Here is a 57,671-nt window from a genome sequence, read left to right as displayed (position 1 = left end):
AAGACGATAATCCGCAAGCAGTGAAAGCTCGACTCCACCACCAGCAGCCACACCATTAACGATGGCGACTTTAGGAAGGTTGAGATCTTCGATTCGGTTATAAATGGAGTGCGCCCATGATAGGTAATCGGTAATGGCCGCATCACCGTCACTAAACAGAGAGCGAAAGGCTTTTACATCCGCACCCGCGCTAAATAACGCTTTGCCTGAACGGATGATCAGACCGGCAGCATCACTGTTTTCAAGTTGCTCGACACAGTTTTCAAGTTCAATTAATGCCGACTTAGTGAGTGTGTTAACCGAATCAGATTCTGCGTTGAAAACCAATTCAACGATACGATTAGAATCTTCGATAAATGCGAGTTTAAAAAATTGTCCTGTAAACATAATTACCTCCTACTTCACTAAGCCATGTTGTTTTGCTTCCGCCAGTAACGACTCACGAAAATCTGGGTGCGCGATATTCGCTAACGCATGAACGCGTTCAGAGACCGTCATACCACGCAGATTCACTGAGCCGTATTCCGTCGCCACGATATGTACATCGTTACGAGGTGTGGTAATCGGCGTGCCCACTGGCAATGACAAACGAATATTCGACTCTAACCCGTCTTTGCCTTCACGCGTTGCTGCCAAGGCTAAGATGCTGACGCCGTTTTTCGCCATGTTCGCTGCTCGTACAAAATCTAACTGACCACCAGAGCCTGAAATCTGGCTAAAACCCGCTCCTTCAGATGCAACTTGACCCACAAGGTCGATCATCAAACACGTATTAATGGAGACAAAATTATCGTTCTTAGCGACTTCATACGGGTCAACGACTTCGCTCATTGAGCCCATCTCGATGTCTGGGTTGTTGTGCAGAAAGTCCATGACCTCTTGCGGGCCTGCCGCGAATGCCGCGACGATCTTGTTTGGCATGTGATTCTTTTTAGTGCCAGACACAGCACCGGCTTTACACATCTCCATGAGAGATTCCGTAAACATCTCCGTATGAACACCTAGATCTTTACGGTCTCGAAGCGCCATGCCCATCGCATTTGAGATGGTTCCAATACCAATTTGAACCGTCATTCCATCCTTAATGTATGGGCTAACGTGTTTTGCAATTTCGGTCTCTAGCTCTGAAGGCTGGCCAGCTTTAGGTGACGCGATACTATGATGGCCTTCGACTAATGCGTCCGCACAATCGACATGAACGATGTTGTCTTCATTGCCGATAAAAGGTTGCTGTTCATTAACAACAAAAATTACTTTAGAAGCATGTTTCAGCGCCACCTTCGTTGCTACGCCGCCACACGCGCCTAAGCTCACAAAACCGTCTGCATTCGGTGGTGTCACTTCAACGACAACCGTATTCGGCTGCAGTTTTTCAAAAATATTTTCGAAATTAGAGAAATGAAAGTTCGTCACTTCTACGTTGCCTGTGCTTTGCAGCTTTCTTTCAATTGGCCCCATGAAGAGACTGATATGCTTGAAGTTCCCTCGATATTGAGGCTTCAAGAACTCGAAGGGAGTCGTCATCAAACCTGTGTAGATTTCACAATCACTGAATAGGTCGAGGTGTTTATCCAACTCCTTTAGAAAAACAACTGGAATGGACAGTAAGCCACCTGCCCAGATTTTGTCACCTGATGCGAGTTTGCCTACCGCAGACTCTAACGAGAGTAGTTTTTCGCCATGGATCTCTTGCCAATTATTCATTATGTAGTTCTCATTATACTTTGCATAACAGGCTAAATTTTGAATATTACTTTTCCATTAAAACCAAAACTTGTATGTTATGCATGAACGTAGGGTACAGGTAAATATCCTTTTCACGGCATTCAGAATACAATTTCCCTAGGCTTTAACTTTGCAATTTAGGACAAGAAATTCACTATTCTGGACAATTAATCACTTTGTGTTTTTGATCACATCTCCGATTTATAAGGTCATAAAATGGCATTGGAACAACGCTTTCATAACTCCCTTTCGGTTCATGCTGGCTGGCAAGCCTTGCTCGCTTTAACAGCAAAAGAGCATCAAGTGGAGAGCCAACTTTTTCCGCCAAAGCGTAAGAATTCAGATGGCCGATTGCATTTCCACGACCTTCGTGAAGAGTTAGTAAAACTGTGTGAATATACCGATGATGAGCTGATCCCCGTAAGAGCCGCGAAGCACGTTACTCCCTTAACCTTTGGTAGTTACTCCTTAGCACTATGGACCGCTCCAAACCTCGAGGCGATGCTAAAAACTGCGGCTGAATTCTCGTTCATTATTGCGTCACCTATCCGGCTTCAATATCGAGAAAATAAGCAAGGTAGCGCCGAGTTATGGGTACTCAACAGCGAACCTTTTAGCCAAGAAAGCCACGTCACCTACCTTGGCGTAACAATGCTGATCGCCACACTCATTTACATCATCAAGCATGTGATCCTCAGCGAAGACATCGAAGTGAGCGTCAAACTGATTGAGCACAAATTCTCTCCAGAGCGCACCGAACAACTCGAGCAGTTAACGGGAACAAAAATTACCGCCGGACACCCTATAAGAAAGATCGCTATCGACAAAAAGCATCTTCATAAACCTTTAGATAATTACGATGAAGGGATCTATTTTTCGGCACTGAACCTACTGAGAAAAGACGCAGAGTCCCTAAAGAAAGGCGACCTAATTCTCCAGATCTACAATGCGCTCAATCAAGCGAATAACTTGGAGAATGTTTCGGGTGAAAGCCTTGCTCAGTCGCTCAACATGAACATCCGAACGTTGAATAGAAGGCTTGCTGAACTCAACACAAACTATCGAGGCGTAGTCGAAAAATACAAGCTAGAAAAAGCACTGCACTTGCTAGAAGACCAACACATCAACATGACCGAGATTGCCTACCAACTCGGCTTTGCTGATTTGAGTACTTTCTCACGTGCTTTTAAAAGATGGACAGGGCTAAGTCCAATAAAATTAAGGCGAAGTCAGAATATCACCTAGGTAAAGACTGATCTAAATCAACGTTACTTTCGATGGCATATTCGGCAAAACTTTTGTCCTAAAGTGCAAAGTTAGCACGTTCATCCCTTGCTTTAATATCACCAGTACTTGCTTTGGTTAACACCCAATGCATTCAATTATTGGAGATTAGATTATGTTAAAACAAGAGCATAACGTGCTTTTTGAACCGATGAAGATCGGCTCTTTAGAGCTAAAGAATCGTTACTCTATGGCCCCGATGGGTACCTTAGGTTGTGTCGATGGCGATGGTGCGTATAACAGCCGTGGCGTTGAGTATTACGTTGCTCGTGCTCGTGGTGGTGTTGGCCTGATCATTACCGGTGTGCAAATGGTAGAAAATGAACTTGAACAGTTCCCTATGCCTTCCCTTCCATGCCCAACCAACCATCCAACCGCTTATATCCGCAGCGCCAAAGAGATGACTGAACGAGTTCATACCTACGGCACTAAAATATTCGCGCAGCTAACCGCTGGTTGGGGACGCTCTTGCATTCCGGGCTTCACTCCTGAAGAAAAATCCATCGCACCTTCTGAAGCACCGAACCGCTTCGACCCCTCAATCACACACCGCGAACTGACCACTGAAGAAGTAAAATATTTCATCTCTAAGTTTGTTGAGTCGGCTGCTATTGCTCAAAAATCAGGTTTTGATGGTGTAGAAATACACGCGGTTCATGAAGGCTACTTACTTGACCAATTCACAATGGAATTTTTCAACCAACGTACAGACCAATACGGTGGCAGCTTCGAAAATCGTTATCGCTTTGCGGTAGAGATTGTTGAAGGTATCAAAGCTGTTTGTGGCAAAGACTTCCCAGTATCACTGCGCTACTCCGTTAAAGGTAACATGAAAGGTTTCGGCCAAGGTATCCTTCCGGGTGAGCGCGCTGAAGAAGTGGGTCGCGATATGGAAGAAGGCCTTAAAGCGGCTGAGTACCTGCAAAGCGCAGGGTTCGATGCCTTGAACGTTGATGCCGGCACCTATGACTCATGGTACTGGAATCACCCGCCAAACTACTTCCAACCGGGTATGTACAAACCATACTGCAAAGCCGTTTCAGAAGTGGTCGATATTCCCGTATTAATGGCTGGCCGTATGGAAAACCCAGACCTCGCTTCGCATGCTGTTCAAAATGGCATTTGTGATGGTGTGTCACTGGGTAGACCTCTGCTCGCCGATCCAGACACGGTCAATAAGATCCGACGAGGTCGTTTTGAAGAAGTTCGTCCTTGCTTATCTTGTCACCTTGGTTGTCTAGGTCGTATGGCTGAAGTGGGTAACCTATCTTGCGCGGTTAACCCAAGCTGTGGACGAGAAGAAGAGTTCAGATTACTACCAACGCACAAAACCAAAAAGGTCGTCGTTGTCGGTGGTGGTGTCGCGGGAATGGAAGCCGCTAGAATTGCTTCTGAGCGCGGACATGACGTAGTCCTTTTCGAAAAAGGCGGCCAACTGGGTGGCAATGTCATCCCAGGTAGCCAACCTCCATTCAAGCATGATGATAAAGCCTTGATTGCGTGGTTCAGCGGTGAAATGACTCGACACAAGGTAGACGTAAAACTCAATTCAGCGGCAGACAAAGCATCGATTGAAAGCGAAAAACCAGACAGTGTTATTTTCGCTACCGGCTCTCGCCCAACTCAACCTAACTGGTTGGAAGGAAAAGATAAGCCGCACGTTTTAGTTGCCGAAAATATGTTGATGAACCCTGAACTAATTACAGGCGACAAAGTCTGTGTGATTGGCGCGGGTTTAGTGGGCGCAGAAGCCGCTCTATGGATGGCTCAACAAGGTAAAGCGGTCACATTAGTTGAGGCATCAGACGATATCATTGGCGGCCCTCACGGTACCTGTTTTGCTAACTACCAGATGTTGAAAGAGCTTCTAGCCAAAGAACAAGTGAACGTTCTTACTTCAACACGATTAGAGCGAATCACCGATACGGGCGTTTGTCTAAACATTGAAAACAGCAGTGTTGAAATGCTTTCCGATCACGTTGTGCTAGCGCTTGGCTATAAAGCTGAAGATCACTTGCATGAAGAACTTGCGAATCAACTGGATGTTGATGAAGTATTCAATATCGGTGACAGCCAAAAAGCAAGAACGATCATGGCCGCTATCTGGGATGGCTTTGAAGTAGGTCGCACGCTTTAAGTTAGTCGTACCTCTTAAAGTGAGTCGTACATTTTAATTTAGTCCCGCTTAGTTAAAACACCGAAACCAAACATGGACGTTTGGTTCCTGCCTCTCACTGTATCTTTCCTTAAGTGCCCTCCTCACTTTCGTCTCGTTACATCAAAACGAGATAATTCTTCAACTTTACAGTTTTTTCTTTAAAAATTATCCAATTAGCTAGCGAAACCTCTATCTGTGTATTTTACTTAAAATAGTGCAACCACGATTCACGGATGAGAAAAATGGCTAACAAAAAAAACGTCGAAGCAAACAAGAAAAATACAGAAATCAAAAATAAGAAAAGTAACGAGCTAGAACAAAAGAAACCAACAAAAAAAAAGAAGCTCAGACTGCATTCACACCTAAAAGTTAATATCCCACTTTTTCAATCACTCATGATGATACTGCCATCATTGGCTAAACACGCGGCTGCCGAGGATATAGACAGCTCCGGTGATACCGCAGATCAACTACCCGCAAATAGCGTAACCGAAAAAAATGTCAGCGACGACCATGGAAGAACAGACTCATCAGGCGTTACTAATCAAGAAGCTCAAACGAGCGACAGTGACGTAAACTCTTCCTTAAGTGCAAGCCACGCCCCCCATGGTTCGAGCTCTCTCTTGGTTCCTTCTCATCATTTATCGACGCTTTCTCACCCGCAAGTCCATTACATTCCTTCGGTATCGATGCCTACTATCTCCTCAGGGAGTAACGGTCAGCCGACTCATTCGAATGCGCCTACGACGCCCGCTTTACCCGTCACCTTTATGCCAGAAGTCATAAAAGGTACGTACGGAGAGCTTCATGTTGATGCAAATGGTCAATACACATTCGTATTGAATCCAAATTCTCCTCAATACATACTGTTAAATCAGCACCAACCAGGTACTGACCATTTTGCGTTACATCTATCTAATGGCTCGAGCATCATTGTTCAAGTTCCGGTCACAGGTAAGCAAGACACGCCAAGTATTTCTGGAGACTTAACTGGTGTTGTAACAGAAGATCATAATATTGATTCACAAGGCTTGTTACATGCCAACGGTAAAATTGATGTCATAGACCCTGATCAAAATGAAAGTTCGGTGAAGCCGGAAGTTATCTCTGGGAAGTATGGTTCATTAACTATCGATGCTGATGGACACTGGCAGTATCAAGTTGATAACTCTCTTTCTAACGTTCAAGCGTTAACCGCAGCCACTTCACTGCACGAAAGTTTCACTATTCACACCAAAGATGGCACACCGCAAACGATCGATATGACGATAGGTGGCAACGATGACAATGCTGTTATCACAGGCGTGGATGCTGGCACAGTAACTGAAGATTTAACGACACAAGTTCAAGGACAGCTTTCAGTAACGGACTCTGATCTTGGAGAAGACCACTTTCAAGCCTCACAAGTGACTAGTAGTTTCGGTACGCTAAGCATCACCAAAGACGGTGCATGGACATACGATTTAGATAACAATAACCCTGTAGTTCAAGGGCTTGGCCAAGGCTCAACTGCGACAGACATCGTCACTGTTCACTCAGCCGACGGCACAGCGCATCAAGTTACGGTTACGATAAATGGCACTAACGACAAAGCAATTATTGGTGGAACAAGCTCAGGATCTGTCACCGAAGAATCTCAGCTTCAAACCTCTGGTACGTTGACTGTCACTGACGTAGATACTGGCGAAGCACACTTCTCCAACACCGATATCGTAGGCAACTTAGGTACTCTACATCTGACCGATTCAGGTGCTTGGACGTACGATCTTGATAATACAGGTCCTAACGTTCAAGCATTGGGCAAAGGAGTAACCGCTACCGACACCATCATCGTTCATTCTGCTGATGGCACGCCGCATCAAGTGACTATCACAGTAAATGGCACCAATGATGCTGCGGTAATCGGTGGGACAAACTCAGGTGCGGTGACTGAAGAATCTCAGCTTCAGACCTCTGGTACGTTGACTGTCACTGACGTAGATACTGGCGAAGCACATTTCTCCAACACAGATATCGTAGGCAACTTAGGTACTCTACATCTGACCGATTCTGGTGCTTGGACGTACGATCTTGATAACACCAATCCTATCGTTCAAGCGTTAGGCGCGAATAAAACAGCTACCGATACTATTACCGTTCACTCTGCAGATGGCACCACCCATCAAGTAACGATTACGATAAACGGCACTAACGACAAAGCAATTATTGGTGGAACAAGCTCAGGATCTGTCACCGAAGAATCTCAGCTTCAAACCTCTGGTACGTTGACTGTCACTGACGTAGATACTGGCGAAGCACACTTTTCCAACACAGATGTTGCAGGCAGCTTAGGGACTCTACATCTGACCGATTCTGGTACTTGGACGTACGACCTCGATAACACAAACCCTACAGTTCAAGCATTAAGAAAAGGAGTAACCGCCACCGATACTATTACGATTCATTCTGCTGATGGCACGCCTCATCAAGTGACTATCACGGTGAATGGCACCAATGATGCTGCTTTAATCGGTGGGACAAACTCAGGTGCGGTGACTGAAGAATCTCAATTACAAACATCCGGTACGTTGACTGTCACTGATATCGATACTGGCGAGGCACATTTCTCCAACACAGATATAGTAGGCAACTTGGGGACTCTACATCTGACCGACTCAGGTGCTTGGACTTACGACCTCGATAACACAAATCCTATCGTTCAAGCGTTAGGCGTGAATAAAACAGCCACTGATACTATTACTGTCCATTCTGCTGACGGCACGCCGCATCAAGTTACGATTACGGTAAATGGCACCAATGATACTGCTGTGATTGGTGGCACCAACTCAGGTGCGGTAACCGAAGAATCTCAATTGCAAACATCCGGTACGTTGACTGTCACTGATGTAGATACTGGCGAAGCACACTTCTCAAACACAGATGTTGCAGGCAGCTTAGGGACTCTACATCTGACCGATTCTGGTGCTTGGACTTACGACCTCGATAACACAAATCCTAAAGTTCAAGCGTTAGGAAAAGGAGCAACCGCCACCGATACTATTACCGTTCATTCTGCTGATGGGACGTCACATCAAGTAACGATCACAGTGAATGGCACCAATGATACTGCGGTGATAATGGGGACATCGACAGGCGATGTCCATGAAGGACACACTTTTACCGCGCCAGACGGCAGTATGACTGGCGGTTATGTTGATGACCGTTCACCTGATCATCAGCACGGAAACATAGGGAAATTGTGGAACGATGAAATCCATACCGATGGCCACCTATCGGTAGTGGATGCTGATGCCGGTGAAAGCTATGCCCAAACAGGCACTTATTACGGCACTCATGGTCGTGTCATACTTCAAACTAACGGGGACTGGACCTACTATGCTTCCATCGGCCAAGATGCAACCGGCAGAGCTATTGATCATCTGGGTAAAGGTGAATCACTAACCGATACTGTCACCGTTAGATCTGCAGATGGCACCACACACGATATCGTTGTCACCATTCATGGCGATAACGACCGCCCATACTGTTCTTCAGAAGTGCAGCTCAACAGCGGAAAAGAAGATCTTGCCCAAACCCTCACTGCAACTGAGCTATTGGCAAACACCATAGATGTAGATACCAATGACCTAGGCAAACTGACGATTACGAATCTTCATGCCGATCATGGATCTATTCTAGATAATCAAGACGGTACCTTCACTTTCACACCAACCAAAGACTACAACGGCCAAGTGCACTTCACTTATGACGTGACAGATGCGCATGGTGGTATCACTGCAACAGGCGCGAATTTACACTTACAAGCAACTGGCGATGCTGCGACTATTACTGGAATTGATCAAGGGAATGTGACAGAAGATCGTGGTTATATTGATACACAATATAATCTTCATTTTGATGGAAAATTAGATATTGTTGACCCCGACCAAGGTGAAGCTCAGTTTGATATTCAAAGAGGCCACACCTATCACGGAATTGGCTATGATACAAAAATGGGTGGGTGGGTACTTTTACAACAAGATGGTACTTATACTTATACAATTGATAATCGTAAACCAGAAATTCAAAATCTTGGGTCAACAGAGACTCTTGTCGATAAGGTGACAATCCACAGTGTCGATGGAACAAGTCATGAAATTCAGATCACAATCCACGGTACAAATGATGACCCTAAGGTTTCTTCGGTAACAACTCTTCCTGCAGGAACTGAAGATACAGATGTCGTTCTACACGCTTCTGATTTACTCGCCAACGCTACAGACATCGACCACAATGATGCAGGGCAACTCTCAGTGGCCAACCTCACCGCCGACCATGGTAAAATCACCGATAATCATGACGGTACTTTTACCTTTCATCCTGCCCGAGATTATAATGGCAAAGTCTCTTTTACCTATGATGTAAAAGATGCACATGCTGGCAGTACAGCGACTTCAGCGAGTATGACGTTAGCACCAACCAGTGATGCGGCGGTTATTACAGGCTCAGGTTCTGGGGTTAAAGAGGATATCAATGTGGATATCTCAGGAGGGTATCTCCTTGGAGCTTCTGGTGTATTCCATGTTGTTGACCCTGATGGTCCTGCACAGTCGCAATTCCCAGATGTGCTCTATGGTGGTATTTATCAAGGGTCTCATGGGGGAGATCTTCAGGTGAATAGTAATGGTAACTATTACTACCATATAAGTAATTATTTAGTACAACATCTCTCAGAGGGTGAAACACTCAAAGAGGAGTATACCATTCACAGCGTTGATGGAACTCAACACAAAGTGGAGTTTACCGTTGAGGGGACCAATGATAAACCAGTCCTCTCTGCCCAATCACAATCGGTAACTGAAGGTGGAACTCTTTTATCTGGTCAGATGCATGCCACGGATGTGGATACAAAAGACACGCATACCTTCACTATCAATAAACCTGTAGATGGCTTAACCTTTAACAATGATGGTAGTTACACTTTTGACCCCTCCCATGCCAGTTATCAAAACTTGGGAGCAAACAATGACCAAGTTATACATGTTCAGGTAAAAGTGGATGACCATAATGGTGGTACGGATACGAAGACTCTAACGTTAGTTGTACACGGAACCAATGACGGTGCAACAATTGGCGGACAAGACACCTTTACTGTTCAAGAGGATCATAACCTTACCCTAAACTCCGGTAATACGATCATATACAACGGCCAATTGACCATTACTGACGCCGATGCTGGAGAAGATCATTTTGATGGGAATCTTCATCAAAACCAACAAACAGGCACATGGAATACCGGATATACGACACAGGAAGGTGGAAAACTCATTCTTCAATCCAATGGTTCATATCGCTATGAGATTGATAATAGCCTCGCAAAGATTCAATCTCTCGGTAGTAATGAAACGTTAATTGATACTGTTACTGTGCGTTCTGCTGATGGTACACCTCATCAAATTCAAGTCACTATCCAAGGTGACAATGATGCTCCCGTTGTTAGCTCCGCAATTACACTTGCGGCTGGTACTGAAGATACGGATGTTGTACTACACGCGTCTGATTTGTTAGCCAATGCGACAGATATTGATCATAATGATGCAGGGCAACTCTCTGTGGCCAATCTCACCGCCGACCATGGCAATATCACCGATAACCATGACGGAACCTTCAGCTTTCATCCTACACAAGATTACAACGGCAAAGTCTCCTTTACCTATGATGTGCAGGATACACATGGTGGAAGTGTCGCTACATCAGCCTCAATAACTCTCACTCCCACCCGTGATTCTGCTGTGATTTCTGGCAATGATGCTGGAACGATTATTGAAGATCATAATGTCGGGCACAGCTCAGCTCAAAAGATTGCAATATCAGGCTCTTTGTCTGTAACTGATCCTGACACAGGCGAAGATCATTTCCGGTTTAACCAATTTGGTGAGAAAGCGATACATGACCCCTTTGGTGGAGATCTAAGAATAACTCCAGCTGGAAGTTGGGGGTATGAGGTTTCAAACAGTCGCTTGCAATCATTAGCTGAAGGTGAAGTAGAAAAGGTTGTATATCGTGTTTATTCTGCAGACCACACTGCCCACGATATAACAATAACGGTGACAGGCACCAATGATCAGCCGACCATCATTGCGACAACACTTGCACATGGCACTGAAGATACACATTACCAAATGCAATCTAGTCAGTTTGGGTTCAACGATATCGACACAGGCGATACGCTACATTCAGTTGCAATCACAGATCTACCACCAGCAACACAAGGTAAATTTGTGCTTGATGGACACGATGTTACAGCGGGGCAACACATCCCTACAGCTGACATCAGTAAACTTCAGTTCGTTCCTGCGCAAGATTTTAATGGCGATGTTCAGTTTAAATATACTGTTAACGATGGGCATACCGACTCTGCAGAGGCTACCAACACACTTCATATTGATGCGGTGGGAGATAAAGCCGTTATATCAGGTGTGGATACTGGCGATGTTTATGAAAACAGAAACCCTGATATGTCGCCAGACTTTGCCCAGTCAGGTATGGCGCATTTAACTAATAGTATGATTCATGTTGAGGGGCAACTAACAATCATCGATCCAGATACCGGCGAGAATAGTTTTGATTCTAAAGGTATTGGTTATACCTATCATGGAAAATATGGCCATTTGATTCTTAATACAGATGGTAAATGGTTTTATGGTGTTGCGACCGGCACTGCTGATGTAAATGGTGGATTAACAACAAACGTAGGATCGACGATTGATCAACTTGGTGCAAATGAGACTCTCACTGATACGATAACGATACAAAGTAAAGACGGTACCACTCATGATATTGTTATCACCATTCATGGCGACAACGACCGTCCATACTGCTCTTCAGAAGTGCAGCTCAACAGCGGTAAAGAAGACCTCGCGCAAACCATCACGGCCACCGAACTCTTAGCAAACACTATAGACGTGGATAGCAACGACCTAGGCAAACTCACCATTGCTAATCTGCTAGTCGATCACGGGTCTGTTGTCGATAACAAAGACGGCACCTACACTTTTACTCCAACCAAAGACTATAACGGCCAAGTTCATTTTAGCTATGACGTCACAGATGCGCATGGCGGAACGACTCATACAGGAGCAATCACAACCCTTGCAGCAGTTAATGATGCCGCCACATTTGCCGGTGACTCCAGCAGCATAAAAGAAGATACAAACATTCACCACAACGCGCATATCACGGGGTCAGCAACTATTCCAGATGCCCTTTCTTGTCATGGGCACCTGATTGTTTCTGACGCTGATGGTCATGGCGAAGCTGCATTAGATCTTAAGGGGCAACCGAAAATATCTCTGGATGGAACCTATGGTCATTTCGACATCACTAGTACTGGGACATGGGTTTATAAAGCAGACAACAAGAGTACGCCGATTCAAGACTTAGACAATGGACAAACACTCACAGACAGCATTGAAGTCACATCAAAAGACGGTACCAAGCATTCAATTACCGTCACTATTAACGGGACTACTGACGCTCCTACTCTACACAGCCTCAGTGATTCTGGTGTTCAACATAGTGGTCCAGTTGAAGGGAATCTACTTACTGGCTCTGGGACGGATCAAGGATTGAGTGGTGCAGCAACAGACACCGATTCCAACGCACATCTGGTGTTGCAAGATATTCAAATAAAAGACCCGGTGTCAGGTTATGTCGCGGTAAGGCCTGGGCAACCACATACTATGGCCGGTATCGGTACACTCGCGATCGAAGCGAATGGTCATTATACCTTCACCCCGGAAGCTGGCTTTACAGGTAAAGTGCCAAGTATGGTTTATCGCGTCGGCGATGATGGCGGTAACCCAATAGGAGACTCTTCTCAAAATTCTCTCTCTATTGAAGTCACCCCTCCTCTACAACATGCGCCAACGGTGACAGGGCAAACCGTTTCTACAAATGAAGACATCACCAGAACCTTTACAACCAGTGAATTTGGTTACAGTGATCAAGATGGCGACACGTTACAGTTCGTGACTATTAGCAGCATACCGAGTCATGGATTATTACTTCTAAACGGTAACGCCGTAACCGCCAACCAGCAAATCAGCAAGGCTGACTTAGACGCAGGCCATTTAACTTTCACGCCGATCAATAATGAAAACGGCGCCAACTATGCGCAATTTACATTTACTGCGAATGATGGCCATAAAAATTCGGCAAACGCAACGATGGTAGTGGATGTCAATGCAGTCAATGATGCACCTATCGTTGGATCGAGTTTTATTAGTTCTTTAGAAGATAAGCCTCATGCGTTCACCACCGCAGACTTTAAATATTCTGATATTGATGGAGATGCGTTAAACCACATCACGATTACCAATGTCGCCCATGGCGTGTTATCGCTGAATGGCGCCACAGTGAATGTTGGTGATGACGTCAGCGCCTCCGACGTTTCATCACTCATCTTCACCCCAACTCACAACTACTTTAGTTCTGGTGTCAGCGGATTAGGAGGGGTGCAATTTACCGCAAACGATGGTCATCTTGATTCAAAAGAAGGGTCAATACTCATTAATATAGCGAGTGTCGCTGACCCTGCAACATTCAGTGGAGACTCCACAGGAGTGGCCAAAGAAGACATAACACTTCAAGCTTCAGGTACGTTGACGGCGAGTGATCCTGATGGAACAGCAGGGTTTACCGCGGTACAGGGTGGAGCTGGAATAGCCGGAAGCAAAGGCTATGGGCACGCTCATATCGATGTAAATGGTCACTGGACTTACGACCTTGATAACAACCATCCTATAGTTCAACAGCTTGGCGAAGGTCAGACAGACACTGAAACCATCACGGTTCAATCTGCAGATGGCACGCACCATGATATCGTGGTTACCATTACCGGAACCAATGACGCACCGATTCTCGGCGTTAACCAAACATCATCAACGACAGGCACATTAACAGAGACAGATGTAGACGTTAATGACACTCATACGTTCTCTGTCGTCAGCTCTGCGGGTCAGTTCGGTTCACTGTCCGTCGATCCAAACACTGGTGACTACGTCTACACACCAAATACGTCTATCACAGGGATGAGTTATAACTCTGCCACCAACTCCTATCATGGTGTCGATGTATTCGAAGTCAAAGTCAGCGACGGCCATACTGAAGATTCGAAATTCATCACCTTTGATGCCTCGGGACATGTCACCATGTCACCAACGGGTGGCCTAGTCATATCAACCACAGTGCCTCAACAACCTACGGTTACAACGACACTACCAACCATGCAAATGGTCACCAACGTAGCGCCAACAAACTCGGTGACATTGGATTTGGCATCAACGAGTGACTCGGGTTCGTCGAACACTGACAACCTTACCAACGACACTACGCCAACGATTACCGGACACACTGATATTCCATTCTCGAAAGTCACTATTTACGATGGTTCAACACCCGTTGGACACGCGGTATCAGATGCTTCTGGCCAATATAACGTTGTAGTAAGCAGCTTACCGAATGGCGATCATAATCTATCCGCCAAAGCATTGGCTCCTTCGTCAGTGCTACCGGCTACCTCTTCGCTTCTTTCCGTCCATATAGATACACAAGTACACATCGGTATTCAAACAGACCCAATTACCGCCGACAATGTGATTAATGCTCAAGAATCCAACAGTTCCATTGACATCACCGGATCCGTTTCTGGCGATTATAATGCAGGCGACATTGTGACTTTAGATGTAAATGGGACACAGCATACTGGCGTGGTCGATGCAAAAGGACACTATTCAATTGCCGTACCTGGCAGTGAACTCATTGCCGATGCTGACCAAAAAATAGAGGCATCAGTAGCGGTAACAGATACCGCAGGTAATAGCGCTCATGCCACTGCAGATGTTACTTACCAAGTCGATACACAGGTTAGCGTTCCTACGATTACCTTTGAAAACGCAGGGGCAGACAACTTATACAGCAAAGCTGAAATCGCCCGAGGACAAGCAAACACGATCACAGCAACCGTTACGCCTCCTGGTGATGCCAAAATCGGTGAGCATCTTGTCGTTAATGGTCAGGATCATGTATTAAATGCTCATACTCTACAGCACGGAATACAAATTGAAGTTCATCCGGGTTCTAATGTACAAGCAACAATGACTGACGAACACGGTAATACCGCAGGTAGCCAAGGTTTTGCTGCAAGCGCTATTCCTGAACCGATCATTGTCAGACCGCCATCGGGAAGCCACCAAGTGTCTGGCACACTTGGGGTACCACCACTGTTACCATCTTTAACTCCGGTACCAACAGCACAAAGCGGTTGGCGAATCCATTTACCTAATGGACAATATGTCACCAGCCACCATGGGCAATATGGAACATTAACCATTGATCCTCAAACCGGCCACTTACATTACCAAGAGCAAGCTCAGGTTCATACGGGCCCACATGGCAGCGCTTCAGGTATCGGTCAACATGAAGATAAATTTGAAGTAGCATTGCAAGGGTCAAATCAAGATGAAGTGGTCGCCCATGTGAATATTCAGATACTCAGTCATGGGCCTGGACATAGTGGAAAGCTGACAGTTGGAACTGAAGTGGTTGATATGACAATCACTCCTTTAGTCCATACATCGCACCCTGCTCCACCGCCACCGCCTCCTGTTCAACATGACGAGCCAGACATGGCTTCGCAAGCCGACTTTACGGTCACTCTAAGCGATGATAGTAATCTGGATTTAACCCAGCAGACCCATCAAGAACCCGATCAGAAAACCAGCCACCATGGTGCAACCGCTTATCTGGATGCATTGGGCATTAAACCCGATGCGACATCGACAACGGTTCACGATCAACCTGCGGATATGGATATCGTACTTGCACAAGTCGACCAACCAGATGCAGCAACACATGACCAAGCGCACTTGGATATGTCAGACGCGCTGGAACACCATGATGCAAACATCAACCATAACCAAGATGATGAGCACCATCACCACAACGATATCGATGGGTTACCGGACATTGATCCTAACTCATAACTTCAAGTGTAAGGTGCTTAATACCTAATGCTTAGTGCTAGTGCTAGTAACTTACCACTTAAACTCTAGGCAAACACAATCGGGAGCGTTAATTGCTCCCGATTGTTTCTCTTTAAAGAACATACAAACTTGAAAAAACGACAATCAAAAAGGGAGCACATGATGTGCTCCCTTTTTATTATTTGCTGTTGTTATTCGTTTACTCTCAACGACTCTAGATAACGATTACCTTTCACCAAATGCGACACTCACATTGGTGTAGATCGGTTTCCATAAATACTGGAACACAGATTTTTCACCGGTTGTGATGTCTACCTCACCCGTCATACCTGGCAAAATAGAAAAGCTCTCTGGGTTATCGCGGAAGTATGGCGTATCAACCGACACGACGACTTCATAATAGATCTCGCCACGCTCGCTTTGACTTGTGGTCGGTGAAATACTCTCAACCGCCCCTTTTAGCGCCCCAAAGCGGCTGTAATCAAACGCATCAATCTTGATACGAGTCGGCTGCCCTACACTCACAAAACCAATATCTCTTGGCGATAAACGAGCTTTAAAGTCGGCTTTCCCACCAACAGGAACGATTTCAACCACAGTGCCACCTGGCTGAATAACACCACCGTTTTGCGTGCTTGGCAGGCTTTGCACCAAGCCTTGTAGCGGTGACACCAACATAGTGTTAGTCAATTTAGCTTGGCTTGAACGAACTCTGGCATTCAGTGCTGATAAGTCAGATACGGCTTTAGAACGATCGTCGCTCACTTTCGCCTTCGCCTCAGCTAAAAGCTGTTCAATTTTTTGCTCTGTGCTGTCTGCTTGCTTGATTAACACCGCTTTCTTACCACGAGCTTCTTCGATTTTCTGTTCGATACTGGCCAGTTTTTGTCGCATTTCAAGCACACGTAAGCGTGAAATGTTACCCGCTTTATAACCCTTCTCCAGTATGTTCAACTCTTGCTTGGTCGCATTCAGCTCTTTCTCGTAGCTAGGCAATGACTTTTCTACGCTACGAAGCTGCTCTGCAATTTGCTCGCTCTCTTTCTCAAGCACCACACGCTTTTGGAAGTAGAGGGCTTTTTGCGCGTTCAGCTGCGCTTTTTGTTGGCTGACGATCTCTGGGTAATCGACCTCAAACTCAGCAAGGTTAGGCTCACGCTGCTCAAGCAGCGCATTCATACGTTCCACACTGGCTAGAAGCGTCACTTGTTGGGACTTTAGCTCTTCAAGGGCGGTACGCTGGAAAGTGGCATCAAACTCGACAAGCGGCTGGCCTTTCTCTACCAACTGGCCTTCTTTAACGAGAATTTGCTTTAACTTACCGCCAATCGCGCTTTGTAATACTTGCTTCTCGCCTTCCGGAATCACAGCACCTTTGGCTTTGGCGATTTCATCAACTTGAGTGACGACAGACCAAGTGGCAAAAGCAATAACACATAAGGCAACCGACCATGTCGCCAGCGCCAAGGTACGAGCCGTATTTTGTGATTCAACAAGTTCACCGTAGCGCTTGCCCTTCTCGATAGATTGTTTAGTCATTAGCGACTCCTTGCTTAGACTCTGATTGTTCTTGTTGGGCTGCATTTTGTTGAGCAGACGCATCTTGAGTTGACGCCTGTAGCTCTTGAGATAACGGTTGCTCAGATAACTGCGGTTCTTGAGAAGCTTGAGGCTCTGAAGGCTGTTCCTGCTTCGAAGAATGCTCCGGATCTAATGGACCGGCATAAACCACTGCACCTTCATTTAATACCACCACTTTATCGGCAAGCTTGATTAAATCCGGATCGTGGGACGTGTAAATCACCGTTGCTTTTCCTTTTTTCGATTGCACAAACTCACCAAATATACGTTTAGCATTTGGGTGAGCATCAGGCACAGGATTATCCATTAAGAACATTGGGTAGTCATAAACCAGCGCTTTCGCGTCAATGAGGATCTGCGCGACGCTACCAGACAACATGTCAAAAAGGCTATCCGGCTGAATACTACTGATGGAGGTGTCTAGCCCACCCGACAATGTCTCGAACCAACGCTTTCCGCCGACCATTTCAATCGCAGAGATCATTTTCTGATCTTCGACTTTATGACCGTCGTTTAGCCACTCTCGAATACTCAGCGTAAGCAAATCAGGATATGCGGCTCGAATGAAACACCAGTGGCGATAAAGCTGCGGATCGTATTGAACGAGGTTAACGCCTTCAAGCTCGACCATCCCGTTTTGGATAGGCTGCAAGCCAGACAGCACTTCAATTAATGTTGATTTACCGCTCCCAGAAGGGCCGGTAATCGCGACAATTTCACCGGCTTCAATATCAAAACTCACACCATTCAAGGCCGGGCGACTCTGTTTAGGATAACGCAGTGTCACTTGGTCTAATTTCAAGTTAGGCGCTACCACAGGTAACGGGTGATGCTGGTAACTGAATTCACGCTCGGACGGCTGAGACAAGATACGGTTCACTTGCAATTTGGATTGATTAAAGCTGTTAAAACGCATCGCACTGTTTGCCAACACCTGAGCGGGACCCGTCACTTTAGATATCAACATCATTGAAGCAATCAAACCACCGGGAGTCATCACTTGTTCAAAGATAAGTCCAATGCCTAACCCCATCACCGCGAGTGTCGAACCTACACCAATGAAATAGTAAATCGAGGTGTAACGACTCTGGAGAACCGATTGATTAAAAGTCACTGTAGACGCAAGAAGATTGGCCTTTTTGAAGCGTTGAATCCAGTGCTCTGAGAATCCAGCACTGCGAATAAAGGCAAGCTTGGATGACAGCTCATTAGTCATGTTTTGACGATTCGTACCTGCCACTGTCGATTGCATCGAGCGCTTGCTGCTAGAGCGTATCGAACGTTTTGCTAGCAAGTAATAAAGGATTAAAGAGACGACTGGAACCAGTACCAACCATCCACCTAAAACACCTATCGCAAGTACAAAAATAAGAATGAATGGTAAGTCAAATAACGCATTTCCTAATGGCCCCGATAGCACACCTGAAATACGCTCTGACAACATCACTTGGTTTTGCTGACTAGAAGAAGCTGTTTGCTGATTTTGAGCATAGCTATTACGAAGCAGACGCTGCACGAGGGATTGAGAAATCTCACGACTTACTCGGTTGGAAACTGAAGCAAACACTCGGCTACGTAATGTTCTCAACCAACCCATCATCACAAACAACAACGCCGCGCCAATGGCGATACCTTGCAACTCATGCCCTGCATCACCACCAATCACATGGTCATAAATCGACATCGTGATGAAGGGAACAGCAAGCGCAAATAAGTTAGTGATAAAGCTGACCAACAACAATTTAGGAATGATGGGACGAAACGCATGTAACCTTTCGCCAACCCAATCAAGAGAGGCCTTCTCTAGTGGTGGCCCTTCGATAACAATACAAAACTGAGGGGCATCGGTAATGTCGTCATTGGCATTAAAGGCAACAAATTGCTTGGATTCTAAATGACCAGAGACCAGCTCATGTTCACCAAGTACCAGTAAGACCAATTTATGTTCACCAACTTCATCTAGGTTGGCAACCAAGCGATAGGGCAACGCAAGCCTATCGAACAGGGCAAACATATCGTCGATTGATTCAATCCCATTTTCATCGACCCATTGATGTGCGAACAACTGGATATTCGCATTCACTTCCAACTGTTTAAGAACAGAAAGGCTTTCATTTTCTAAATGATTCATCACCTCTTGTCGACCATTCGTATCTGCACGGTTGTTCGTACCTGAAGGGTTACCAGTATCTAAACGATTCATACGATAGCCTCCTGGTTGTTCTCGCTGTCGACCGCAACAGTTTGACTTTCCACTGTAATGATTCGATTAGCTAATTCACGAAGTTTAAAATGATAGGTCACCATCAATATCGTTCGTCCTGCCGTCACTTCTTCTTCCAGAACCTTAGCTAGGTTTCCAAGGGCATCTAAATCAAGCGAGGAATCCGGCCTTTCCAACATGATTATGGGTTTATCGCTTGCCAATTGAGCCGCGATATTGAGCATTTTCACGTTACCCATACTCAACAAAGAAGCACTCGTATGGCCAATTTGTGTCTCTAGTCCATCGGGTAATCGAGTAATCTCTTTGGTTAAACCCAAACGCTTTGCATAGTCACTGGCGCTTTGCGTTTTCTCAGGGTCAAAGCCACACAAGTTGTCAAGAATGGTCCCCGACACCAGTTGTCCTTTAACGCCACAGTAGGCAGCAATATTGGTTACGGATGCGATTGAAACTGCAGCTCCGTTAATGAAGCACTCACCCGCTTTTAGATCATCAATACCTGCAATCGACGACAATAAATGACTGTTGGTGTGGCGATCCTCACTCTCTAACAATATCAACTCACCTTTATTCAATGTGACATCCGCATGAGCGAGTTCACCGTATCTTTCAACGGTCGCTTGCTTGATTTCCAACACCTCAAAGTCAGATAAGTGGTTCTTAGCTTGCTCAGAATCTGAAGATTCCGATAGTGACAAGTCACTCAATTTTTCTATTGCCTGATTGGCAGTGTGTATTGAATTAAGCTTGATTCGAACTCCCACTAAAGCACTTAAAGGTGCAACCGCTCTGCCCGATAAGATAGAACATGCCGCCAATCCACCAGTGGTTAACTGGCCATCCAACACCCACAAGCTCCCCGTAATCACGAGTAAAACTGACGTGGCTAATGCAGCAAGCTGAATACATTCTTGGGCGAAGGCATTCTGTTCTTCTTCTCTCGCTTTAGACTGAGAGCGAACATTATTGAGGGATTTAAACTGATTGAAGATTCGAGACTCAACAGCCTGGCGTTTGATTCCCTGAATGGTTTGGCTTAGCAAAATCAAAAACGCTTTTCGCTCCTGCTCATCTTGGGAAGCTTCTTCACTTAGACTTTTAACGCGAATAGAAGATAACCAAACAATTCCGAGAGTAATCAACCAAACTGCCAAAGGTATCGCCACCAGCTCACCGCCGATGTAAGCCACCAAACCCAAGAAGATCAATGCGAAAGGCAAATCAATAAAGCCTGCAATCACACCACCGGAATACCAATCTTTGACTTTGGATACAGAACCAAGCCCCTCTTCCACGCCGCCAACACCAATTTGGCGGAGATGGCCTGATGAAGCCGTTGTTACTCTTTCAACCAAGGTTTGATAGGTCGCTTTCTCGGTATTGCTGGCCGCGGCTGACAAAAGCCAAGTACGCACAAACCGGATCAATGCTTCCATGGCAACAGCCAACGCTGCACCCGCCAACAACAAAGTGGCAGTACCGTAACTTTGGTTAGGTAAAATACGATCGTAAATTTGTAAAACCGTTAACGGAACGGCGAGAGAGAGAAGATTTATGAGTAAAGAAGGCAGTAGGACTTTCCCCACCACCCCTTTGTTTTTCATTGAACTTGCGGGCATACACAATCCTTATCCATGCTTATGAAATAAGATTGGTACACCATGTTGAGTATTGCAAGGTAACGGACTGATTTAACGTGTTTTTCAATATAAATATGACACAGATCTTTCTACACAAATCTGTGGCTATACCTGTACCTTAAAAACGCTCGTTACAAATGCTCGTTACAAGCGCTCCTTACAAACAATTGTCGTAATCCGTTATCGCCTGCTTTAGCTTTGAAAAGTCTGAGTTACATAAATACGGTTTCAGCGCTTCAAATTTATCTGAGGGCCACTCGTATATTTTGAATGACATGAGTTCGTCAATAACGGACTCATCAAAGCGGTATTTGACGACTTTAGCTGGAGAACCACCGACAATGCTGTATGGAGCGACGTCTTTAGTCACCACACTATTCGCTGCAACCACAGCGCCTTCGCCAATCGTCACACCGGGCATCACCATCGCTCTCATGCCTAACCACACCCCATCTTCAATGTGAGTGTCACCTTTGCCAATGTAGGCATCGTCGATGACATCCATAAATGGATACAGCGAAAACCAATCAACTCTATGGGTATGGTTGCCACCCATCAAAATCACGACCTCTGCACCAATACAGACATAATCACCGATATAGAGTTCGTCGATTTCCCATCGAGGCTCCCACTGGCGGCTGACTTCGTCGCCGTGTAAATAACGCACTACCGATTGTTCAAAACCGTTATCCCAGCAATCGCTGTAATAACTGTGTTGACCTTTTACATGAATATTGGGGTTGGTTACGACTTCATGCAACAACTCGAATTTGGACCAATGCTTCTTTTGCATTATTACCTCTGAATGATCTATTTAGTTTTATTCGTTAACTATCAAAATGTTCGACGATGCAAATCCAAGGTGCACAAACTAACGCCCTATAAACACAGGGTTCACTGGGATGAATAGTGAGTATCACGCTTAAATCATAGCAATGTCGCTAAAACTAAAGAGACGTCAGTGGATTCGAGGTTGCTTAAGAAGAGGAAGTAGTTTCAAAGTTTGCTCAGTTTTTATCGATAACTTGGTGGGATAATTTACAGACGTAGTGTATCTGTTTAATCGCGCCAATTTGACAGGAAGATGTGATTAATAAGGTTTCAAATATCGTTTCGTAGAATACGGCATGAACAAGAGCCTGCGCGATTACACAGGCTCAAACTTAGACTCGGCTATAAATTTCGGCTCACGCTTGAAGCTGGGTTCAGCGACTACATGCGAGCAAGCTGTACTTTTCTGTCTTTATTCACCACGCAGAAGTTGCCGCGCTTAGTGCGACACTTAGAGCATCGTTCGCATTCAACAGGGCTTCTATCCCCTTCTTTCCAACGCTTAACTAAATGCGGTTCAGAAAGCAGCGGTCTTGAAAGCGCGAAGTATTCAATGCCTGTGTTGTTTGCAATCGCTTCGATAGCATCAAAATCTGTCAGGCCGCCAACCGTGATAACCGGGATATTAACGTCTTGGCTGATCGCGTGACCATATTCGTGGAAGTAGCCTTCAGCTTGAATAGTAAAACCATCGTGCGACTCGCCAATCATAGTGTCTGCTTTGCCATGAATATTGCCTGACACGACAATGCCATCCACGCCCACTTGCTCAAGCTTTTTGCACACAATACGCGTTTCGTCGAAGGTCACACCACCTTCAAAAAACTCCGAAGCTGTAAGCTTAACCAAGATAGGGAAATCATCACCCACCAGCTTACGTGTCGCGGTATAGATCTCTAACAAAAATCTCATGCGGTTTTCTAAGCTACCGCCGTACTCATCTTCACGTTGGTTGTAGTAAGGGCTTAAGAACTGATTAATCAGGTAAGTGTGAGCGGCATGAATTTCAACGCCATCAAAACCTGATTTCTGTGCTCTCAAAGACGCTTGAGCAAAGGCATCAACAATGTAGTCGATCTCATCTTTGGTCATCGCTTTGCCTAGTGTTTGAGTTCCTTTTTCAGGAACCTCACTTGGTGCGTAGATCACTCGTTCGCCAAGGTCATGCGTGGTTTTGGTGCCACCATAAGCCAATTGCATCACGATTTTAGAGTCGTTATCGTGCACCAGTTGAGTCAGCTTTTGATACTCTTCAATGAATGAGTCGTTATACATACCCATCATGCCCGCATTCGGCTTTTCTTCTTCAACGATGTTCGCGTAACCCGTCACGATCAGGCCGACTTCACCTTGAGCCAACTCTTCATAGATAGCGTACAGTTTATCTGTCATATGCCCATCTTCGGTGGCCATATTTTCCCACGTTGCACTTCTCATGAAGCGGTTCTTTAGTGTCATCTTGCCAATGTGGGTTTCTGTAAACAAAGTGCTCAAGTGTCTTCCTCTCAAAATCGTATTACGCGAGTTACCCATTAAGCATGGGCACTGATTCAGGCGGATACTACAGAGAATAAGGCATGTATAACTTAATCTAGATTAAGAGAGCGGCACTCTCAGATGAGAAAAAGGCAGAAAGAGACAGCAAAAGATGAGAAAAGAGAAATTAGAGAAAACTGAGGAAGCAAACAAAAGCCGCTTAGTTTAGCTAAACGACTTCAGGGATTTATAAGCTTATAGCTTTATAGCTTTATAGCTTTATAGATTTATAGATTTATAGCTTGAAGGCTTTACTAAAAATCAGACTTAACAGCGTTATCCATATTGAACCGTAGGATCAACACACTGATAGATCTGCCCAATGCTCGCTTCATTGATTAACAAGGCTTCAATAAGGCGCGCCACTTCTTGTCTGTAAATCACACCATGAACTTCGACTTGCTGGGACAGCTCACCATTGCCAGTCTCCTCACCGTCTAACAAGCCACCCGGGCGTAAGATGGTGTAATCCAGAGAACTCGAGGTTAGCCAAGCTTCAGCCAACGACTTTTCACGAACCGCTGCGCCAAACCCTTTTCTAGATCGCTCCGACAAATACTGCCAAGAGTCACCACAACCTAGCGACGTTACCAGCACAAATCGAGCGATACCATTGGCTTCAAGCGTATCAGTAAGATGTCGGTGTCCAATGTAATCAACGGGAATGTCAGCTCTGAAGCTGCCCATACTAGAAACGACCAGTGTCGATTTAGGTAACTGAGCGACCACAGATTCAACCTGTTCTTTATCGGTAGCATCACAACGCAGTGTGGTGATACCAAGTTCAGCCAAGCGCGTGTTCTTCTCTGGGTTTCTCGCAATCGCTATTACTTGATAATCTTGTTTGTGAAAATGCTCAACAATTGCAGCACCCAGCCCACTTCCTGCTCCCCATACAACGACCGTACTCATAAAAAACCTCATAATATTCATGTTGTAGTGATACTAACCAGACAATTTAAACCGTTCCTTTATCGAGATCAACAAATGAGAATAAGTCTCAATATTATTTTTATTTTTTTGCTGGCTCTCACTAATCCGCTCAAAAGCACGACCACTTATCATAATTAGACATTGGTTAATTGAATTGCCCAAACATCTCTACTAAAGTAATTTTAATACAATGACTTAGTCTCGGTGGTTATGAAAAAAGAACGCATTCAATACTCTTTCGACGTGTGGTTATTTATTCCTGATGAAGACAAACTCATCATGAATGATGAAGACGTGATCATCGACAATCGCTTGTCCAAGCTACTCAACTTTTTCTGCCAAAACCCTAAGATCGTATTCTCACGAGATGAGCTGATTAATGAAGTCTGGAATGGCTCAATCTTGACGGATCAGGTGATCACGCAAGCCATTTTTGAACTCCGCAAAATACTCAAAGCGGCTGAACGACATTCAATGGGACACATCATCACCGTGCCCAAACGCGGTTATAAACTCGATGTTGATGTCCACAAAACCATCTTGGTGCCAGCTAGTGTCACCACAGATACAGTGTCCGTTGCAGATGCAGAGCCCTCTCCTTCAATTAAGTCAGACGCACCAAATACGTCGCCAGTTTTGGATGAGGATAAAAAACAACAAGTCGAAGAATCTAAAGAGAGTTCAGTCGAACCCTCCTCAGAACAACCTGCTTCGCAAGAGTCAACTCAGCCTGTTGATTCAAAATCTAGCGATTCGAACCAAGGTGCTTTGAGCCACATCAATTCAAGCCATACCGATACGAGTACAGTTCCGCCCATTCAACAATCCCCCGTAAATAAAACGGCTAACCACAAACAAGCGCCTATCGCAGCAAATCAACCTAAAAAAAGACCGTCGCGTACAGTGATGCTCGGGGGCGTTTTAGTTATCGCGCTTGGACTTATTTGGTGGATGTTAAAGCCGACCAGCTCTACATCAAACGACTTGAATTTAAGTAGTTTAAATACCGCCGCTAATGAATCAAACCAGCCACTCGCTGACTCAAATCAATCAACGGAACAAAATCGTCTTAATCAAACAGCAGACAGCCAAAATCTAGATGCCCACAAAGCACACGAATCTGTGCACTACTTGTCTTTAGAGCCTAGATATATCTACGTAAGTATCGATGACAACTTGAAGACGGATGCCTTTAAGCGTGGGATTATCCATAAATTAATGAGCTACTTGACCACCTATCGCGATTTTCGTGTCGTAGTCGATGAAACCTTGGTGCCGAATTCAGCCAATGTGATCAGCTTCAAGAGCGAAATTGATGGCGACAGAGAATACCTTGATATCACCTACTTCAACCGAATTTCTAACTTTAGACACCTAGGTCGAGATTACCTGATTGACCCAGCTTCACTCCACACGACCATGCGCTCAATGCTTGATGACCTGTTGGATTCATTTAATTTGGATATTCAAAAATCGATATTGAAGCAGCAAATCTCTGAGTTGCCCAAACAAGAAGAAGCCTTAAAACTTACCCTTGAAGCGCTCGGGCTCACCTTCATGACGTTAGACAGAACCGACACCTTATCTAAGATCGCCCAAGCCAATGAGCTAGAACCCGACAACCATTTTGTTATGTCGAGTCGCTACATGTATGAGCTTGCTGATATTTTTATATTGAGATCGAAACATAAGAATAAGCAGATTGAAGCGCTCAATAAGAAATTTAAAAAACAGTTATTAAATGCTCAGAACAACGCCAACTCCTACCGAGTCTATGACGCGTTAGCAGCCTACTTCCTCACTGAAGATGATCCAGACCAAGCCGATTACTATCTGAGCTTGATACCGAGAAATGAGTACAGTGTGATGTCTATGATTATCTTGGCAAAAATTGAAGAGTCTCAGGGCAACCCTGCGATGGCTGAGGAGTATTACTATGAAGCGATATTGGAATCTGGTCACTCTGTGGTTTTGAAAGTCGCCCAAACCATGTTTTTCAAAAGTAACGTCACCGAGATTGAATCCAAATTGGGTATCAACCAATGATTAATAAGGCAAACACACCGCTTACTCAAGCGGTGTGTTTTTTGGTTCTCACAGAAATCGTTAATCGCTAAATCTTTGATAAAAAAGCGATAACAGCTACAACGCATTGGTTAGCAGAATACCGACACCAATCCTTTCACTGTTGTAGTCATAATCAATCAAGCTTTCTCCGTAGCCTTTGTAGTACTGGACATACCCTTGTAACCGACCATACAGAGGAAAGCTGAGTGATGTCTGTATTCCGCCATACCCGGTTTGAAAGTTATAACGACCCAATGCTGAAACCTCGAAACCATCCCATTTGTAAGCGCCAGACAATTCGTAGTGACCGAGATAATCTTGAATATCAGGGTTGTCATCGCTACTGCTCGACTCAGGAATTCTGTACCAAGGCTGAAAATAAACCGCAAAGTCATCTTCGGTATACCCTAGTCCAACATAAGCGCGGTTCCAGCTACGACTAAGCTCTGCCGTTCGTCCGTTAGATTCATGCTCTAAACCCAAACGCGAAAACCAAACACCATCAGCTGACTCGATGTTCAAAGGCGTTTCGTAAAAGATCTCTGGGCGATAGTTAGTCTCTCTAAATGGTGCTGAGATATCAGAAGAGTACGCCTGCCAAAATGATTTGAGCGTAAAACCAAAATAGATTTTGTCCGCTTGATTAAACACACCATCATCGACCACTGGGATTTTTAAACTTAACTGCAGTTTGATCTCTTCATCGCTGAGGTCATCCGCTTTACCTCCGAATCGCTCACCCCCATAGGGCTGTGTATTCACGCTGGTCATATGAGTCACTGGCAAAATGTAGTTCAAACGATAAGGCGTTATAACAAACGGGTTATCTTCAGTTGTGTACTCCATCTTCAATCGCGGGACTTTAGACTCAAGTGCACTTTCGCTGATTGAGTCTAAACCGACTTCGCTGGTTTCACCCGAGAACTTATTTTCGGGTGTTTTGTTTGATGTAACGGCTTCTTGGGATGCGCATTGCTGCTTTAACCACTCAATACTTTGTTGATTGGTTGCTTTGGCCAATGAAGACAAAATACATTGCTCATAGCTTGCTCGTTCATCAGCACCGACAGTATTGGCATACGCTGAAGCATTCACAGCGAGGCCAATAGCCAGTAGAGCAAGCATGTTTTTGTGTCCAGCTAGCTTTTCACCAACCCCAAGGCGTTTACTCGCGCTGTTCTGTTTACGAGCTCGCATAACTCTACCCTTGGTCTTTATCTTGGTAAGTCACTTCAAACGCAAAGTCGACCGCTTGCTGAGTAATTTGCTCAACGTTTTTATCAAGCATCTCAATGGTGATTTCTGATTTGTCGTTCTCAAGTACGCCATTATCGTTCACGACGAAAATACGACGACCAATAAGCTGAGATGAATCATGATCTTTCAGATCCACACTCGCCAATATACGAATAGAGCGATCACGAGTACCTGTTGCGTATTTTACAGCGCCGATAACCGAACCTACTGGGATAAACTCAGTCACACGCATGTCTTCAGGAATGTCATTGATATCATATAACTTCACGCTAATATCAAGCTCCTTGTTCTCCAAAACTACGTTCTTGTAGCCCTGTAATTTCTCAGCCAACTTCTCATCCATTTTCTTATGGATCTGTGCTTTAAATTGAGACTGAACCTCCTTTGATACATGCTGATCAACACCCGAGCTTTTCATGCTAACGGTTGTAAATTCAAATTGATTAAAGTGAAGTGACGCGCTGTCTTTCGCTATCCAAGAAGCGCCTTTCCTATCATCATCAAACTGGCTATCAATAAAATAATGATTTGAGTCGACGCTCTGGATTTCTTGTTTATCTGGCATGTTGCTTGAACAGCCAGCAGTGAATAAAACGAACAATGGGAATAGGTAATGTAGTTTCATGTGAACCTCTAGTTTTCTAAATTTTGAGTGCACGAATCCCTGAGCGATAAGGCTCATAAAATGGGACTCGTGTTGATTAAACTTTTATGTTTATTGGCCGCGTAAAGTAAGCAGCCAGATAACGGACTAAACTTCTTGTTCTTGCCCGCGGTGATCCGCAGCCAAGTAGGTGTATATCGTTGGTACAACGAACAGAGTGAATAATGTGCCCACTGACATACCCACCGTGATGACCAAACCAATAGAGAAACGGCTTTGCGCACCGGCTCCGCTTGCAATAAGCAGCGGTACGACACCGACAACCATCGCAGCTGTGGTCATCAATACTGGTCTCATTCGAACAGTCGCTGAACGAATAGCGGCCTCGCGTCGGCTGCATTTCAATTCCTGTTGCATTTGGTTTGCAAACTCCACAATCAAAATACCGTGCTTACTAATCAAGCCTATCAAGGTCACCAGCCCCACTTCGGTGTATATGTTGAGCGTATCAATGCCTAAATACAGTGGCATCAGGGCGCCAAAGATAGACAATGGAACACTGGTTAATACCACTAGTGGGTCTCGCAAACTTTCAAACTGAGCCGCCAGCACCAAGTAGATAATCACAAGCGCTAGGAAGAACGTCGTAACCAGTGACGAGCCTTCTTGTAGGAACTGTCTCAATTGACCCGAAGTATCCGTCGTATAAGACTTAGGCAATATCTTCGCTGCTCCTTCTTCCATTACTTTGTAGGCTTCACCGATGCTGATTCCTGGCATCATTTTCGCTTCAATCATGGCGCTGTTAAGCTGTTGAAACTGATCCACTTTCGATGGCTGTACTGATTGGCTAATTTCAATCAATGACGCCAGCGGTACCATCTCATTGGTGTTAGAGCGTACGTGGTAGTTCTTCAAGTCATCCCAAGAGTTACGGTTCTCGTTAGGTACCTGAGTGATAACTTGGTAGCTGCGCTGATCCATCGAGAAGTAATTCACGAAGCCCTCACTGATAAAGCGAGACAACACAGTACCGATGTCTTGTGCGTTCACATTCATCTGAGCGGCTTTATCGCGGTCGATGCGTATCTCTAATTGTGGTTTATTAAAATTCAGGTCGTTTTGTACATAGATGAATTTGCCACTCTTCTGTGCGTACTCTTTCAGTTTTTCAGCGTACTGATAGAGATCCTGATAAGAACCGGTTGGCGTTTTCAGAACCATCTGAAATGGCAGACCTTGCGGTGTACCTGGTAAATCTGGTGGAGAGAAGGTATACACCTGCAAACCCGGTAATACAGAACTCTCTTTTTCGAAACGTTGCATTACCTCTTTTGCCGTTGCTTCGCGCGAATCCCAGTCTTTCAAAACACCCAAACCAAAGAACGCATTGTTGTTCATGTAACCGTTGTCTAGCATGGTCATTTCGACTTCATCGTTCTTGCTGATGGAGTCAATAAGAGCCGGAGTAAAGTGGCGAATGTAATCGGTATTCGCTTGAGCGGGACCTTGTCCCATCACAATCATCACGCCTTGATCTTCTTCTGGTGCTAGTTCAGATGAAGTATTCATAAACATGAACACCAAACTGATCAGCAACGTTCCTACCACAGGCCAAATATAGACACGGTTGTTCAACACATGTTCGAGCACTTTTCGGTAGCGCTCTGTTACGCCTTCAATTACCGCATCGATTTTCTTAACCAGCTTTCCGTCGAGAACCGATTTATTAAGCAGTGTTGAACACATCATCGGCGTTAGCGTTAAGGCGATGAAACCCGAAATTAATACTGACCCCGCCAAAGTGAATGCGAACTCAGTAAACAGCTTACCGGTGAGTCCTCCCATAAAACCAATAGGCGCATACACTGCGGCCAATGTAATGGTCATCGCGATAACCGAGCCTGCAATTTCACGGGCACTGTCTATTGCGGCCTTAATTGGGCTGGTGCCATCTTCTAAGTGACGAAATGTGTTTTCTACTACAACGATGGCATCATCAACCACCAGCGATATCGCCAATACCATGGCAAGCAGCGTCAACAGGTTAATACTGAAACCCATGCTCAACATGAAGAACATAGAGCCAATCAATGACAAAGGAATCGTTACAAGTGGTATCAACATCGCTCGCATTGAGCCCAAAAAGGCGAAGATAACGATGACTACGATCAGTGCGGCTTCGATTAAGGTTTTTGCTACTTCATCAATTGAGGTTTCGATAAACTTAGTCGAGTCATAGATTACATCCGCTTTAATACCTTCAGGTAAGCCTGCTTGGATCTGTGGAAGCAATTCGTAAATGCCTTCAACAACGGTCAATGGGTTAGATGTTGCCGTATTGCTGATCGCCGTTGATACGGTAGTCACACCATTGAACTCAACGTCTGAGTCATAGTTTGCTGCGCCTAGTTCAACCGTCGCCACATCTTTTAAGTGCACAAGTTGCCCGTCATGCGCTTTCAAAGCCATGTTCTTGAAATCGTCTACCGAACTTGAATCGGTATGAGCGTTAATATCAACTTCGATATAAGGGTTTTGCAACTTGCCTGCCGCACTCACAATGTTATTTGCACGAAGCGCGTTTTGAACATCTTCAGCCGTCAGACCATATGAAGCCAGTCGTTGAGGGTTCAGCCAGATTCGCATTGCAAAATCTTCTTGCCCCAATATGTCGACCTTTGACACCCCCTCAACAGTAGAGAAAGTCGGCTTAACTACGCGGCTCACATAGTCCGAGACTTGCTCCGTCTTCAATGTGTCACTCGAAAATGAAACATATAAGATCGGAGATTGAGACGTCGATTTAAGAATACTCGGGTCCAATACACCCGATGGCAGCTTATATTTCACTTGCTGCACGAGAGACAAAATCTCGGTCAAAGCACTATCAGACGGATACCCTAGCTTCAAATAAACCGTGATAACCGACTTGCCCAGAGCACTATCCGATGTCATGTAATCAATGCCCGCTGTTTGGGCAATTTCTGCCTGCAGTGGCTGCGTCACATACCCTTGAACGCTGGATGCACTGGCACCTGGATAACTCGTTGTAATGGTAATAACGCCCGTTTCAATTTCTGGATATTGGCGCACTTGCAGTGAGGTAAAGGCTTTAAGACCTAACACCAACAGTACAAGGCTTAATACCGTAGCCAAAACTGGACGTTTGATAAATACATCAGTAAATGTCATGGGAGTTTCCTAGTTACTTTGCTTAGTACTTTTGTCAGTAATCAACGGATGTTGGTTATTAACCAGAACCCATCCACTATTCTTGAGTTGGTGTTGGTTTGAAGTCACAACCACATCCCCTGCTTTCAAGCCCGAAACCACACCAACATAACCGCCTTGTTTTGGGCCGACTTCAACAGTGCGCTGCACAACCTTGTACTCGTAAAATGGTGATGCATCGTTGCTCGAATGTTCGTTGGCCTTTTTAGTCGACGTATCCAACACAAACACGGTGTTTCCGTATAAGGTGTAACTGATCGCAACAGAAGGTACTGCCACGATAGTGTCCGATTCTGATGTGATTAACGTAGCGTCGACATACATACCCGCCTCTAACGGCACAGCTTGGTTAGCCATGGCTCTCAATTCGATATTGTGCGTGTTGCTGTCTGAGCTCGGTTCAATGGCAGAAATCGTGCCGTGAAAGACCTCGTCGTTCGTTGCTTCTGAATAAAACTGTAAATCTTGCCCTACCTTCACATCGTGTAAATAAAGCTCTGGAATAGAGAAATCGACATATTGCTTTGATTTGTCTTCCAGCTCGACAATCGCTGTACTTGAATTAATAAAGTCACCCACATCGATATTACGAATCCCAACGCTGCCAGAAAATGGCGCTTTCACTTTCATGTAGTCGATTTGCGTAGCAATATATTCCAGCTTTGCACCTTCAGCATTAAATTGAGCTTGTAGCTTATCAACCGAGTTTTTTGAAACACTGTTATTTCTAAGGAGCAATTTGTTTCTCATCAATTCGACTCTTACCAATTCAACTTTGGATAGCTGGCTCTTATAGTTGGACTTTAATAACGCATCATCCAATTTAACAAGAACATCACCCTTATTTACTTGCTGACCTGAAGTAAAGAGAATCTCTTTTACTTGGCCAGACATTTGGCTCGTCACATCAATAGATTGATTAGAATGAATGTTACCAATGACTTTTAAACTTTTATCCCAAGTATCTTGATTTACTTTTTCCGTTGTTACAGATATAGCTGGCAATTTAAAATTAGCGACCTTCTCTTTGATCATTTCACCTTTTACATAATGAAAGCCAAATACAAAAGACAGTAATATAAAAAGAGCTGACCCGACAATAACGCCTTTATACTTACTCATGTGTTCACCTTGTTTTTTTAAGTCTGGTCATTCTATCTATCGACACTGTCAATAAATCAAACTCATATAACATCCACCAAATCTTATATAAAATAAAAATCAAACCCTAAAAATCAAACACTTAAGGTAAAAGCATCAATCGGAACTCAATTTTTGTTTTATTGCTATTTTATTTGAACATGATTTATCTATTTTCTTGATCGATATAATTCTCATCGTTTCTTAAACAATTAAACGAGTTAACTATGTCGAATCAAATTAATCACACTAAAGTCGCTATTAAAGAAAAGATGAAACGTATATATGGGGAAGATGTTATCCATAAACATAATAAAGACCATTTAGAATATAGAGAGCATCAACCCTCTCATTCTGGTCAACACGGTGGCGACCCAGAAGGTCATAAGCATTTAGTCAATCACCATTCTGATGGTCATCATAATAAGCATCACAAAGATAAAATGCATGACCACAAAAAGTCATCGCGACTGCATCATAAAAAGTAGAAACCTGGGTTAATTCCAGATTATTAAAAATAAGCATTAGATCAATTCATCACTCAAATATGATTAATGCTTAATCAAAAACGTTAAACCAAATTAAAAAATGAAATAGCGAGTTAATAATGATTGCTATTTCATTCAAGGATTATTATGTCATTTATTATTGAACAACTTAGAGACTATCCGTTTATAGCGCTCTTTTTATCACTCGGTCTCGGTTACTTAATCGGTAAAATTAAAATCGGTAAGTTTGAATTAGGTGGAATCGCAGGTTCACTGCTTGTTGCTGTAGCACTTGGTCAGATCGGCGGTATCACTATCTCTAACGAAGTAAAAAGCATCTTCTTTGCTTTATTTATTTTTATGGTGGGTTACAACGGCGGTCCGCAGTTTTTCTCGTCATTCCGCCTTTCATCGCTAACACGCTTATTCGCTTCGTTTGTGATGACGTTTGTAGGATTAATCACGGTTGTGTTGCTGTCTAAATGGGCAGGACTAGATAAAGGTTTAGCGGCGGGCCTTGCGGCTGGTGGCTTAACACAATCGGCAATCATAGGTACTGCAGGTAATGCTATCGATCAGCTGAACCTAGCGCCAGATGTCACCTCAACGCTTAAAACAAATGTGGCTGTGGGTTACTCAATCACCTACATCTTCGGCTCTCTAGGTCCGATTCTAATGATGTCACTCATTCCAATGGTAATGGGTTGGAACATAACCAAAGAAGCGAAGAAGCTTGCGGAAAAAATGGGCGCTGGCAGCAAGCAACTAAACGAGGGTGAATTCTCGGCATTGAACCGCGTATCTTCTCGTGCTTATCAAGTGACCGCGAACTCTATGTTTGTTGGAAAAAGTGTTGTCGAGTTAGAAGAAGCATTCGATGCCGACCTCACTATTGAAGCGATCTACCGCTCACAGAAAGACACAGAATCAACGTTAGATTTGGCGAAGAACCCTATTTTAGCGGCGGATGACAAAGTTTACCTAACTGGTCTGACTCAGGCATTTCCTAAAGTGACCTCGCTGGGTATCGAACTCGGTGAATTTAGTGAAGAAAGCAATGTTGTCCAAACACAACAGAAGGTCGTACTCACGAATAAGAAACTAGCGGGTATTACGCTACGTAAGCTTCACGATGAAACGAACGCACGTATTCGTCGTGGTGTTTATATCACTCAGCTATCACGCATGGGCCATGATATTTCGACATTGCCAGAAACTGAACTGCACATTGGTGACGAAATCACCTTAGTTGGACAAAAAGAAGACATAGCTAAAGTCATCAAAAAAATTGGCTACAACAGCCCACTGCCTAGTGTTACTGACTTCGTAACAATGTCTTTCGGCATGGTGCTTGGCTATCTGATTGGCGAGATTGGTTTCACTATCGGTGGTTCTCATATCGCTCTAGGTTCAGGTTTAGGTTGTCTGGTTTCCGGCTTACTTGTGGGCTACCTAAGAATGCGTACACCTCGTTTAGGCAGTGTTAACCACGGCGCAGCCAACTTTATGCAGACATTCGGCCTTGCAGTATTTGTTGCGGTTGTTGGTATTAATGCAGGCGCTCCAGCGCTGACGGCAATCAAAGAGAATGGCGTAACGCTTTTACTGCTAGGTGTGTTGGTCACTCTAATTCCTCAAGTACTGACGTTCCTATTCAACTACTACGTACTCAAAATCAAAAACCCAGTAGAAGCGCTAGCGGTTATCGCGGGTAGCCGCAGTGCAAACCCTGCATTCGCATCGCTACTAGAAAAAACACAAAACAGCACACCAGTACCGAGTTTCACGATGACTTATGCGGTTGCCAATATCTTCCTCACCTTATGGGGTCCGATCATCATCAACCTAATTACCAAAATTTCGTAATCAACATCGAATCAGCCAATTGATGATTCAACTTATTCATTAACGATTTAACACAGTAGCTAGCCAAGCAGGCTAGCTGCTCAAAGAAATTAACTTACTTATCTATCCAACAAGCTTGGATCTTAAACAAATTTAAAGAGAAACGACTATGAAACGCACAGATGAAAAACGCCTAGAAACACTAAGCCCATTCGAAGTAAAAAACACACTGATCGACCTTGCTCAACATTCACATGAAAAAACCATGATCAACGCTGGTCGTGGTAACCCAAACTGGGTCGCGACAGCGCCACGTGAAGCCTTTTTCCAATTAGGTATGTTTGCACTAGAAGAATCAAAATCGAATTTCTCAGGGTATGAAGGCTTTGGTGGAATGGGAGTTCAACAAGATATTAGCCTGCGCTTTCTTCAGTTTTGTGAAAAATACGAAGACCAAGAAGGTGTGCAATTCCTCATTGAAGCCTTCCAGTTTATTACGGATCAATATCAGGTAGACGGTGATGCGCTTATTTATGAATGGGTTGAGGGGATTCTAGGTAACAACTACCCAGTGCCCGATCGTATGCTCAAATATTCGGAACTCATTGCTCGTAAATACATTGAGCAAGAAATGGCGGGGTCGCAGCCATTACCTGCTGGGAAGTTTAACCTATTTGCTGTTGAGGGTGGCACAGCGGCCATGGTTTACATATTCAACACGCTAAAGAGTAACCGACTATTGAACCCTGGTGACACCATCGCGATTGGTGCGCCGATTTTCACCCCGTATATTGAAATGCCAGAGTTAGAAGATTACGCGCTCAACAAAGTAGAAATCATGGCGGATGAAGCGTCTGCGTGGCAAATCCCAGACTCTGAATTAGAAAAACTGAACGATCCAAGTGTTAAAGCTTTCTTCCTCGTTAACCCAAGCAACCCTGCTTCGGTTCGATTAAGCGATGAGACACTCTATAAGATTGCAGAGGTTGCTAACCGCCGCCCTGACCTCATCCTTCTTACTGATGATGTTTATGGCACTTTCGCTGATAACTTCACATCACTAGCGATGCTGGCTCCGAAGAACACGATTCTAGTGTATTCGTACTCTAAGTACTTTGGTGCAACAGGCTGGCGTTTAGGCGTGATTGGCGTGCACGAAGACAATAATTTCGACCGCATGATTCGAGATCTTCCAGAAGACACTCGAAGCACGTTATCTCAGCGATACCAAGGCATTGCACTTGAGCCTAGTAAGATTAAGTTCATTGACCGTTTGGTGGCAGACAGCCGTGCAGTAGCACTGAACCATACCGCCGGTCTTTCAACACCTCAGCAGATTCAAATGACAATGTTCTCGCTGCTGTCTTTAATGAAGGATGGCGAAGAATACAAACGACTCGCGAAACAAATTGTGCGTCGTCGCTACCACACTCTAATGCAGAAGAACTTAGCCGCGCCAATCGTTGCTGAAAGCGATCAAACCGGTGCGTTCTATTACGTGGAGATTGATCTGAAAGAGATTGCTCAAACGATTCACAGCAACGATTTCTTCACATGGTTAGAAGAAACGTATGAGCCGCTTGATTTCTTGGTACGCCTTGCAGAAGAACATGGCGTGATTGTGATGCCGGGTGCGGGTTTTGATGCGCCAACGTGGTCTCTGCGTGTGTCTCTAGCGAATCTAGAAGAAGCACAATACGCAAATATCACGAAAGCGATGAACGCGGTAATGCAGAGCTATGTTGAACGTTACGAAGCGGCTTGCTAACACGACCTCAACACTAGAAAGCTCATAGAAAAGCGATAAATTCTGAGTGTAGATTCACTAAATTAGTGAGCCTACACTCAGTTCGTTTTATCTAAGACGGTATGTTAGAAAAGCTATTTGAACTCATAGGTGTAAGACGCACCAACACTGTTATTTTCACCGAAATCGTCCTCAGCAAAAATAGTGAAGAAGTTGAATGATTGAGCATCACTCAACTTGTAACTCGCGCCGACGCCAGCCCAATACCCTGAATAATCATCAGAGCCCATTGAACCACCACCGAATCCCATGATAGACCATTCATCAGTAATCGTTTTTAAGCCAAACGCACCAATGTAGCCACCGTGTGTTGAGCTCGGCATCAATACATAGTCAGAACCAACATTATCGTCATCGAAAACAGCTACTTCGCCGTCATTATAGCTGTAACCAGCCATAGGGAAGATTTGCCAACCTAACGGCTCAATATCGAAATAGCTCAGTGGTATAAACGTACCGATACTGTAGTTGTTCTTATAAGCATCGTTGTCATATTCAGAACGGCTAAAGTTGAAGTTCACGATACCCATAGGCAACAGCCATGAACCGCCTAATCGCCACTCTTCACCGTCCGCATTGACACGAGCATTGATCATTCGCGCTTCATCTAAACCAATAGACCCAGAGAACTGCAAATCTTCGTTATAAGCAACGCCAGCTTTGGTTACGATTTTAGTCGGGTCGTCAGGGTGCTTCTCTTCAGCAAAAGCACCCATCGAACCGAGCGTTGTCACAGCAACAATGAATAGATTACGTAATGTCATTAGAAGGTCGCGCTAACGCCAACAAAGTGAATACGACCATCGAACGAACCGTCAACCATGAATCGGTCCATATCTACTGAACCCAAGTCAGCGTATTCGTAGAACACATCAATTAAGATGTCATCCCAGTAGGTAGATGCACCTACTGAGTAACGGTATTGTTCACCTACAGGCAAATCAACATACTGCATTGTTGGATCGTCTTGTGGAGAAGTTTCGTAAGAGAAGCCTGCTTTCAAACGCCAGTCTGAGTTCAGTTGGTAATCTGCGCCGACCGCGAATTTCCAAACATCATCCCAGTCGCGATCGATCTGGAGCCCCCCCATTTGGGTTCCAAAATCTAAAACAGTAGTGTCCCATTCGCTCCAACGGTGTAACTGAACACTTGCCAATAAATCTAACTGAGAGTTCAATGCATAGCTCGCACTCACATCAACAATTTCAGGAAGCACTATGTCGGTAGACAAAGAGTTGAGTACGCCAATGCCTATAGGGCCATTTACATCATTATTGAATTCATGCTCGAGTTTAGAACGGTAGCTCGCACCTAATTTGAGTTTATCTGTTGGTGTGTACATTACGCCAAGGTTATAACCGTATGCCCAGTCAGTATCTTGTTTAGCAGTAAGCATTGATGTCGTTTGCTGAAACGCAGCCCAACTGAATTGCACACCTGCGCCTACTGACCACTGGTCATTCAGTTGGTAGCTTAGTGATGGGTTTACTTGCATCGCAGTAAGAGTGATATCTTCTAGAAGTGCAGCACCCGCCCAATCACTGCCGTAATCAAGGCTTGAACCACCAACAGCACCAAGCGCAATACCAAGGTGTAGTTTGTCTGTGACCTGATGCGCGTGGAAAGCGCCAAATGAAGGCATGACTGTATGTGCTTTACCGTTGTCACTTGAATCTAAATTGTCTTGATATTGCATCTCAAGATCAAATGCCATGGTATTGATAGTCGTCTTGCTTTCGCCCATGTGAGACATAGTGGCAGGGTTTGTCCACATCGCAGCTGCTGATCGAGTGTAAACACCGTCACCAGCGCCAGTAGTACCGGCATTAGCAACGACAGCTTCTTGCAAAAACAGACCACTTGCAAATGCATTTAAGCTAGTAAAAATTGCAGTGGCAGCTAGAGAGTAAGTAAAAGTTTTGTTCATCAGAGCGCTCATTTAGCCTTAGATATTAAATTGCTCTAAGGTTACCGCAAAGCCCTATAAAAAAAGGGAATATCCATTATTCCTGTACAAACACTATTTAAACTTTCTGGCAACGTAAGGGCGTGGTTTATCTCGATGAATTTCACGTTGAGCTGCAATCGCCTTGTTCTTACCTAACCCAACCTTTATCTGATACCAAGTCTCGTAGAACACAGCCATGCCTGGGCTTGACCACCAAGTCTTGTTGTAGAGTTTCTTGTTAGCAGCGACGACATCTGGCGACCGATTCGCACACTCAAGTGCCAACGCATAGGCTGCAGCGTAAGGATCTTCGGCAATCTTGGTCACCAACCCATATTCTTTCGCGGTTTCACAGTCGATTACTTTGGCCGTCATCGCCATTTCAAGGGTGTGATCTTTACGCATCAGCTCTCTAAAGGCGATAGCGCCTCCCATGTCTGGAATCAGACCCCACTTTGCTTCCAATATTGAGAAGTTCGCATCCGGGCTAGCAATTCTAAAATCACCACCACTGACCAATTGCAGACCGCCTCCCCAACAACGACCATGAATCGCAAAAATGACTGGGCATGGAATATCTCGCCAACCCAATGAAAAGCGCTGTGCAGCGTTAGGTAATGTCGGTAGCCATTTAAACAACAGCTTCATCGCCCCGGATTTACTGGTCAAAAGAGACTTAACATCAAGCCCTGAACAAAAATCAGAACCCTCGCCTTTTACTATTACAGCTCGAATCTCGGTGTTCTTTTTCAGCTGAGTCACCATGTTATTCACGCCTTGAAACATTGCCATATCAATAGCATTGAGCTTATCGGGTCGATTCAAAACAACCGTCGCAATTTGGTTTTCATCGATAGAACAAGTAATACGATCGAGGTTTGGCATGGTGGCTACCTTATCAGTGGTCAGACCTTTAGATTATACATTTTATTAACATATGCCAAACTTGCACATTGAGAAGCGAGACCTGTGTTGCTTAACGATTCTCCCTTACATAAACAACATCAACAAAAAAGCAGTGATGGATCGCTCCATTCACTGCTTTTCATTCGTAGCTTTGATAATCAAGGACTCTCAGTTTTGGGAGAACCTATGTTCTTCGAGATTTCAGTAGCAAGAAGATAAAGTAGCTGCCACCAATAATGGAAACTAACGTCCCTGCCGCAAGCTGCGCTGGGAACACCACCACTTGCCCTAACCAGTCAGCAAATAACATGAGAGCAGCACCAATTAAAAACGACAAGATGATCTGCTCTCGAACCAAACGAGCCCCCACCATTGCAGCGATATGCGGAGCTAACAAGCCGACAAACGCAACAGGCCCCATGGTGGTTGTCACGACCGAACATAAGATCGCAACAATACACAACAATGCCACGTAGGCGATATTGATATTCAACCCTCTGGCGCTCGCGAACTGACGTCCCGTCGCAATTAGGGTCACCCAACGACTCAACAGCAAAGCAGCCCCGATAGAAGCCGTTATCACCATGGTCATAATTACTGCTGACTCAGGTTCAACACGATAGGTAGATCCTGCTAACCAAGCTAATAAGGTGTATTTCCCCTCACCCACTCGCGTTAAAGAGAATTGCACCAAGGCTTCCAGTACCGCGGTCAGCGAGATACCTGTCAAAATTAGAATAGACGGAGCAAACTGATACTTCTTGCCAAGGAACAGCAATAAACAAAGCGCAATCGCACTACCTAAAAATGCAACCCACGGACTTAGCGAGTGAATTGAGTACCCCATAAACAGGCTACTGAAAATCAACGCCAGAACCGCACCCGCCGACACACCAAGAATATCTGGGCTTGCGAGCGGGTTGTAGACCAATCTTTGTAAAATCACACCCGCCACCGCTAAGCCGCCACCAGCGAATATCGCGGTTAACATTCTCGGCCAACGAATAGACCATTCAAATGCGTCTGGGATAACAAAGTAGCCCATATCAGAAGATGGCTGTGACAACGTGCTTAACGCCAACAAACCGAAGATCATTGTGCCTAACAAGAAGTAGGCCAAAGGTGAAATAAACTTTGGCCCTTTAGGAATCGAAAAAAACAGCTGGTCTTGAGCAGACATTTGCTTGCGAGCAATAATGATCAAAGCTGGAGCACCAATCACTGCAGTTGCCGTCCCTGTTGGAATCATGTCCAAAGACCATTGTGCCAAGAAGATCGCCAAGCTGTCGGTCACACAAAGCAGCAGCGCACCTAATACACAACTCGCGATGAGTTCAGATTTGGCCTTTAGAAAACCTAGATGCCTAGCGATGTTCGGGGCAATCAAGCCGATAAAACTGATCACGCCCACTGAGGTAATCGACACTGAGACCAACCAAACGCCAATTGCCATTAACACAAAGAAGGTTGCCCCGATGTTAAGCCCGCGCGCTGCTGCTCCTTCAGTACCAATCGAAAGCAAAGTTAGAACTCGTGGCGCCAACAAGAATATGGCAAAAATCGGCAACAGCTTAGGCATCAACCAAAGCACTTGTTCCCAACCATTCTGTCCTAGGTCGCCCGCTCCCCACACAAACAGATTTTGTGCGTACTGGTCGTTAAGCAGAATAATTGCCGTTGCAAATGCACCTAGCAACAAGTTGACCGCCATACCCACTAATACAATTGGCAAGCCGCTCATGTTTTTGATGCCAACAATCGAAACAATCAGCCCCATCGCAAGCAGCGCACCGATTAGCGCAAACCAAACCGAATATTGAGCAACCAACATCGGCGCAACCACATTAAGAATGACCAGACCAAGCCACGCCCCTGATGATGTACCGAGTGTAAGCGGAGACATCATTCGGTTTTGCGTTAACTGTTGGAACAAACTACCGATAGTGCCGAGTGTTCCACCAACCAAAATCGCCATCACTAAGCGAGGTAAGTTGACATAGGCTAACGTCATCAACTCGAATGAATCATCGACCATTGAATTGAATGTAGCGATGTCACTGATCTGTGAGACTTGCTGAAGCAACTCACCAATAGGGCCAAATTCCGACTGCCCTAACCATAAATGAACAAGGGCAGTACAAAGCAGCGCAGCCCCCATCATAAAACCACTGGATTTCATTACTTCTCCGCTAGCGTCAACAACGATTGCGCCATGGCTTCTGCGTTATACAAGATCGACATAGCACCGCCGTAGCTCCAACTTGCCGCGACTGGGCTAAATTGACCATTGCGAACAAAGGGCATGCTCTTCCAAACCGGAGAACGGTCTAGCTTGTCTTGATACGGGAAAGGTTCAAAGTAAAGCACAATCCCCTTCTTCACGTTCTTAAGCTCGGTCATACGCTTTTGACTAATACCCCACTGACTTGCAGGCAGATCCATCGCATTGTCAAAGCCTAGTTGCTCAAGTGCATATTGTGGAATCGAGTTATCACCGTAAATGTATACCGAAGTGGTGCTCGCAAAACGGAAAGAGGTCACTTTCGGTTTGTCGCCTGGATACGCTTTATCTAATTCAGCCTTAAGAGCTGCGATTCGTTCATCCATTGCGGCCAGCTTTTGATTCGCTTGTTCTTCTTTGCCAAGCAGCTGGCCGATCTTCTTGAAGTTCTCGATAGCAGCCGCTGCATTGTTGTGTTGATCACTGTACGTTTGGTAGTAAAGCACGGGCGCGATTTCAGAAAGTCGTTCCTGAAGATCTTTCTGCGGTGAAGCAATAAGAATCACATCAGGGTTTAGCTTCTTCAAAGCAGAAAAATTAGGCTCTGTTCGTGTGCCAATGTCCGCCACGCCTTCTGGAATCGCAGGTTGAACAACCCAATCGGTATAACCCGCAATATCAGGTACTGCTACTGGCGTGACACCGAGTTCAATCACTTGTTCAGCTATGTCCCAGTTCAGCGCTGCCACTCTAACAGGCTGAGCTTCAAGGGTTTTAACGCCCTCACTGTCTTCAACTTGATAGTTGGCCATCGCATTAAACGATAAAGCGCTCGCTAATACGGTTACCACCAGCTTTGCATTCAAGCTCTTTACTTTAGAAAAATGGGAAGCTATTCGTTGTAAATTCATACTGTTGCCTACTCAATCTAAATTCTATATTTCTTCAAACGACAAAAGCAGCCCAGTAAAGGCTGCTTTAAAATTGATCACCCTAACCTAGTTAGAATTCATAGTTCACACTTAACTCTACAGACTGCTCAGCACCGAACCAGCAGTTCGATTGGTCGTAACACGCGTAATATTCTTCGTTGAAAATATTGTTCACGGCTAGGTTCGCTGTTGCGCCAGATAGCGTATCGCTTGCTGCTCCCAAATCATACCCCACCGACAAATCAACAACTGTGTAAGACGGAACTTTACCTTGAGTATTGCTTGCGTCCATTTGCATTTCGCCAACGTAACGAGCACCTGCACTGAATCGAGAGCCTGCTAGCATGCCGTTAAAGACGTTGTAGTTAGCCCACATGTTAGCTGTGTGTTCAGGCACATAGATTGGTGTCGTACCTTCTAAACCGTTGCTAGAGTCTTCGGTAATTTCCATATCAACATACGAGTATGAAGCCGCAATATCGAAGTTTTCTGTCGCAAACCAACGTCCAGATAGTTCTGCACCTTGCGATACCACTTCACCAACTTGGATTCTTGGACCATAAACGTTTGTCGGGTCTGTCATCAACATGTCTTGCTTAACAATATGGAAGAAAGAAACCGTTGCTTCTTTCGACATATCGTCAGACAGGTATTTCACACCAATCTCTGCTTGTTGTGCGTTCTCTGGATCAAACTCATTGCCCGCTTTATCAACACCCGGAGCTGGTTCGAAGCTCGTCGCGTAACTTGCGAATGGCGCTAATCCATTATCAAACTGATACAAGCCACCTAAACGGTAAGTGAACTGCTTGTGATCAGATTCATGGGCGTAGTAATCACTCTCAGATTTGTAGTGATCAAATCGCGCACCCGCAATCAGTACTAGTGCGTCCAGACGAACTTGGTCTTGAACATAGAAACCTAGCTGACTTGACGTCGTGTCATCTAGATATTCACCTGTCTTAGTCACATCACTACGGTCTAGTAGATCATTGTTCGGGTTCAATGGATCAAAGCTATTGAAACCACTACCATTCGCACTGTACGACGAGTAGTTAACATTGCCATCTAGGTCTTGGTAATCTAAACCAAGCAATAAGTTGTGTTCTACTGAACCAACATTAACGATACCGCTCAACTGGTTATCAATAACAAAACCTTTAAAGCTCTCATCAGTAGAGTACAAGTAACGGTCTAGCTGGTTCGGCGTACTTGGATCGTAACTCACATGGTAAGTGTTCTCTTGATATAGAGATGCGTCGGTATAGCGAGCATTCTGTAAGAACGTCCAATTGTTATTGAAGTTATGGTTAATCTTATAGCCAACCATCAACACTTCACGTTCGAATTTACTCCAGTTCTTGTCACCCATAGAAACAGATGGATCGCTTGCTTTAAGCACATCGAGTGGCATTGCCGAGTTGATGCCCATTGAAGGATCATTCTGGTAGTACAGATTGAAGTTGATTAATGTGTTGTCGGTTGCTTGCCAGTCCACAGAAGGTGCAATTAAGTAACGCTCTTCTTCTGCATTATCAACTTGGCTGTCTTGCTTGCGAGCAAGTGCGATCAAACGGTAAGAAAAATCACTGTCACCAAACTGACCAGTGGTATCAATAGAAGCTTCTTGTAGATTGCGAGAGCCTGTTGCTACACCAACTTTAGTCGACGATTCCGTTTGCGGAGCTTTAGCAATCATGTTCACCATACCACCCGGTGGCATTGCGCCATAAAGCACAGAGGTAGGCCCCTTGAAGATCTCAACTTGTTGCATTGCGATCGGATCAATCTGCGGTTGTAGGTTCCAACCATTCAAGAATTGAAGTGAAAGACCATCGTAGTAGTTGACGTTGTTGGTAGCAAAACCACGGATAGAGTAAGAATCAAACATTGCTACCGAGCTACCACGGTTTTCAGTTACAACACCCGGTGCATAACGAAGGGCTTGATTCAAAGATTGAACACCTCGTTGCTCTAACTGTTCTTCATCAATAACCGTAATACCTTGAGGCGTTTCTTCTGGCTCAAGTGCCGATTTCGTTGCTGTATTACGATACGCTTTGCCCATAATTGTGACAGTTTCTACATTCGAATCTGCCGCAGTAACGGTTTCTTCCGCCAACGCTTGCGCTGAGAACGCAGTCAACAAAGCGACTGCTAATGATGAATACTTAAAACGAGTGTGAGTGGTCATAATTCCCTCGGTACCAATGCTTAATATAAATAATAATAAATCTCATTTGCATTGTATGTATCTATGAATGGGATAATTAACAATTTGGTGCAAGTTCAAAAAGAACTTGGCCTATTTTAATGAAATATAGGTCAATTGATGATTAAAAATACAATTAGCCCTCTCAACAAGAAGGCTTTGCTAGGGAGGGAATGACGAGGATATGACTACGATTTAATTATAGGGATCCAGTACTCCATTTCTGCATTAGAAGCATGAGCTTGATAGCCAAATGGGTACACTTCAAGCTCATAACCATCAAGACCACGATAGCCGGAACTTGGCATCCAATTCAGCACAAACCAACTCAAGGTATGTCGCAGATTCTCGATAGGCCCGCAGTGCTTCACCACGGCATAGGTTTGCTTAGGAATGGTCAGCACTTCTAACTTTTCAGAAATTAGACTCGGTAGTTGCGGAATTGAAACTTCGTCATGAAGCTCGACACCTGCCCAATAATGAATGTTAGTCCCGTCGAAGCATGACTGAGTGAGATCGACAACGCCAATAAACTGCAGTGCGTTGTCATCGGGTAAACTCACCTCACTTTCCAAGCGTGACCATAACTGAGGGACTTTTTGTGCAAAATCTTGGGTCAGTGAAAACAAGCCGCTGATTTCTGATGTCATGCCTTTAACAAGAAACGACTCTTTTTCGTCGATTCGAACTTCAACAAAACTCAGAACGCCTTTTTCTTCTGCACTGACGGTTTCAGATACTTGTATCGGCTTCCTTAGCCCTACTCTTTTGCCCGCTTTTCTATATTGGCTTGGGCTTGCCCCAAACATCTGTTTAAAGGAACGACTAAAACTAATTTCTGAGTTGAATCCAAGCCCGAGTGCAACATCAATGACACGCTCTTTTCCATCAAGTAGCTCTTCTGCAGCCTGACTCAGTTTTAGCTCTCTCACATAGTTAGCCACAGTAAGCCCAGTTTCAGCTTGAAACACTCTTTGCAGTTGCCAGCGAGACCAACAGCTTTGCTTTGCAATATCTTCTAGAGATAGCGCAGAACTAAGGTTCGCATGGATATAAGCCAAAACGCGGCTGATACGGTCAAATGCAGGTGTGTTCATATTCAAGCTTTCATATTCTCGGTGGTGGCTAAGGCGTGTTGACCTTTCGGGGTTGAATAAAGCTCAACACGATCTAAAACATATTGGTTTCAGCAATACTTTTATCATTTAAAAAGGCTTTGATCACTTAAAAAAGGCTAAGCCGCGTACAATTCATAAATTAACCGAAACAGCAAAAGCCCAACGTAGATGCTCCATTTTGTATGGTTATCCTTAATTAGGTTCGCTATGATAACGCAACTGATTCTCATTTAATGGTTTAAGATGCTTTCCCAGCTCCACAATATTGTCACTCGTAGGAGAGCGCCGTCTCTACATCAGAAAATTTTCGCTTACTCAAAGCAAGTTACCCCTTATTTAAGCGGAAGCTTTGGTGCTCTGCATAGTAAGAGCATTGCAATAACGAATGACGATAGCCATAAAGAGATCAAACGCGTTTACGATGGCCTCGCACAAAACCACCCTGAAGCGGGCAAAGCCTATTGGTTAACCCGAACGTGGGATCTAGTATGCTGGCAACCCATCTATGTGACCTTCATTTCCATTTATGGCCTTCACTCACTGCCGGATATTAAGAACATCGGCCAGTTTAGATATAAAGAGTTTGTCACAGGCTACCGTTTCTTTAATGATGACCATCAACACGGTTCACCAGAAGAACTGATTCCACAGGCGGGTGAAGCTATTCTTGCGCTGACCGAGTTTTATCGCAGCCAAATCAGTGAGTGGACACGTATTCGTCCTGGGTTTACCAATCATTTATTAGCTGATCTACTGCTAGGCAGTTTGATAAAGCTTCAGCAGCACGAACCAAGCCTGACCAACGACTATATCACTGAACAAGCCAAGCTTTGGTTAGCGGCATGCCAATTGTCGGAAAGTCATTTGGACAGCCTGAAGGTTGATACAAACTCAGGTATGCTAAAGCTAATCAGAGTCAGCTGCTGCTTAGTTTACAAATGCGAATCAGGAAAGTATTGCGACGATTGTCCAAGACACCCCGAAAACAAAAAAGCAGCGCAATAACACCCTCTATTTTTAAAGGCCAATAAAGCTCATTTGATTTCATTGAGTCGCTTTATTGGTTTAGACACAGGACTGACATGTTTCAGCTTTCAAACATCAAAATTGTTCGTGATGAACGAACCATTCTCTCAATTGAAGACCTTGCGATTCCGACTAATGAACTGACTGTTGTTCTTGGCCATAATGGTTCAGGTAAATCTACACTCGTTAATTTGCTTTCCGGGCAGATGTCACCGGATCATGGCAGCGTTGAACTGGACGGCACTTCTCTTTCTTCACTAAAAAGCAAAGACTTAGCCAAGAAGATTGCGTATTTGCCACAAAAGCTCCCAGCTTCTGCTGGCTTAACGGTAGAAGAACTGGTTCGTTTGGGGCGTTTCCCATGGAGAGGCGCACTAGGCCGTTGGAATTCAGAAGATAAGTCGATCATCCAGCAAGCAATGGAAAGAACCGGTGTTACTGAATTCTCACAAGCATTAGCGGATGACTTATCTGGCGGTGAACGTCAACGAGCGTGGGTCTCCATGTTGCTGGCTCAACAGTCACCGGTATTGATCCTTGATGAACCGACTTCTGCACTGGATGTTCATCACCAATTCCAACTGATGAGTTTATTGTCTGAACTGAACAAAAATGAAGACGTTGGCGTTATCGTGATTCTGCACGACTTGAACCTTGCACTGCGCTACGCGACACACATCGTTGCTCTGAAGAAAGGTCAGATTGCCTTTGAAGGTAGCGCAGATAAGTTACTCGATGAACAGGCTTTGTCTGCACTGTATGAATCCCCTATCCGACTGATCGATCATCCAGTTCCCGCTAAGACAGCAGCTAGTGAGAAGGTCGCTGTCGTCTGCGAATAGCTTATATTCTGACAAATCAAACCCAAACGCTGAACATTAAAAAGGCCATTGAAATTCATCATTTCAATGGCCTTTTCGTTTCTACTAGCCAGGCAGCTAGCTAATTACCTAAACAACTAACTGAGCTGGGACTCTCTCGCTTCTTGGCTACTGAAACCGCGCAAAATGTTAAACAGGGTAATCAATGTGAACAGCATGATGACGAGCGATAAATGCCACGCTTCCCCTAGCCCTAACTGAACCAGCCCCATACTCACCATTGAAGACACCACCATCTGCCCGCCACCAGACATCGCAGCAGCCGCGCCAGCGTTCTTCTTATAAGGCAACATCACTAACGCCTGAGCACAAGGTAACGCAATACCATTACCAAGAATCATCAAGAACTGACCAAGCATGAGATACAGAGGTTCAAGTGGACAGAAGAAAAGCCACAACGCAGCAGAGATGTGTAACACAGGCGTGCATAACAGTGTTTTCTTGTTACCCAACATAGGGCGAATACGGTTACATAAGCTTGTTCCGCCAAGCATGCCTAATGCAGGAATCACCGCCCACATCGCGTATTCATCTGACGTCATGCCAATCTGGTTCTGCATGATAAACGGCATCACCGAAACAGTGGTGATCATCAAGCTAAAGTTAAGCCAACCGATGCTCGCAAAGCTCATAAAATAACGCGAAGTGAGTAACTCTTTATATTGAGAAACCATTTTCTTCGGTGAAGGGATCGCCGAAACCTGAGTGACGGTTTCCTTAAATTTGAACGCCAACACCACCCAAGCTAAAGAGACATAGCCAAGTAGTGAGATAAACACCATGCTCCAGCCAAAGTGGAAGTTGATAAAGCCGCCGATAACGGGCGCGATCAAAGGTGTTATAGACGCAACCATAGCAATGTAAGACATCGCGAGCGGTAAATCTGCCCCACTGAATCTGTCTCGTGTGGAAGCACGAGCAAGTACCGCGCAACAACCAGTACCTAAACCTTGCAGGAATCGCCCCATCACCATACTGGTAAATGAGTGGCTGAAGAAGATGATCATCAAGAGGCCCAGCATCGCAATCAATAAACCGCTTAACAGTACCTTCTTACGCCCGAGAGCATCGGAAATAGGGCCATAAATAAATTGGGAAGGACCAAAGCCTAATAAATACACACTTACCAAAAGCTGAGCTTGCTCTAGCGAGACATCAAAATCTTTTGCGATCCAAGGTAAAGAAGGCAACACCAAGCCCATACTGAGCTGACCGATACTGATGACCAAACACGCAAGTAAGATCGATTTAAAATCAAATCCACGACTCATCGTTTAATACGCCCATTTGAAGAAAAATCGTGCGTATCTAACTCACAACATAAAAACTGAGAAAATAGCGAAAATGCTGCTGACGAGTTGTTCATAATGCTCCGATGGGATCAAATAGAGAAAGGCACAGTAAACATACGTGAGCTTGTATAATCATACAATAGTCGTTCAACTAAATATGTGAATAGTCACTTTTCAGCAACCTCGGCTTTCCGCCTATCTGCCACAAGCGCTAGACTAACACTAGATGATCATAATCAAGGGACTTCAATGAACACTCATCACCGTATTTTTTCATGTGCTTTGGCGCTGCTTGCCTCTGGTCCTATAACGTCAGCCTTTGCGTGGCAGGCAGAGAAGATCACCGACGGACTCGTGATCCCTTGGGGGCTGGCTTATGTCAACGATAAGTCCATGCTAGTCACAGAAAAATCAGGCGTCATTAAACATGTCGATTTAAAAACAGGCGATCAACACACACTCTTCAGGCTGCCCAATGTATGGGCGAAAGGCCAAGGTGGATTATTAGATATCGCACTTTCCCCTTTTGAAAACGGAAAGTTCTACGTCACTTACAGTCAAGACGTCGATGATGAAGGCGTAACAACACTGGCTTCTGCTAATTACAGCAATAATGAAGTTACCAATTGGACAGACGTGTTTGTATCTAAATCCAGAACGGACACCGGACGTCACTTTGGTAGCCGTATCACCTTTGATGATAGCCACCTGTATTTTTCAATCGGCGATCGAGGTGATCGAGACAACGGCCAATACACCATGACCCACGCCGGTTCAATATTACGACTGAATGCCGATGGAAGCACACCAAGCGACAACCCATTCGCGGATAACAACAAAGTACTCAATGAGATTTGGAGCTTTGGCCATCGCAATCCACAAGGTCTTTATTACGATTTCCCGACTCAAAAACTCTGGTCGATTGAACATGGACCGCGCGGCGGAGATGAAATCAACCTAATAAAAGCAGGTGCCAACTATGGGTGGCCAGTCACCTCACACGGAAAAGAGTATTGGGGCCCTATCAGCGTTGGCGAATCTGAAACCAAAGATGGCATTGAAGCCCCTAAAAAAGTCTATGTTCCTTCAATCGCTCCGGGCAGTTTGATTGTTTACCAAGGAGACAAATACCCAGAGCTGAAAGGCAAACTGCTGGCTGGAGCACTAAAACTTACTCACATCAATATTGTGACAGTCAATGAACAAGGTGAGGCAATCGAGGAAGAACGCATTTTAGAGGACTTGGGCGAAAGAATAAGAGACATCGAAACTTCACCAAACGGCGACATCTTCTTCAGCACCGATAATGGTAACCTGTACCGCTTGAAAAAGTAGCCGAGACCTCGTTCAAGTAAAGGCATTTACCTTACAACGACATTTATAAATATAAGCCGTTAAAAGTGGGCTCAACGCCCAGTTAGCGGCTTAAAATTTGCAAAAATGAATGCGCTAAAACAGTGCATTTACTCCAAATTCGTCATCAATTTCGACCACCTTTTTCACAAAAACTACAACAAATCACCATACAACTGTAACTCCATGATATTTAAGGAATGCAAAGTTTGACTACCCCCAAGTTTCTGCAACCTTTCACTATGGATTCGATTGACTATCCCCTGATTTGATTTAGACTTCACTCCGGCTAGAAAGAAAGTTCTTTGTATATAAACATTTCGTTGGATTACTAGTAACCCCGTTGTGTTGTACGCAATAGCAATAAACTTTTCCGCGCTATCAGTGCCACAATTGGCTCAAAATAAAAATTTAATTTTAGGATATCATCATGTCTAACACAGTTACTGGTACAGTAAAATGGTTCAACGAAACTAAAGGCTTCGGCTTCATTCAACAAGAAAACGGCCCAGACGTATTCGCACACTTTTCTGCTATCACTGGCGACGGTTTCAAAACTCTTGCTGAAGGCCAAAAAGTTGAGTTCGTAGTATCTCAAGGTCAAAAAGGCCCACAAGCTGACAGCATCAAAGTACTTTAATTTAGTATTTTAAAGCTTTCTAAAAATAGCCAGCCTCTGCTGGCTATTTTTTTACCCGCTATTCAGAGATTTAAGGTAATATTCCCCTTCACTATTTCTACCTAAGACACCCTCTCAATGGCTCTTAAACCGACAATCTATAAGTTTCACTAAAATACGTCACTCCTTACCCCACCTAGTAAAAGCCGCATACATCATTACTTTCAAACACTTAATGCAAATAACAACCTAGAAGAACTTTAATAAACTGCTATAATCTCTGAACCTTGGTACACCTTTTGTACCCCTCAAATCACCCTTTTGGTACACCTCAGAGGCACACGTTCATGGCATCTTATAGTATTGAAAAACGAACTCTAGCGAGCGGTGAATCTCGCTACAAAGCCACTGTTACCGTGAAACACCGGAGCAAAATTGCTCAACGTTTTTCCAAAACTCATAAGAAGAAAACGCTCGCTACTGCCTGGGCAAAAAATGAAGTCCGAAAGATAGACGAAGGTGAAACTCAAGACCGTTCTGTACCCATTGGCCAGCTGCTAGACATGTTCATTGAAAACAAAAACCTCTGGGACAATACAGGCCGATCTAAACAAACCGTACTAAAAATGCTGCGTGATTGCGACATAGCAAAAATCTATTCCGATGAGCTAACCACTAAAGACTTGATTGAGCACTGCCAAGATAGATGCGGTACGGGAACCAAGCCTTCTACCGTCTATTCCGACATCTATTATTTACGTTCGGTATTCAAACGAGCTAAGCCTGTATTCAACGTTGCCGCTAACGTGAACACATTCTTAGAAGCAACACCTATCCTGTATGAAATGAAACTCATCGGTAAATCAGAGAAACGAACTAGGCGCCCGACTACCGATGAAATAGACCTGTTAAAAGAGGCACTAGAAGAACGCGAGCAGCGTAGGGAAAACAAGATCCCCTACTCGATGCTTCTAGACTTCAGCATCCTGAGCTGTATGAGGGTAAGTGAAATGTGTGGTATTCGTTGGGAAGACTTAAACGAAGAACTTAGAACAGTGATCGTACGTGACCGAAAAGACCCACGTAAGAAAGAAGGCAATCACATGGTCGTTCCCCTACTTGGTGAAGCATTCGATATTGTGATGAGACAAGAACGAAAAGGAGAGTTAATTTTCCCATACAACCCACGTTCAGTTGGCCGAGGTTTTGTTGAAGTGTGTCAAAAGGTTGGAGTTGATAACCTACGGTATCATGACCTACGCCGTGAAGGTGCAAGCCGTTTGTTCGAGAAAGGCTTTACCATTGAGGAAGTAGCTCAAGTAACAGGTCATAGGAACTTAAACACATTGTGGCAGGTTTATACCCAGCTATTCCCGCATAAATTACACGAACGTAAGATATGAAAAAAGCCGCTAAAAAGCGGCTTTTTCCAATTACTTAAGAGTGAATTGAAACAGTTTTCAAATTGGTATACCGCTCAAATAATTCTGTCAATAATTTAAACTGTTGTTTAGCCTGTTCTGGTGTTAAATCACCAGACTCCCAATCATTCATTACTTTTCTTTGTCTAGATGACAGCATCAACTTGACTCTATCAGCTTTAATAGTTACTTCACGGAGCTTTCTAGTGTAGACCCTATTTGTTCGGTTCAAAAGCAATTTACCGATCATATATCTTGCAGGTCCGTTTGGGTCTACGCACTGTAAACGTCCATCATTATCAACTTTTAGATAACTAGTAACATCAACTTCAAATCGGTCAATATATCCTTTCTTCGATAGAAAGGTGGCTCCATCCTGAGTTTGTAAACAACCTTGCCAATCATCCGACTTTAAGACATTGCACTTTTGACAAGATAAGTGAAGATTAAAGGGGTGAATTTTCAGTATTCCATCGAACTTTGTTCCAAAAACATTCTGTGGCCTAAAATGATCCAGAGAAAACTTTTCACCACCACACTCATCCAAGTGAACATCACAATACACACACCTATACTGGCAGTCCTTAGCTATATTGTCATAATTCTTCTGGCAATTATAAGTAAGGTAAAATTCACCTTCAGTCTTATAGTAACCTTGAATACTTTGTCGTTTTAACGATGGAAAATACAAGCTACTCATCATCTTTTGTTAACTCCGCATAGATTGCGTTAAGTTCATCAGAGGCAGCATTTAGCTCTGCAAGAGAGTTTTCACTTATAAGCCTTTCATCCACGAGTTTTTTACTACGGCCTAGGTTTAATATGTCAAACTCTTCTAACTCACTATCATTCAACGTAGAAAAAAGTGACTTTTCAAATAGTTGGTCAAACCGTTTTGCTTGTTCGGATTTAATATCTTTATAGATATGAATCTGACGAAGAAAACGTTGTTTGAGATTATCTTCGTCTTCTTCAGACTCCCAATCATTTTTATCTATTACAAACTCAATATTTCCAAGATACTGATCAATTTCATCTGCAGTACTGGTAAGAATATAGATCGGGATTTTGGAATCAATTTTTCGAACTTCTTCAATGAGTTCAATTCCACTATAAGTTGCATTACCTGTGTGTTTAAGGTTCTCGTCTACAAAATAAGAAACTTTACCGGTAATTCCGTCTAAAACCGTCATCATCTCCCGTAAAGTGGTTTCTACATCTAAGCAAACAATGTCAAACTCATCCTCAAACATAAACTCCATCGATAGCTTATATGTATCTCGAATATCTTTGTCATCGTCTATAAATACAATAGTGTTCATTTTGTATCCTGTAATACTTCAATATAAAAACCTGCTCCACCTAAGTCTGAGTATTGCTTAGCTGAGACAGTTCCTGAGGACATATGCTCCTCGACTTGGCCTTTTATAATGGACAACCCCATACCTGTACCAATCGAGTTACCTTTATTATCAACCTTCCGACTATGCATTGGTAAGAAAATCGTATCTTCTTGGCCTGATTCTAAGCCACAACCGGAGTCTAAAAAGCTAAGTTTAAGACGATTACCGCCAAGCCTTTCAAAAATCACTTTGATTTGTCTGTCTTTCCTCGGCGTATCTTCTAGCGCCCAAGTTGAATTGGTGATTAAGTTAATAGCGATGCTTTCCCAATCAATTTCGAACGAGCGAACATTAAAATCTTCTTCTTGAATTTTTATGAATTCAAAGCTCCACTCAACTCCCATTTTTTTAAAGGATGCGGACATCATTCCAAAAATACATCTAAACACATCAGGTACGGACACTTTTTTCCGTTTTCTTTTATCTGGTTTAATATTATTGATGGCTAATTGTGAAAATGTGTCAACATATTGAGCGCCTGTTACCATACGAGACGTTAGAGCAACCAATTGATCATAATCAACTGTATCTCCATTACGTTCAGCTTTTCTTACTACTTTGGTCAACAGCTTCGCATTTGTTAAGGCTAGAGCTGAATGCGTGCGAATTTCATGCCCAAAGCTAACAGTCAGGACCCCTAAAGAAGCGAGGTTTGAAAGGGTGTCTTTCTGCTCTTCAAGCTTCTTTCGCTCTTTTTCCATATATTGAGAATAGTCGTCCAAAGCTTTTTGATGCGCCTGCTTCGCACGTTCTAACTCTCTAAGTTTTTGATTAACCAACTGTGCTGGAGGTGTTTTCTTTTTATTCTTTTTAACTTTTTTAGTAAAAGCTTTAACTTCACCAATAGCTCTGTCGAGATCTGAATCTCTTTCCTTAACCGCTTTTTCTAGCTCTTGTGCTAAATCTATCCCATCATCATCTTGCGCAGCTTTGGTAGCTATAGTTTCAAATGCAGAAATGACTTTAAGCACAAACGTGCGTAGTTGCAGGTAAGCTTCATTCTCAACAATCCCTTCACGGTTTGCTTGGTCGTTCAAAATAGCATTAGTTGTTTTTGATATACTAACTGCACCAATGATTTGACTCGGTCCAACTCGCCAACCACCCTGCCTTATACCTCCAGGGCTTTGCGACTTACGAAAACCTATATCTAGCCAATCACCTTTACCCGTAGGCTCACCATATGGTCTGACTCTAAAGTCATCTCTGTAAATACGAACCCCCCGGTTCAAAGCCATAAACTTCTCCCAGTTTCGAGTCGTCATATCGACTTTTGAGAGAAACTCTTTTTTCTTCACCATATAATGGAATTCGAACTCTAGAGGTCCAAATAATGGTTTATCCCCTTGTTTGGAGATCCAATCTTTCCATGGTGTTGGTAACTGCTTAACTTCTTCACCAGTAACGTTATTTTTAAAGTTGAGTAAAACTCTATGACTAGTATCTACCTCAGCTCTGACTTCCCAACTAGCAGCTTTTAAGAGCTCTTGAGTATCAACGACTTCTGAATAAGACTTAGTATTATTCACTGCTCGGTGGAGTGTTATAGAAAAGTCATTCGCTTTTCTATAAGGAGAGATTAATAATCTAAGCTCTTGTTTCAAGTCCTCAATAAAACTAGGAGTCCAACGGTCTTTCAAGCCAATCAGAACCATATATGTCCCAGAGTCATCTCTAGACGTGAAAATATCTCCATATTTACCTATTAAAGGTAGATCCTGCTCATAAATATCATGTTGAATCTCTGAAATAGAAGCGTTAGTACCTTCATATTTACGCCAATCAACAACCAGCTGGGTAACTGTGTTACTGCCTTTCTTCTTTGTGTAAAGAACAACCTTCTTGCTTAATCTATCTAGACCTAAGCGACCTAGACCTTTCGCTCCAGTAAGAATACGTTTTTTGGTTACAGACAACTCAAGACCATTTTTGAAATCTGTTCCTATTTTCAGCCAGTGGTCGTAGATAGTTTCTGCATCCATTCCGTTACCATCATCTCTGAGTACAAGCGTAGAAAGCGCAGGGTTATCCCTTAAATGAAACTCCACATGAACATCTTCCGCATCAGCATCATACCCATTTTTGATTAATTCAGAGACAGCAACAGTTGAGCTTGAAATGCTTTCTCGACCAAGTTGCATCGGTACACGAGCCGACATATCAAACGGTTTTTTACCTAAGTGTCTACGAGCCATTACTCTTCCTCTACAAATGGGATATCTTTTATAACACCGACGGTTAAGTGTCGTAATCGAATGCGTTCATTTAAAAAATTATTAGTTTTTTTAGTTTGTAATACCTGCATAAGTTTCTTACAAGTTTTCAACTTCCCATCCTTAGGTTTAACAACAATCATATGATTCTCTATTGCCACCGGTTGACGAAGATTTATTAATGTCGCTGATGCACGATTTCTATCCGATGGGCTAGATGTTCTTTTGATTACTACAAATGGAGGGGTTAGAACTTTACCCGTAAAACGCCTCATCTCAACGGCTTCACGAAGAACCCCCCATTGAGGGCATATTTTAGGGTAAAAGTATGGATACTCAGGCCCATCTTCTGGGTCACGATAGGCAACTAATGGGCCTGTCCGAACGTCAAAATAATCAGAAATACATACGGAGTTCTGCTCAGCGTTATGCCATTTAATGAGATTGACTGCTGTCTTAATTTTTCCTGAAAGCAAGAAGACATCCACGTCTGTTTTACGGTTAAAACGCCCCCAAACTTCTACTGTTGCGCTCATTGATTGAGAAGTAAATGACCTAAACTCATCATACCTACTACCCGAGCGAAGAACATCTGGCAAAATCGCACTAATACTGCAGTCTTCAGGTAAAAGTCTAAGGTAATGATCAAATACAATACCTGCGGCATTGACCTTTCCCTCTTTCCAATAGTTTTCTTTAGGCGATGGCCAAATAGTAAAAGGAGGATTCATCAGTACATGACTTA

36 protein-coding genes (2 of these 36 only partly in view) are annotated in these 57,671 nt (G+C 44.2%); 12 read left to right on the top strand and 24 right to left on the bottom strand.

Translation table 11 applies throughout. From position 1 onward, the window contains the following. Window positions 1–387, bottom strand: partial view of a fatty acid oxidation complex subunit alpha FadB gene (gene fadB / locus HRQ85_RS05055; protein WP_172378909.1) — the beginning only. The gene continues 1,767 nt to the left of window position 1, outside the view; 387 of the gene's 2,154 nt are visible here — the first part of the coding sequence; the start codon lies at window positions 385–387; the stop codon falls past the left edge of the window. 9 nt (window positions 388–396) lie between these two features. Next, entirely contained in the window at window positions 397–1,704 is a 1,308-nt protein-coding gene (locus HRQ85_RS05050; RefSeq protein WP_172378908.1) for an acetyl-CoA hydrolase/transferase family protein, read from the bottom strand. Between the two features lie 237 nt (window positions 1,705–1,941). Here HRQ85_RS05050 and HRQ85_RS05045 point away from each other — a divergent pair, with 237 nt between their 5' ends. From HRQ85_RS05045 to HRQ85_RS05035, 3 genes are all read left to right on the top strand, one after another. Next, window positions 1,942–2,970 carry an AraC family transcriptional regulator gene (locus tag HRQ85_RS05045; RefSeq protein WP_172378907.1) on the top strand — a complete coding sequence of 343 codons (1,029 nt, stop codon included), beginning with the start codon at window positions 1,942–1,944 and terminating at the stop codon, window positions 2,968–2,970. A gap of 154 nt (window positions 2,971–3,124) precedes the next feature. Next, window positions 3,125–5,146, top strand: coding sequence for an oxidoreductase (locus tag HRQ85_RS05040; protein WP_172378906.1), 2,022 nt, complete (start codon window positions 3,125–3,127; stop codon window positions 5,144–5,146). 263 nt (window positions 5,147–5,409) lie between these two features. Next, window positions 5,410–16,191, top strand: coding sequence for a VCBS domain-containing protein (locus HRQ85_RS05035; protein WP_172378905.1), 10,782 nt, complete (start codon window positions 5,410–5,412; stop codon window positions 16,189–16,191). Between the two features lie 225 nt (window positions 16,192–16,416). Here the strand turns inward: HRQ85_RS05035 and HRQ85_RS05030 are convergent, their stop codons facing one another. The 6 genes from HRQ85_RS05030 to HRQ85_RS05005 all read right to left on the bottom strand — a co-directional run bounded on the left by HRQ85_RS05030 (window position 16,417) and on the right by HRQ85_RS05005 (window position 24,918). After that, the gene (locus HRQ85_RS05030; RefSeq protein ID WP_172378904.1) at window positions 16,417–17,730 is read right to left on the bottom strand and encodes an HlyD family type I secretion periplasmic adaptor subunit; all 1,314 of its coding nucleotides are present in this window, start codon (window positions 17,728–17,730) and stop codon (window positions 16,417–16,419) included. Continuing rightward, window positions 17,723–19,975 (bottom strand): peptidase domain-containing ABC transporter, encoded by a 2,253-nt coding sequence (locus tag HRQ85_RS05025; RefSeq protein WP_172378903.1) that lies wholly within the window; start codon window positions 19,973–19,975, stop codon window positions 17,723–17,725. Before HRQ85_RS05025 ends, HRQ85_RS05030 begins: the two co-directional genes overlap by 8 nt. After that, window positions 19,972–21,618, bottom strand: coding sequence for an ABC transporter transmembrane domain-containing protein (locus tag HRQ85_RS05020; RefSeq protein WP_172378902.1), 1,647 nt, complete (start codon window positions 21,616–21,618; stop codon window positions 19,972–19,974). Before HRQ85_RS05020 ends, HRQ85_RS05025 begins: the two co-directional genes overlap by 4 nt. A 178-nt stretch (window positions 21,619–21,796) precedes the next feature. Further along, complete coding sequence (locus tag HRQ85_RS05015) at window positions 21,797–22,432, bottom strand: CatB-related O-acetyltransferase (RefSeq protein WP_017082045.1); 636 nt, start codon at window positions 22,430–22,432, stop codon at window positions 21,797–21,799. Window positions 22,433–22,851: 419 nt separating this feature from the next. Then, window positions 22,852–23,964 (bottom strand): NADH:flavin oxidoreductase, encoded by a 1,113-nt coding sequence (locus HRQ85_RS05010; protein ID WP_050620719.1) that lies wholly within the window; start codon window positions 23,962–23,964, stop codon window positions 22,852–22,854. A gap of 318 nt (window positions 23,965–24,282) precedes the next feature. Next, window positions 24,283–24,918 carry an SDR family oxidoreductase gene (locus tag HRQ85_RS05005; protein WP_172378901.1) on the bottom strand — a complete coding sequence of 212 codons (636 nt, stop codon included), beginning with the start codon at window positions 24,916–24,918 and terminating at the stop codon, window positions 24,283–24,285. A gap of 231 nt (window positions 24,919–25,149) precedes the next feature. Here HRQ85_RS05005 and HRQ85_RS05000 point away from each other — a divergent pair, with 231 nt between their 5' ends. After that, entirely contained in the window at window positions 25,150–26,985 is a 1,836-nt protein-coding gene (locus tag HRQ85_RS05000; protein ID WP_172378900.1) for a winged helix-turn-helix domain-containing protein, read from the top strand. A gap of 96 nt (window positions 26,986–27,081) precedes the next feature. On the opposite strand, the gene HRQ85_RS04995 is transcribed toward HRQ85_RS05000, so the two are convergent. The 4 genes from HRQ85_RS04995 to HRQ85_RS04980 form a co-directional block, all read right to left on the bottom strand. After that, the gene (locus HRQ85_RS04995; RefSeq protein ID WP_172378899.1) at window positions 27,082–28,203 is read right to left on the bottom strand and encodes a phospholipase A; all 1,122 of its coding nucleotides are present in this window, start codon (window positions 28,201–28,203) and stop codon (window positions 27,082–27,084) included. 4 nt (window positions 28,204–28,207) lie between these two features. Beyond that, the gene (locus HRQ85_RS04990) at window positions 28,208–28,888 is read right to left on the bottom strand and encodes a DUF3313 family protein (RefSeq protein WP_172378898.1); all 681 of its coding nucleotides are present in this window, start codon (window positions 28,886–28,888) and stop codon (window positions 28,208–28,210) included. Window positions 28,889–29,014: 126 nt separating this feature from the next. After that, window positions 29,015–32,062, bottom strand: a complete 3,048-nt coding sequence (locus tag HRQ85_RS04985) for an efflux RND transporter permease subunit (protein ID WP_172378897.1) — start codon at window positions 32,060–32,062, stop codon at window positions 29,015–29,017. Window positions 32,063–32,071: 9 nt separating this feature from the next. After that, the gene (locus HRQ85_RS04980; RefSeq protein WP_172378896.1) at window positions 32,072–33,223 is read right to left on the bottom strand and encodes an efflux RND transporter periplasmic adaptor subunit; all 1,152 of its coding nucleotides are present in this window, start codon (window positions 33,221–33,223) and stop codon (window positions 32,072–32,074) included. Between the two features lie 245 nt (window positions 33,224–33,468). Here HRQ85_RS04980 and HRQ85_RS04975 point away from each other — a divergent pair, with 245 nt between their 5' ends. The 3 genes from HRQ85_RS04975 (at window position 33,469) to HRQ85_RS04965 (ending at window position 37,342) form a co-directional block, all read left to right on the top strand. Next, window positions 33,469–33,729 carry a hypothetical protein gene (locus tag HRQ85_RS04975; RefSeq protein WP_172378895.1) on the top strand — a complete coding sequence of 87 codons (261 nt, stop codon included), beginning with the start codon at window positions 33,469–33,471 and terminating at the stop codon, window positions 33,727–33,729. 147 nt (window positions 33,730–33,876) lie between these two features. Then, a complete protein-coding gene (gene aspT / locus HRQ85_RS04970; protein ID WP_102569764.1) occupies window positions 33,877–35,595 on the top strand; it encodes an aspartate-alanine antiporter in 1,719 nt (572 codons plus the stop codon). A gap of 148 nt (window positions 35,596–35,743) precedes the next feature. Beyond that, the gene (locus HRQ85_RS04965) at window positions 35,744–37,342 is read left to right on the top strand and encodes a bifunctional aspartate transaminase/aspartate 4-decarboxylase (RefSeq protein WP_172378894.1); all 1,599 of its coding nucleotides are present in this window, start codon (window positions 35,744–35,746) and stop codon (window positions 37,340–37,342) included. Between the two features lie 113 nt (window positions 37,343–37,455). On the opposite strand, the gene HRQ85_RS04960 is transcribed toward HRQ85_RS04965, so the two are convergent. The 7 genes from HRQ85_RS04960 to HRQ85_RS04930 all read right to left on the bottom strand — a co-directional run bounded on the left by HRQ85_RS04960 (window position 37,456) and on the right by HRQ85_RS04930 (window position 46,697). Continuing rightward, window positions 37,456–38,145 (bottom strand): hypothetical protein, encoded by a 690-nt coding sequence (locus HRQ85_RS04960; RefSeq protein WP_172378893.1) that lies wholly within the window; start codon window positions 38,143–38,145, stop codon window positions 37,456–37,458. Further along, on the bottom strand, window positions 38,145–39,308 hold the full coding sequence (locus HRQ85_RS04955) for an OmpP1/FadL family transporter (RefSeq protein WP_172378892.1): 1,164 nt from the start codon (window positions 39,306–39,308) through the stop codon (window positions 38,145–38,147). Before HRQ85_RS04955 ends, HRQ85_RS04960 begins: the two co-directional genes overlap by 1 nt. A gap of 93 nt (window positions 39,309–39,401) precedes the next feature. Continuing rightward, on the bottom strand, window positions 39,402–40,214 hold the full coding sequence (locus tag HRQ85_RS04950) for a crotonase/enoyl-CoA hydratase family protein (protein WP_172378891.1): 813 nt from the start codon (window positions 40,212–40,214) through the stop codon (window positions 39,402–39,404). 205 nt (window positions 40,215–40,419) lie between these two features. Continuing rightward, window positions 40,420–42,414 carry a Fe(3+)-hydroxamate ABC transporter permease FhuB gene (gene fhuB / locus HRQ85_RS04945; protein WP_172378890.1) on the bottom strand — a complete coding sequence of 665 codons (1,995 nt, stop codon included), beginning with the start codon at window positions 42,412–42,414 and terminating at the stop codon, window positions 40,420–40,422. Further along, complete coding sequence (locus HRQ85_RS04940; protein ID WP_172378889.1) at window positions 42,414–43,367, bottom strand: iron-siderophore ABC transporter substrate-binding protein; 954 nt, start codon at window positions 43,365–43,367, stop codon at window positions 42,414–42,416. Before HRQ85_RS04940 ends, fhuB begins: the two co-directional genes overlap by 1 nt. Window positions 43,368–43,458: 91 nt before the next feature. After that, a complete protein-coding gene (locus HRQ85_RS04935; RefSeq protein ID WP_172378888.1) occupies window positions 43,459–45,582 on the bottom strand; it encodes a TonB-dependent siderophore receptor in 2,124 nt (707 codons plus the stop codon). Between the two features lie 206 nt (window positions 45,583–45,788). Beyond that, window positions 45,789–46,697 carry an AraC family transcriptional regulator gene (locus tag HRQ85_RS04930; RefSeq protein WP_172378887.1) on the bottom strand — a complete coding sequence of 303 codons (909 nt, stop codon included), beginning with the start codon at window positions 46,695–46,697 and terminating at the stop codon, window positions 45,789–45,791. Window positions 46,698–46,961: 264 nt separating this feature from the next. Here HRQ85_RS04930 and HRQ85_RS04925 point away from each other — a divergent pair, with 264 nt between their 5' ends. Both HRQ85_RS04925 and HRQ85_RS04920 read left to right on the top strand, forming a co-directional pair. Continuing rightward, window positions 46,962–47,723 (top strand): siderophore ferric iron reductase, encoded by a 762-nt coding sequence (locus HRQ85_RS04925; protein WP_172378886.1) that lies wholly within the window; start codon window positions 46,962–46,964, stop codon window positions 47,721–47,723. A gap of 77 nt (window positions 47,724–47,800) precedes the next feature. After that, on the top strand, window positions 47,801–48,586 hold the full coding sequence (locus HRQ85_RS04920; protein WP_050633000.1) for an ABC transporter ATP-binding protein: 786 nt from the start codon (window positions 47,801–47,803) through the stop codon (window positions 48,584–48,586). Between the two features lie 116 nt (window positions 48,587–48,702). Here HRQ85_RS04920 and HRQ85_RS04915 read toward each other — a convergent pair whose 3' ends face one another. Then, window positions 48,703–49,896, bottom strand: a complete 1,194-nt coding sequence (locus tag HRQ85_RS04915) for a multidrug effflux MFS transporter (RefSeq protein WP_172378885.1) — start codon at window positions 49,894–49,896, stop codon at window positions 48,703–48,705. A 270-nt stretch (window positions 49,897–50,166) separates the two neighbouring features. On the opposite strand from HRQ85_RS04915, the gene HRQ85_RS04910 reads away from it, so the two are divergent. The 3 genes from HRQ85_RS04910 (at window position 50,167) to HRQ85_RS04900 (ending at window position 53,292) form a co-directional block, all read left to right on the top strand. Beyond that, the gene (locus HRQ85_RS04910) at window positions 50,167–51,252 is read left to right on the top strand and encodes a PQQ-dependent sugar dehydrogenase (RefSeq protein ID WP_172378884.1); all 1,086 of its coding nucleotides are present in this window, start codon (window positions 50,167–50,169) and stop codon (window positions 51,250–51,252) included. Between the two features lie 448 nt (window positions 51,253–51,700). Further along, complete coding sequence (locus HRQ85_RS04905; protein WP_010430417.1) at window positions 51,701–51,910, top strand: cold-shock protein; 210 nt, start codon at window positions 51,701–51,703, stop codon at window positions 51,908–51,910. Between the two features lie 326 nt (window positions 51,911–52,236). Beyond that, the gene (locus tag HRQ85_RS04900; RefSeq protein WP_172378883.1) at window positions 52,237–53,292 is read left to right on the top strand and encodes a tyrosine-type recombinase/integrase; all 1,056 of its coding nucleotides are present in this window, start codon (window positions 52,237–52,239) and stop codon (window positions 53,290–53,292) included. 34 nt (window positions 53,293–53,326) lie between these two features. Here the strand turns inward: HRQ85_RS04900 and HRQ85_RS04895 are convergent, their stop codons facing one another. The 4 genes in view from HRQ85_RS04895 to HRQ85_RS04880 are tightly spaced (each overlapping or abutting the next) and all read right to left on the bottom strand, a layout consistent with a single transcriptional unit that may run on beyond the window. Continuing rightward, on the bottom strand, window positions 53,327–54,013 hold the full coding sequence (locus tag HRQ85_RS04895) for a hypothetical protein (RefSeq protein ID WP_172378882.1): 687 nt from the start codon (window positions 54,011–54,013) through the stop codon (window positions 53,327–53,329). Next, window positions 54,003–54,632, bottom strand: coding sequence for a hypothetical protein (locus HRQ85_RS04890; RefSeq protein WP_172378881.1), 630 nt, complete (start codon window positions 54,630–54,632; stop codon window positions 54,003–54,005). Before HRQ85_RS04890 ends, HRQ85_RS04895 begins: the two co-directional genes overlap by 11 nt. Continuing rightward, a complete protein-coding gene (locus HRQ85_RS04885) occupies window positions 54,629–56,908 on the bottom strand; it encodes an ATP-binding protein (RefSeq protein ID WP_172378880.1) in 2,280 nt (759 codons plus the stop codon). Before HRQ85_RS04885 ends, HRQ85_RS04890 begins: the two co-directional genes overlap by 4 nt. Further along, window positions 56,908–57,671, bottom strand: partial view of an N-6 DNA methylase gene (locus tag HRQ85_RS04880; RefSeq protein ID WP_172378879.1) — the 3' portion only. Its footprint extends 499 nt past the window's final position; the window shows 764 of its 1,263 coding nt (coding positions 500–1,263); its start codon lies off the right edge, out of view; it ends in the stop codon at window positions 56,908–56,910. The genes HRQ85_RS04885 and HRQ85_RS04880 overlap by 1 nt, the downstream gene beginning before the upstream one ends.

The sequence above is a fragment of the Vibrio sp. Vb339 genome, from assembly GCF_902751245.1.
In the GTDB taxonomy this organism is placed as follows: Bacteria; Pseudomonadota; Gammaproteobacteria; order Enterobacterales; family Vibrionaceae; genus Vibrio; species Vibrio coralliirubri.
The sequence above is the reverse complement of the archived record's forward strand: the minus strand, read 5'-3'. Positions and strand labels throughout refer to the sequence as shown.

Coding starts and splice junctions, on each gene's coding strand:
- HRQ85_RS05050 (WP_172378908.1), bottom strand. CDS start 1,704: ATGAATAATTGGCAAGAGATCCATGGCGAAAAACTACTCTCGTTAGAG.
- HRQ85_RS04925 (WP_172378886.1), top strand. CDS start 46,962: ATGCTTTCCCAGCTCCACAATATTGTCACTCGTAGGAGAGCGCCGTCT.
- HRQ85_RS04975 (WP_172378895.1), top strand. CDS start 33,469: ATGTCGAATCAAATTAATCACACTAAAGTCGCTATTAAAGAAAAGATG.
- HRQ85_RS04965 (WP_172378894.1), top strand. CDS start 35,744: ATGAAACGCACAGATGAAAAACGCCTAGAAACACTAAGCCCATTCGAA.
- HRQ85_RS05020 (WP_172378902.1), bottom strand. CDS start 21,618: ATGCCCGCAAGTTCAATGAAAAACAAAGGGGTGGTGGGGAAAGTCCTA.
- HRQ85_RS05015 (WP_017082045.1), bottom strand. CDS start 22,432: ATGCAAAAGAAGCATTGGTCCAAATTCGAGTTGTTGCATGAAGTCGTA.
- HRQ85_RS04890 (WP_172378881.1), bottom strand. CDS start 54,632: ATGAACACTATTGTATTTATAGACGATGACAAAGATATTCGAGATACA.
- fhuB (WP_172378890.1), bottom strand. CDS start 42,414: ATGAAATCCAGTGGTTTTATGATGGGGGCTGCGCTGCTTTGTACTGCC.
- HRQ85_RS04960 (WP_172378893.1), bottom strand. CDS start 38,145: ATGACATTACGTAATCTATTCATTGTTGCTGTGACAACGCTCGGTTCG.
- HRQ85_RS05030 (WP_172378904.1), bottom strand. CDS start 17,730: ATGACTAAACAATCTATCGAGAAGGGCAAGCGCTACGGTGAACTTGTT.
- HRQ85_RS04995 (WP_172378899.1), bottom strand. CDS start 28,203: ATGCGAGCTCGTAAACAGAACAGCGCGAGTAAACGCCTTGGGGTTGGT.
- HRQ85_RS04980 (WP_172378896.1), bottom strand. CDS start 33,223: ATGAGTAAGTATAAAGGCGTTATTGTCGGGTCAGCTCTTTTTATATTA.
- HRQ85_RS04950 (WP_172378891.1), bottom strand. CDS start 40,214: ATGCCAAACCTCGATCGTATTACTTGTTCTATCGATGAAAACCAAATT.
- HRQ85_RS04905 (WP_010430417.1), top strand. CDS start 51,701: ATGTCTAACACAGTTACTGGTACAGTAAAATGGTTCAACGAAACTAAA.
- HRQ85_RS04920 (WP_050633000.1), top strand. CDS start 47,801: ATGTTTCAGCTTTCAAACATCAAAATTGTTCGTGATGAACGAACCATT.
- HRQ85_RS04930 (WP_172378887.1), bottom strand. CDS start 46,697: ATGAACACACCTGCATTTGACCGTATCAGCCGCGTTTTGGCTTATATC.
- HRQ85_RS04935 (WP_172378888.1), bottom strand. CDS start 45,582: ATGACCACTCACACTCGTTTTAAGTATTCATCATTAGCAGTCGCTTTG.
- HRQ85_RS05005 (WP_172378901.1), bottom strand. CDS start 24,918: ATGAGTACGGTCGTTGTATGGGGAGCAGGAAGTGGGCTGGGTGCTGCA.
- HRQ85_RS04915 (WP_172378885.1), bottom strand. CDS start 49,896: ATGAGTCGTGGATTTGATTTTAAATCGATCTTACTTGCGTGTTTGGTC.
- HRQ85_RS04900 (WP_172378883.1), top strand. CDS start 52,237: ATGGCATCTTATAGTATTGAAAAACGAACTCTAGCGAGCGGTGAATCT.
- HRQ85_RS05035 (WP_172378905.1), top strand. CDS start 5,410: ATGGCTAACAAAAAAAACGTCGAAGCAAACAAGAAAAATACAGAAATC.
- HRQ85_RS04985 (WP_172378897.1), bottom strand. CDS start 32,062: ATGACATTTACTGATGTATTTATCAAACGTCCAGTTTTGGCTACGGTA.
- HRQ85_RS04955 (WP_172378892.1), bottom strand. CDS start 39,308: ATGAACAAAACTTTTACTTACTCTCTAGCTGCCACTGCAATTTTTACT.
- HRQ85_RS04910 (WP_172378884.1), top strand. CDS start 50,167: ATGAACACTCATCACCGTATTTTTTCATGTGCTTTGGCGCTGCTTGCC.
- HRQ85_RS04940 (WP_172378889.1), bottom strand. CDS start 43,367: ATGAATTTACAACGAATAGCTTCCCATTTTTCTAAAGTAAAGAGCTTG.
- HRQ85_RS04990 (WP_172378898.1), bottom strand. CDS start 28,888: ATGAAACTACATTACCTATTCCCATTGTTCGTTTTATTCACTGCTGGC.
- HRQ85_RS05025 (WP_172378903.1), bottom strand. CDS start 19,975: ATGAATCGTTTAGATACTGGTAACCCTTCAGGTACGAACAACCGTGCA.
- aspT (WP_102569764.1), top strand. CDS start 33,877: ATGTCATTTATTATTGAACAACTTAGAGACTATCCGTTTATAGCGCTC.
- HRQ85_RS05045 (WP_172378907.1), top strand. CDS start 1,942: ATGGCATTGGAACAACGCTTTCATAACTCCCTTTCGGTTCATGCTGGC.
- HRQ85_RS05040 (WP_172378906.1), top strand. CDS start 3,125: ATGTTAAAACAAGAGCATAACGTGCTTTTTGAACCGATGAAGATCGGC.
- HRQ85_RS04885 (WP_172378880.1), bottom strand. CDS start 56,908: ATGGCTCGTAGACACTTAGGTAAAAAACCGTTTGATATGTCGGCTCGT.
- HRQ85_RS05000 (WP_172378900.1), top strand. CDS start 25,150: ATGAAAAAAGAACGCATTCAATACTCTTTCGACGTGTGGTTATTTATT.
- HRQ85_RS04895 (WP_172378882.1), bottom strand. CDS start 54,013: ATGATGAGTAGCTTGTATTTTCCATCGTTAAAACGACAAAGTATTCAA.